We start from the raw sequence: 57,671 nt of genomic DNA, 5'->3' as shown, positions 1-57,671 counted from the left end.
GGAAAACATCGCGCTGCTGCCGGGCCTCAACGAGAGAAACCAGCGGATATGCGCCCAGACTTACGCGGGATTCCTTTCCGTTGAAGCGATACTTGAGGTACCAGATACGCGAACCGCCCGGATTGACGAGCAGATACAGACCGTGTGAATCGGAGAGTTTTACGGGTCTGAAAGAAGGTTTTAAGCTGCGGATTTTTGAATCATTAAGGGACATATGGGGGGCACTCCATAATCGAACCAACCTGACCCCAAATCTGACCACCAAATTAACCGGATGCGGAGGGAAAACTGAATACGCATCGGGAAAGATTTCTACGCTAACCTGTTGAATCTAAATCGAATAAAGACACACAGGGAAGCGTAAGAATCGGAATTTGGCTCCTCTGACTGGACTCGAACCAGTGACATACGGATTAACAGTCCGCCGTTCTACCGACTGAACTACAGAGGAATCGTGTGAACGAGGCGAATATTAGCGATGCCACTCAGCGTTGTCAAAGCCTGAATAGATAAATGCGATCGTTTGCTGAAATATTCCCCATTTCGCCGCTTATTCAGACGCAACCGGTTGTTTTATGCACTTTTCACGCTCGGGACGAGGGTATTTCCATAACCAGCGGCCTGTAACCATACGCCAGTAAAATAACGCGGCGCGCACGGCCCAGTCGAAGAACATCCCTAACCAAACGCCGACTACACCCCATCCTAATACGATTCCCAATGTGTAACCCGCCACAACGCGACAGCCCCACATGCCCAACATCGATACCCACATCGCAAAACGCACATCACGCGCGCCCTTAAACCCTGATGGTAGCACCCAGGATGCCGCCCATATCGGCATAAACGCTGCGTTGAGCCAAATTAGGATGACTATGACCTCTTTTACATCCTGATCGTGGGTATAAAATGAGGCCATAACGCCGGCAAAAGGGGCGGTTAGCCAGGCGATGGCGGTTAAGCCGATTGTTGAGAGCCAGAATATATGGCGTAACTGGATTTCCGCTTGGGCAATCTGACCATTTCCCAGACGCCTGCCGGTAATGATTGTCGACGCGGAGCCTAAAGCATTCCCCGGCAGGTTGATGAGCGCGGCGATGGAAAATGCAATGAAGTTTCCGGCAATTACGCTGGTTCCCATGCCGGAGACAAACATCTGCGTTAACAGTTTACCGCCATTAAATAGCACTGACTCAATACTTGCCGGAATACCGATCCCCATAACTTCCCAGATAATGGCGAGATTGAGCGGCTTAAAATAGCTTTTGAAGGGAATACGCAGCGCCGGATTAAAACCAATCATCAGCACCCAGATAATGGCGAACGCACCGATGTAGCGTGAAATGGTCAGCCCGAGTCCTGCCCCCACAAATCCCAGCCCTTGCCAGGAAAAGACCCCGTAGATCAGGATGCTGCTGATGATGATATTTAGGATATTCATACCGCCATTAATCAACAGCGGAATTTTGGTATTTCCGGCTCCGCGAAGTGCGCCGCTACCGATCAAAGCAATGGCTGCCGCCGGGTAGCTGAGCACCGTTAGTTCCAGATAGGTGAGTGCCAAGGCCTTAACATCGGGGGTTGCTTCACCGGCGACAACGTCAATAATCTGTTCACCAAAATAGTGAATGACCGCTGCCAGCACGCTAGCAAAAATTGTCATGATCACCAGCGATTGTCTGGCTGCTGCCCTTGCCCGTCGACGATCTCGTTTTCCTAGGCTAAATGCTACCACCACCGTGGTTCCCAGATCGATGGCGGCAAAAAACGCCATGATGACCATGTTGAAACTGTCGGCGAGACCAACGCCAGCCATTGCTTCTTTTCCCAACCAGCTAACAAGGAAGGTACTCAGTACGCCCATCAACAGCACACAGGTGTTTTCCAGAAAAATGGGGACCGCAAGCGGAGTGATTTCGCGCCAAAAGAGAACCTTATAACTCTTGCGTTTGGCATACCAGGGCGTGCGGGAAGCGACCTGGCGTAAGGCAGCGGAGACGTTCAAAGTGGACCTTAAAGAAGAAAGTTGAAACCTCATTTCAAATGATGAGGGAGAATCCAAAAAGCTGCAAAGTTTTTTCCATTTAAAATGTCTGGAAATGCAACAAACTGTCGAGAGAAGCATCAATTGAAACTTATTCGGGGAAATGGGGTTTGACAAAAATTTTTTCGCCGCTAAGATAAGCCTCCACAACGATTCCTCTGTAGTTCAGTCGGTAGAACGGCGGACTGTTAATCCGTATGTCACTGGTTCGAGTCCAGTCAGAGGAGCCATATTTAAGAAGCCCGCTTAAGGAAACTTAAGCGGGCTTTTTGTTTTCTCAGTCCAGTGCATCCACCTGACGAGCAGGTGGAGCGTGATGTGTTTCGAATCAGAACTGATAGCTGGCGGTGACGCTGACGTTGCGCGGCTCGCCATAGACGATAGATCCGTCGACATTGGTGTCGTAGGTTTTATCGAACAGGTTATTGAGGTTACCCTGCACAGAGAAGTTTTTCGTCACCTGATAGCGAGTGAATAAATCGACCAGGGCGTAGCTTCCCTGTTCCGCGCGGAATGTGCCATACGGCGTGACCGTATCGCTATAAACACGATTCTGCCAGTTAACCCCACCGCCCACGGTCAGTTCCGGCATGGCTGGCAGGCGATAACGGGTAAACAGTTTTACTGTGGTACGCGGTAGGTTCGGGTTTACCGCATTGCCTTCGTTGTCTTCAGCAACATAGCGTGTCGCGCCGAACGTCATCTGCCAGTTATCGGTGATCGCACCGTTAACTTCGAATTCGACCCCTTTGCTGACCGTTCCATCCATCGCTCTATAGGCCGTGTCGCCATTGCTACCGGCAATTGGTACGCCGGTTGATTGGCCCACGTTATCCTGTTCAATGCGGAACACCGCGAGGGTGGTGGTTAAACGGCTGTTCATCCAGTCGGACTTCAGGCCAAGTTCATAGTTATTGCCGGTAATTGGGGAAAGGTATTTACCGGAACTGTCGCGCTTGTTCTGCGGCTGAAAGATTGAGGTATAGCTGGCGTACGTAGACCAGTTATCGTCAATGTCATACACCAGGCCCGCATACGGCGTGGTGTGGTTTTGTTCCATGCTGTAGGAGAGGGTGTCGATACGCCAGTTGGTATAACGCACGCCGACAATCAAATGCAGTGGGTCGGCCAGCGAAATACGTGTTGCGGCGTAGAGCGATTTCATGTGCGTGGTATCGTCCTGGGCCAATGACTGCGGGTTCCAGTTGGTTTCCGGGAAGTTACCATCGAAGGTATAGAAACTGCCGATTTCGTTGGGGAATACGTTCGCCCACGCGCTTTCGTAACGGTTATTCTGTTTGCTGTAGCTGCCGCCCAGCATCAGATTATGCTGACGACCAAACAGGTCGTAACCGCCGTCGGCGAACAGATCGACGGCATCCACCTTACGCTTGCCGCTGTTCCAGCCGGTACCTCCGACGTAGTCATAGCCCGGACCATAGCTGCCATACGGGCCAATCAGCGTACCATCGGCTTTATTGACATAGGCATCGACGTACATCATTTTACTGTCAAACTTGACCTCGGAGTGGGTGGCATTCATGGTCGCCTGCCAGGTATCGGCAAAACGTTGCTTGATGGTGACAAACACTTTGTTGAAGTCTTTATCGTTGTACGCCCAGTCCGGCGCATTGCTGCGCGAGCGGTCATAGCTGTTTTTGCTGCCGTCGGTATTCCAGCGCGGCAATCCACCCCATGTTGGACTGTTGATATCAATGCGCTGATATTCATAACCCGCAGACAGGCTGGTGGTGTCGCCCAGATCGGCATCGACAATCCCGGAGAAGAACATTTTTTCGCTATTGTAGCGATCAAGCCAGGCGTCGTTATTCTGGTAGCCCGCCACGATGCGCCCGCGCACGTTGCCGTCTGCCGTGAGCGGGCTTTGAAGATCGGTCACATATCGTTGTTTATTCCAACTGCCATATTCCGCAGAAACATTACCGGTGAACTCGCGGCTGGTGGCATGCTTACGGATCATATTAATCGAGGCTGAGGGGTTACCCGTCCCGGTCATTAGCCCGTTTGCGCCACGGACCACTTCGACACGCTCAAAAAGGGCCGTGTCGGAAAGGGCATCACCGAGATTCCAGCGGGATTCAAAATAGGTCGGAATCCCATCGACCATGTAGTTATCAATCTGAAATCCGCGAGAGTAATAGCTACTGCGATCTGAATCCGCCTGACTTCTGCTTATCCCCAACGTGTTGTCCATGACATCGCCCAGCGTTTGCAGTTGCTGATCTTCCATGCGCTGCTGACTGATAATGCTGACCGATTGCGGAATATCGCGCTGCGTCATCTGCATTTTGGTGCCAGCAGTCGTTGATTTGATGCTGTAATCCTGCTCCTCGCTGGATGTAGCTGGAGCAGAGCCCTCAACGATAACCGTCTCTTCAGCAGGGGCTGCGAGGCTGGTGGAAGGCAATAGTGCTAACGTGATGCAGGCTGCCAGTACAGAAGGGGCAAGCCCCGATTGGCGCTGGTCATCCCCGTTGAGTGTTGTGAAAGACATCGAAAAGTCCTTGATAATTATTAATATTAAGTTCGAATCACTGAGGTTGCGATGAACTTTTTGGTTGTAAATTATTAAGTTTGCATTGAATGCAAATGCGAAATATACGCATTCACATTCAATGTGTAAACAGATGCTACGGCATAAGTAAAATGTTGTTTCAGTACTATGCTTAAGCAATAGCGACGGGAAATGGTTATAAGAACAACAGTGGCAGGGCTTTTTGCTTAAAAAATCGAGGGTTAAAGTTGAAAGAGCGTGAGTAACTCGCTCATACTCTATACTCGCAGAGTGACCCGGCGTAGCATGGCATAACGCTTGGGCTGTTAATGAAAAAGGAAAACGTCGTGGCAGAAGAAACTATATTCAGCAAAATTATCCGTCGTGAAATTCCGTCAGATATCGTGTACCAGGATGAACTGGTCACTGCGTTTCGTGATATTTCCCCTCAGGCACCTACGCACATTCTGATCATTCCTAACGTCCTGATCCCGACCGTCAACGATGTGACAGCGGAACACGAGCAGGCGTTGGGTCGCATGATCACCGTAGCGGCGAAAATCGCCGAGCAGGAAGGCATTGCTGCGGATGGGTATCGTTTAATTATGAATACCAATCGTCACGGCGGTCAGGAGGTGTATCACATTCATATGCACCTGCTGGGTGGACGTGCGCTTGGTCCAATGCTTGCGCATAAAGGTCTCTAAGCATGACCAGAGGATGCATTGCACTTTCACTGAGCTTGCTGCTACTGGCTGGCTGTCGGGCACATCCTGAAATCCCGGTAAGTGATGAACAGTCGCTGGTGATGGAATCAACGATTCTGGCGTCGGGCATTACAGCAGAACAGCCGACGTTAACCACGTCTGATATTCAGGCCTCAGCATCCTCGCGACTTTATAACGAAAGACAAGAACCCGTTACCGTTCATTATCGGTTTTACTGGTATGACGCCAGAGGACTGGAAATGCATCCTCTGGAAGCGCCACGCAGCGTGACTATCCCGGCTCATTCGTCGGTGACGCTGTACGGCAGCGCCAATTTTTTGGGGGCGCACAAGGTTAGACTTTATCTTTATTTGTAAGGGGTGAATCTTGATGATCAAAATGAATCGCTACGCACTGATTGCCGCGCTGGCGATGTTTCTCTCTGGCTGTGTGGCGCAACGTGAGCCCGCCCCCGTAGAGGAAGTGAAGCCGGTGCCGGAACAGCCCGCGCAGCCGCAACAGCCGGTGCCGGTTGTACCAACGGTGCCAAGCATACCGCAGCAGCCGGGTCCGATTGAGCACGAGGACCAAACGGCGCAGCCGACGCCACGTCAACGTCACTATGACTGGAACGGGGCTATGCAGCCGATGGTCGGTAAAATGCTGCAGGCTGACGGCGTCAAAGCGGGAGGCGTTCTGCTGGTTGATAGCGTGAATAACCGGACCAACGGCTCGTTGAACGCCGGTGAAGCCACCGAGACCTTGAGGAACGCGCTGGCGAATAACGGCAAGTTTACCCTGGTTTCCGCCCAGCAGTTGGCTGTCGCCAAACAGCAGTTAGGTTTGTCGCCGAACGACAGTCTGGGAACGCGCAGCAAAGCGATTGGTATCGCCCGTAACGTTGGCGCACAGTATGTGCTCTATTCCAGCGCCTCCGGCAACGTCAATTCGCCGGCGCTGCAAATGCAATTAATGCTGGTACAAACTGGCGAGATAATCTGGTCAGGTAAAGGTGCCGTACAGCAACAATAACCGGCTGACGCGCGACGAGGTGTTGTCGCGCTATTTCCCGCAGTATCATCCCGTCGTAGCCAACCAGAGCGGCCTGAGCGGCGGGAGCTGCATCATCGAACACGATACCCACCGCTTAGTGTTGCGCTCTCATCACGACCCTGACGCGCCGGAATCGCATTTCTTACGCCACTATCACGCGTTAAAGCACCTGCCTGAAAGCCTTGCGCCGCGCCCCCGCTTTTATATACGTGGGTGGATGGCGGTCGACTTTTTTCACGGTAAGGTAGAATCCAGATTGCCGGACGCCGACGAACTCGCTGGCTTATTGTATCATCTGCACCAACAACCCCAATTGGGCTGGCGAATCAGTCTGCTGCCGCTACTCGAACATTACTGGCAGTGTGGCGATCCGGCGCGTCGTACGCCATGCTGGTTGCGAGCGTTGAAGCGACTCAGGAAAAGCGGTGAGCCTCGACCTTTGCGTCTGGGGCCTCTGCATATGGATGTCCACGGTGACAACATCGTACGTACAGCATTAGGGCTGCGGCTGATTGACTGGGAATATGCCGGAGACGGTGATATCGCTCTGGAGCTGGCGGCGGTTTGGGTCAACGACGAATCTCAGCACCAACGGCTGGTTAGCGCCTACGCCCAACGAGCGCACATTGAACAAAACGCGCTGTGGCGGCAGGTCAGACGATGGCGGCCCTGGGTCATAATGCTGAAAGCGGGGTGGTTTGAGTATCGCTGGCGACAAACCGGCGATCGACAATTTATCAGGCTGGCCGATGAAACCTGGCGGCAGCTAATAATGAAAGGATAAGGAGAGCAGTGTGGGCCCAGTAATGTTGGATGTCGAAGGGTATGAGCTGGACGCTGAAGAGCGTGAGATTCTGGCGCATCCGCTGGTAGGTGGGTTGATCCTCTTTACCCGAAATTATCATGACTCGGAACAGTTGCGTGAATTAGTGCGCCAGATTCGCGCGGCATCACGCAATCATCTGGTGGTGGCGGTAGATCAGGAAGGCGGTAGGGTACAGCGTTTTCGCGAAGGATTTACGCGTCTGCCCGCGGCCCAATCCTTTGCTGCGCTGCACGGTCTGGAAGACGGCGGCAATCTGGCGCAGGACGCCGGATGGCTAATGGCCAGCGAAATGATCGCAATGGATATAGATATCAGTTTTGCGCCGGTGCTGGATGTGGGGCATATCAGCGCGGCGATTGGCGAACGCTCTTACCATGCCGATCCGCGGAAAGCGCTGGCTATGGCGACTCGCTTCATTGACGGTATGCATGCTGCTGGCATGAAAACTACCGGTAAACATTTCCCCGGGCATGGGGCTGTGACGGCGGATTCGCATAAAGAAACCCCAACCGATCCACGTTCAGAAGCCGAAATTCGTGCAAAAGATATGTCCGTGTTCCAGACGTTGATTACGGAAAACAAACTCGATGCCATTATGCCTGCGCATGTCATCTACAGTGACGTGGACCCGCGTCCGGCGAGCGGTTCGCCACACTGGCTGAAAACGGTGCTGCGTCAGGAGCTTGGTTTCGATGGCGTCATTTTCTCCGATGATTTGTCGATGGAAGGGGCGGCGATTATGGGAAGCTATGCTGAGCGTGGTCAGGCATCGCTGGATGCGGGTTGCGATATGATCCTGGTCTGCAATAATCGTAAGGGAGCGGTCAGTGTGTTAGATAATCTGTCGCCGATCAATGCAGAACGTGTTACACGTTTGTATCATAAAGGTTCATTTTCACGTCAGGAACTGATGGACTCGGCACGCTGGAAGACGGTAAGCGCCCAGCTCAACCAGCTTCATGAGCGCTGGCAGGAAGAGAAAGCAGGTCATTAACGCAAGTTTGGCGAGGATGCGATGATTATCTATTTACACGGTTTTGACTCTAACAGCCCGGGCAACCACGAAAAGGTGTTGCAGCTGCAGTTCATCGACCCGGATGTCAGGCTGATTAGCTACAGTACGCGGCATCCTAAACATGACATGCAGCATCTACTGAAAGAAGTGGACAAAATGCTGCAGCTTAATGTGGACGACCGTCCGCTGATTTGTGGCGTGGGGCTCGGGGGATATTGGGCTGAACGGATTGGTTTTCTGTGTGATATTCGTCAGGTAGTGTTTAATCCCAACCTGTTCCCGTATGAGAACATGGAAGGAAAAATCGACAGGCCTGAAGAGTATGCCGATATCGCGACAAAATGCGTGACCAATTTCCGCGAAAAGAATCGCGATCGCTGCCTGGTGATCCTGTCACGTCATGATGAAGCGCTCAATAGTCAGCGTTCGTCAGAAGAGCTGCATCACTTTTACGAGATAGTCTGGGACGAAGAGCAGACGCACAAGTTTAAGAATATCTCCCCGCATTTGCAGCGCATCAAAGCGTTCAAGACGTTAGGTTAATCCTCAATGAACGTTTAAAAAACCAGCCTTCGGGCTGGTTTTTTTGTTCTTAAAGTTCGTGTTGTCTATCTTTTCAGCATCAAAACTTGATACACATCAATTTTGGTATGACCAATGCACCGTTCGTGTTATTCTCACTCTCGAAGAACATTTTCATTATCGTAACTTGTTGTTAATTAAAGGCTATGCCTATAACTTTTAGTTAACAATTGGTTAATAAATTTAAGGGGGTCACGTTGACTACACCATTAAAAAGAATCGTGATTGTCGGCGGCGGTGCTGGCGGACTGGAAATGGCGACGCAGCTGGGTAAAAAGCTGGGGCGCAAGAAAAAGGCCAAAATCACGCTGGTGGACAGAAACCACAGCCATTTATGGAAACCGTTACTGCATGAAGTCGCGACGGGTTCCCTGGACGAAGGCGTGGATGCGCTGAGCTATCTGGCGCATGCCCGTAACCACGGTTTCCAGTTTCAGTTGGGTTCGGTGGTGGATATCGATCGCGAAGCGAAAACCATTACTCTTGCCGAGCTGCGCGATGAGAAGGGCGAGCTGCTGGTTCCTGAGCGCAAAGTCCCGTATGACACGCTGGTGATGGCGTTGGGTAGTACCTCCAACGATTTCAATACGCCGGGCGTCAAAGAAAACTGCATTTTCCTGGATAACCCGCATCAGGCGCGTCGTTTCCACCAGGAGATGCTGAATCTGTTCCTGAAGTATTCCGCGAATCTGGGCGCTAACGGCAAAGTAAATATCGCCATTGTCGGCGGCGGTGCGACGGGGGTTGAACTCTCAGCCGAGCTGCACAATGCGGTAAAACAGCTGCACAGCTATGGTTACAAAGGGCTGACTAACGAAGCGCTGAACGTTACGCTGGTAGAAGCCGGGGAGCGTATTCTGCCTGCGTTGCCGCCGCGTATTTCCAGTGCTGCGCATAATGAGTTAACCAAACTGGGCGTACGCGTACTGACCCAGACGATGGTAACCAGTGCTGATGAAGGCGGACTGCATACCAAGGATGGCGAGTACATTGAAGCCGATCTGATGGTGTGGGCTGCGGGGATCAAAGCGCCAGACTTTATGAAAGACATTGGCGGTCTGGAAACCAACCGTATCAACCAACTGGTGGTTGAGCCGACTCTGCAGACCACGCGCGATCCAGACGTGTACGCGATTGGCGACTGCGCTTCCTGCGCTCGCCCGGATGGTGGTTTTGTGCCGCCGCGCGCTCAGGCTGCGCACCAGATGGCAAGCTGCGCAATGAACAACATTTTGGCGCAGATGAACGGCAAGCCGCTGAAAGCGTATCAGTACAAAGACCACGGCTCTCTGGTTTCACTTTCTAACTTCTCTACCGTGGGTAGCCTGATGGGCAACTTGACCCGTGGTTCGATGATGGTAGAAGGGCGTATTGCGCGCTTTGTGTACATCTCACTGTACCGCATGCACCAGATTGCTCTGCACGGTTACTTTAAAACCGGTCTGATGATGCTGGTTGGCAGCATTAACCGGGTGATCCGCCCGCGTCTGAAACTGCATTAATACGGCTTATGGCGTCGGATGTTTGTACTTATCCGGCGTCTTCCTTCAGAGTTCTCCGAATCATCCTGCCTTCGCTCCTCCTCGTGCTATTTTCATCCGTAATCTGATTGGCATTCCTTACCTTCTGTTGCAAAGTTGTTGCTAATAGCAAAAAAGGAGGAAGTCCCGTGAATAAATCTATGTTGGCGGGTATAGGGATTGGCGTAGCTGCTGCGCTGGGTGTTGCAGCGGTGGCCAGTCTTAACGTTTTCGAGCGTGGCCCACAGTATGCACAAGTTGTCTCTGCAACACCGATTAAAGAGTCGGTAAAAACACCACGCCAGGAGTGTCGGAACGTGACGGTCACGCACCGTAAGCCGGTACAAGATGAAAACCGTATTGCGGGTTCCGTGCTGGGTGCGGTTGCTGGTGGCGTTATCGGCCATCAGTTTGGCGGCGGACGCGGTAAAGATATTGCTACCGTGGCCGGTGCTTTAGGCGGCGGTTATGCAGGTAACCAGATCCAGGGTTCGATGCAAGAAAATGATACGTACACTACTACGCAGCAGCGTTGTAAAACGGTGTATGACAAATCTGAAAAAATGCTGGGCTACGACGTGACGTACAAAATTGGCGATCAGCAGGGGAAAATCCGTATGGATAAGGACCCCGGCGCGCAAATTCCGTTGGATAACAACGGACAGTTGGTACTGAATAACAAAGCGTAAAATAGCATTATCCTGAACATTAGCCCCCCATTCGCTCAGGCTGGGGGGCTTTTTTTATCAGAAGGTTAAGGCGTAGTTCAGACCAAACGTGCGGCCCCGGCCCTTGTATTCATACAGTGACGGGCTACCGTAGGTTGGGCTGTACAGCAGTGGCGCACGTTGTCCCCACAGCGTGGTGTATTCTTCATTCAGCAGGTTTTCCACGCTAAAGGTCAGTTTACCCAACGGGAGCTGATAGCTGCCGATAAAGTCCATCGTGTTATAGCCGTCCAGCTTATTGCCGCTGGCGTCCGTCAGATCAAATGTTTGCTGGCTCTGTACGCGCAATGTCCACGGTTCAGGTGCCCAGCCGACCCACGCGGTGGCTTTGGACGGGGAAGCCAGGGTGACATCCCATTTCTGCCACTTACCGTTTTGCTTCACTTCCGATTTAATGACGTTGAAGTTGCCACCCAGACTCCAGTCCGTATCCGCAATGAAATAATCCACCGCACCTTCAAGGCCATAAATACGGCGATCGTCGGGCTGAACGTTAATGGTCATATCGCTGCGGTTGATAACGATCGATTTATCCGAAGTAGAGTAGTAAGCGGCCAGCTGCGTGCGCAGACTGTCGCCAGTGTAGCGCCATCCCAGTTCGTAGGAGTTAACTTTAATCCCCTCCAGGCGTGAGTCCGCCACGTTGACGCTGCGCTGGAGCTGGTAATGATCGCCAACCAGGGAATAGGTGCCGTTACCGTAATATTTCCCCGGGTCCGGAAGCTCCACGCCCTGAGAGAAGTTAAACCATGTCTGCTGACGGTCGGTCAGGTGGGCGAGAATACCGGCGTTAAACAGGAAATTATCGTAATCGGTTTTACCGCCAGGAATGGTATCGGCGGAGTTTGCCAGGCCGGTGGCAATTCCCTGTTGTTGGGCATAGCCAACGAAATCATCCACCCTGTTTTCGGTCCATTGATAGCGCACACCGCCGCTGAGGGTAAAAATGTCGTTAATGTCATAGCTGTTCTGCAGGAAAGGCGCGAAGTTGGTGATGCTGTAACCGGGGTAACGCCCGGTGGTATAAGCGGTTCGGTTGTCCATACCGCCGGAGGGCAGGGACCAGGCCAGATCGAAGAATTTCTGATTGGAATCGAAGGTTTCGTGATCGGCATCGACACCCCACGTCAGCTCCCAGTTATCCATCAGCTGGCTGTTGAGGGTGATTTTGGCACCAAACTGGTCTGTGTCCTGCTGCGATGCGGAGAAACTGGTGACCTTGCCTTTGCTCAGCGTAGGGAAGGGGTAGAATTTCAGCGATTCGTCACGGTAATAGATTTGGCTGACCAGGTTCTGGCCGAAGAAATCCGCGTCTGAATACTGCAGGCTGATCAGATGACGCTCGGTGCCGGGAATACGATCGGAATTCAGTCCGCTGCTGGTATAAGCCTTACCGTTTCCCGTCACGGCGGACATGTTCTCGCCAAGATCCAGTCCGTAATCGTCATCCCCCTGGCTCTTATAATACTGCGTAACCAGCTGTAACTGACGGTTGTCGTCAAGCTCAATCGTTCCGGTGCCCATCACGTCCAGACGATCGGAGTGCTGCAGGCCGGTTTGGGTGTTATCCAGCAGCAGGGCATCGTGATTGCCGTCATACCAGCCGCCAAACCGTTGATACGCGACGGACATGCGCCCGGAAGCGCGATCGGTTCCTCCGCTCACCGCCGCGGCAACGCGTTCATCATGATCGTTACTGTTATTGAAGCCGCTTTTACTCCCCAGTTCGAGTTCTACTTCACGCTCCGGCTGGCCTTTTTTGGTGACAATGTTGATTAACCCACCGGTACTGCCGCCGCCATACAGTGAGGTTGCACCTGAGATGACTTCAATGTGTGCGATGTTAAACGGATCAATAGAATCCAGTTGACGACTGTCAGTACGCGAGGAGTTCAGACGGACACCGTCTATCAGTACTACGATGGCACGACCGCGCATATTCATGCCGTAGTTTGTGCGCCCCTGGCTGCTGACATCGATTCCTGGGATTAACTGAGCAAGAACATCTTTGAACTCTTTCCCCCCCTGAACCTGCTGTTCAATCTCGCTTCCTTCAATAACCCAGGTCGTTTGTGCCATTTCTGCCACGGTGCGTTGACTACGGTTGGCACTGACGATGAGGTTATCTTCCTCAGCCGCGATGGCTGGGAGAGTTAAAGACAACAAGAGAGGATTGAGCACCCAGAGACGCTTATGCATTCGTATTCCTTTTAAAAAGAGTCGATCTTTTTTTGTTATGGCGGTAGAGAAACCGATGGTTACATTGTGAAACCGGCGTTAAAACAAATGCGAATATTGCTGATAATAATTGTTGTTATCAATACATTTTACAAAAAATGATCGGATAAGATGATGAAAACACTGAATAATGTAGGGGTAATCCGCGGGAATCTAACCGGGGGCTTAATCAGCTCCCGGTGGTGTCTGTAGTGCGGGGAAATAGCGGGAAAGGGTTAAACTTTGATAAGTTCAGGCCACAGTCGCAGAGTCGTGTGTGCGATCTGCATCAGTTTTTCAAACGTCGCGCCTTCACGGGCGCTGATCGACATACCCTGTAAAATACAGTTCAGGTATTCGGCCAGTTTTTGCACGTCGCAATGGGCCGGAATTTCGCCTCGTTGCTGGCGCTGGTGAAGGAACTGGGTAAGCGTCTGTTCCTGCATTGCATGGCGGGATTTCACCGTGTGCGCAATATCCCGGGAAGAGGCCGCCAGTGTCGCGGAAGTGTTAATCATGAAACATCCCGCCGGGGTGTCTTTACTGGTAAAGCAGGTCGCTATTGCGGTGAAATAGTCTTCCAGCGCGCACTCAAGACTTTTTTCTTCACAAAACAGTTGGGCTTCATGCTTCGCTGCGAAGCGGGTGATGTAGCGGTCCAGTACGGCACGAAACAACCCCTCTTTATTGGTGAACTCTGCATACAGCGTGGGCGCTTTTGCGCCGGTTGCTTCTACGAGATCGGCGAGCGATGTCGCTTCATACCCGTGCTGCCAGAAGAGTGTCATGGCCTTATCAAGCGCGGCTTCCCTGTCGAACACTTTTGGTCGGCCACGGCTTTTTTTAGCACAACCTGTCATTTCAGTTGTCATGGCGCCGATGTACCTTTGTTGGGTTTATTGAATAACCATTATAAAAATATTCGACTGCACACTCCAGCGGATTAGCGATAAAAATAATTAAACGCTATTGATATGAAAAATAAGGTCTTTGTATTTTATATAACGATCATTATAAAAAAATGTTGACGTGTGACCTGGATCACATCTATGATTTACCTATCGATCGTTAAGTTAATCTTTGCGACACACATTCATCTGCTAAAGGTCACTATCATGAAAAACGTAAAAACTCTGTTTGTTGCTGCTGTTCTTAGCTCACTCTCATTTGCAAGCTTTGCTGCCGTTGAAGTTCAGGCCACACCTGCGGGCCAACAGAAAGTCGGTACTATTTCTGCGAATGCGGGGACTAACTTAGGTTCTCTGGAAGATCAACTGGCGCAGAAAGCGGATGAGATGGGGGCGAAGTCTTTCCGTATTACTTCTGTTACCGGTCCTAACACCCTCCACGGGACTGCAGTTATCTACAAATAAGAGTTAACCCATCGCAATGCCACTGCGAGTTAAATAAAAACCCCCGCGGAATAAAATCCAGCGGGGGTTTTTTATGCGCTGAGTTTACAGCGGTTGTTGAGCAACGTCGTGATGACGGGTGACATCGACCGGCATGCCTGAGCGAATCTCCATTGCATGTTCCATGACGGCAGGGTCCGTTTGCGCCGCATTCTTAAACGTCTGCATGGATGCGTTCAGCACGATCGGCAGCAATTGCGGGTCGTCATTGATTTTTTCGGACAACGGCTGGTGTACTTCAACCAGGCGCACGCCGTTAGGTTCAACAGATGCTTTGATTGGCGTATTGATAATATTGACCTTGGTTCCTGGCTTCACCTGACGGAACAGGGTTTCGATATCACCGTCGCGTAGACGAATACAGCCGGAACTGACGCGCATTCCGATGCCAAAATCAGCATTGGTTCCGTGCAGCAGGTACACACCGCCGTATGCCGCTAAGCGAATGGCATGATGGCCCATCGGGTTATCCGGCCCGGCAGGCACCACGGCAGGAAGGTCGATCCCGTTCGCTTTGTATCGCGCGCGGATATTTGCCGTAGGCGTCCAGGTCGGGTTGGCACGTTTATCAGAGATGGTGGTTACCATTGTGGGCGTCAGCGTGTCACCGCCTAACTGGCCAATACCAATAGGATACACGGTCACCGAATTTGTCCCCGGCTGGTAATAATAAAGACGCAGTTCGGCGAGGTTGATAACAATGCCTTCGCGCGGCGCGTCCGGCAGCAGGGTTTGCAACGGAATAGTCAGCACGCTGCCAGGTCGTGGTACGTAAGGGTCAACGCCGGGGTTGGCCTGTAGCAGCGCCAGAAAGCCGACATTGTATTTTTTCGCAATCGCTTCCAGAGAACCGCCATTGTCTTCGACAACGTGAACGGCATTCTGACCCACCACGCGGCTTCCCGGTGGCGGCAGCGGCCAGGTATTTGCCTGGGCCGGAAGTGCTAACGCGAAGGTCGCGGCAAGCGTAAAAAATGCTAACCAACGAGAGAGTCGTTTATTGTTTAACATCACCATAAATCCATTGTTTTTACGTGGTTTTTATTATGTAAAAGTAAACAAGAATTATGGCGGTTTGCAGTGTCGGGAAGTGCAGGGAAGTGCAAAGAGTTTGTAAATTCATCAGGCCGGGTGAGCGGAGGGCTCACCCGGCTTGACGCTAGGCTACTGCGTTTTCTTCAAGCTGGCGCATAAACTGGCGAACCCAGTCGATCCGTGCTTTACGCTCGCCCAACTCCTGCATGAATTTCAGGCGTGTTGGACCATCCAGACGGAAGTGTTGCGGTTGTTTTTGCAGTAAACCAATTAGCCAGACCGGGTTAACGTGGTTTTTCTCGGCAAACTCAATAGTACCGCCTTTTTCATTGCCTTCGAGCTTTCTGATCCCCAGTTTCTGCGCCTGCTGGCGTAAACGGGCAATATCCAGCAACGTCCGGGCCGGGTCGGGCAGCAGGCCAAAACGGTCTATCAGCTCGACCTTAATTTCTTCCAGCTCGGTTTCGCCTTTCGCACTGGCAATGCGCTTGTAGAACGACAGTCGCGTGTTGACATCCGGGATATAGTTATCCGGCAGAAGCGATGGCATGCGCAGTTCGACTTCGGTTTGCTGGCTGGTGAGATCTTCCAGCGACGGTTCACGCCCTTCTTTGAGCGCATCGACAGCGTTTTCCAGCAGCTCCATATACAGTGAGAAACCGATGCTTTCCATGGAGCCACTTTGATCTTCGCCCAGCAGTTCCCCAGCGCCACGAATTTCGAGGTCGTGGGTCGCCAACGCAAAACCTGCACCTAAATCTTCCAGCGAGGCGATGGCTTCCAGACGTTTTTGTGCGTCGGTGGTCATCGCTTTTGGGTGCGGCGTCAGCAGCCAGGCGTATGCCTGATGGTGTGAGCGTCCCACACGACCCCGTAGCTGATGCAATTGCGCTAAACCGAAGTGGTCAGCTCGTTCAATGATGATGGTGTTGGCAGTGGGAATGTCGATCCCGGTTTCGATAATGGTGGTACACACCAGCACGTTAAAACGCTGATGGTGGAAATCGTTCATCACGCGTTCCAGTTCGCGCTCGCGCATTTGCCCGTGGCCGATACCAATGCGCGCTTCCGGCACGAGTTCCGCTAATCTGTCAGCGGTTTTCTGGATATTTTCGACGTCGTTAAAGAGATAATAAACTTGTCCCCCGCGCATAACTTCACGCAGGATAGCCTCGCGTACCACCAGGTTGTCATATTCGCGCACGAAGGTTTTGACCGCCAGACGACGAGCGGGTGGTGTGGCGATGATCGACAGATCGCGCATGCCGCTCATCGCCATGTTGAGCGTGCGTGGAATTGGCGTTGCTGTCAGAGTCAGAATATCTACATCCGCGCGCATTGCCTTGATACGCTCTTTGTGGCGAACGCCGAAACGGTGCTCTTCATCGACAATCAGCAGCCCCAGATCTTTTAGCTTCACATCCGCTTGCAGCAGTTTGTGAGTGCCGATGAGAATATCGATTTTACCTTCGGCAACCTGCTCCAGAATCTGCGCTTGCTCTTTGGCGCTACGGAAACGGGACAGCATCTCAATGCGTACCGGCCAGTTGGCAAAGCGGTCGCGGAAGTTGTCGAAGTGCTGCTGAGCGAGCAGGGTGGTCGGTACCAACACGGCAACCTGCTTGTGATTCTCTACGGCGAGGAAGGCGGCACGCATCGCGACTTCGGTTTTACCAAAGCCGACATCGCCACACACCAGGCGGTCCATGGCCAGCGGTTGACACATATCGCTGAGTACCGCGTTGATCGCCTGCGCCTGGTCGGGCGTGGTTTCAAACGGGAAGCTGTCGCAAAACAGCTGATACTGTTCACGGTCATGCTTAAAGGCAAAGCCTTCTTTCGCTGCGCGCTGGGCATAAATATCCAGCAGCTCTGCCGCGACATCGCGGACTTTCTCAGCGGCTTTCTGTCGGGCGCGTGACCAGGCATCACCGCCCAGTTTATGCAGCGGCGCATTCTCTTCCGCGCCGCCGGCGTAGCGGCTTATCAGATGCAGCGACGACACCGGCACATACAGTTTGGCGTCGTTGGCATAGGTGAGCATCAGGTATTCACCGGTAATGCCGCCTGCTTCCAGCGTGGTCATACCGGCATAGCGACCCACGCCGTGCTCCAGATGCACCACTGGCTGACCGGGATGCAGCTCCGCGAGGTTACGAATTAACGTATCCGGGTTGATGGTGCGACGAGAATCCTGGCGGCGACGCGCCACGCGTTCACCGAGCAGATCGCTTTCACAAATCAGCGCCAGATTGCGTTTGCTATCGATGAAGCCGTGCTCGGCTGAGCCAATCATCAGATAACGACCGTTGTCTACGGCTTCGTCGAGTCGCAATATCCGCTTCGGCGCGACTTTGATGCGGGCGAGCAGTTCGCCTAGCGCTTCCCGGCGTCCTTCACTTTCCACCGAGAAAATTACCGGACCGGTAAAGCCCTCCAGGAATTTACGTAATGCATCTAACGGTGCTTTTTGCTGTGCCTGAACGGCGATATCCGGCAGCTTCTGGAACCCGAGGTTGGTATTCGCCGCTTTCTTCGGCAGACTCTCGGTTTTCAGCTGAACACGCGGCCAGCGTTTAAGTTCAGAAAACAACTCATCAACCCGCAGCCACAGCGATTCCGGTGGCAGAAGCGGGCGCATCGGATCAACGCCGCGATTCTCAAAGCGTGACAGGGTATCGGCCTGGAAGCGTGCTGCGCTGGTCTCGATATCGCCGGTATTTACTAATAACGTATTGGCGGGGAAGTAGCTGAACAGCGGCGGCAGCGGCTCGCTGAAAAACAGCGGTTGCCAGTATTCAATCCCCGTAGGTAACGTGCCTTTGCTGACCTGTTGATAAATATGCTCGGCGTCGCGTTTTACCTCAAACGTATCACGCCACTGACTACGGAACAGCTCAATGGCCGTTTTGTCAGTCGGGAATTCGTGTGCGGGCAGCAAATTAATGGCATCGACTTCTTCCAGCGTGCGCTGAGTGTCAGTATCAAACAGACGCAGGCTGTCGATTTCGTCATCAAAGAAATCCAGACGATAAGGCAATTCGCTGCCCATCGGGAACAGATCTAACAATGCGCCACGCGTGGCGTATTCGCCGTGTTCCATGACCTGATCAACATGGCGATAGCCAGCACTGTCCAGTTGTTCGCGCAAGGCGTCGCGCGAAAGCCGCTGGCCTTTTTTCATGACCAGCGCATGACCGTGCAGATAGCTGTGCGGACAGACACGCTGCATCAGCGTATTTACCGGAACGATCAGTACGCCGCGCTGCATGGCGGGCAGTTGATACAGTGTGGAGAGCCGTGAGGAGATAATCTCCTGATGGGGAGAAAAGCTGTCATAGGGAAGCGTTTCCCAGTCAGGCAGGTTCATCACCATCTGGTCAGTAAACTGACGAATTTCATCATGCAGACGCAAAGCATTTTGCATGTCCGGCGCGATCAGCACCACTGGACCCGCGTGACGTTCGGCGATTTCGGCGACCAGCGTTGCGCAGGCGGCACCCGTAAGCTCACCCAACTGGCGCTGATCGGAAGCGCCCGTTGGGAGCGTGTAACGATGTTGTTCAGGCATTCGGTTGTCAGGATCTCGTTTAGATATACATCTGATAAGCAATGTTCTTTATTATCCGTGATCGTTTCTCATAAGCAAATTGATTCGCCCCCGAATGGGGGCAAAAAGCGCGTAGGGGTTAGCGCGAGGCGAGCGATAAAGAGGGCGGGGAAAAGAGCAGATCGGCCACGGTTTTTTGTGAAATCTTACGCACCAGCAGGCCAAACAGGGTGCACAGCAGCAGACAGGCGAACGGATACACCAGTAGCAGGGCCAGCTCCGCGTATGCAGGCCAGGCGGCATGATTGATTTTGGGGATAAGCGTTAAGCTGAACAGCTCAACCAGAATACGGTGTGTGGTGTAGATGGCGATGGTATTGGCGCCAATCACGCTTAACGGACTGGACGCGCGCATGCCAAAGTGGAGCTCGAACTGATAAAACAGCTTCATGATCAACACAATGGAAAGGAGAGAAAGCAATAGCGAGACATTTGCCAGCCACGCGACGACGGCGACGATTGTGCAACCCAGAACAATGACCGCATGACGGCGCAGGGGCACCTCCTTGATCCACGCCATCAGCGTTGCGCCAAACCATGCGCCGAGGCTATACCAGGGCAAATTGCGAATCACGCTGTTCATTCCCCACCACGGGGTCGGGAAAAAATTGATCGCCACGCTCAGCGCCACAAATAATGCTAACAGCGGCATCGCCCAACGGCTGAAAATTTTACACAGAACAAAATAGACAATCAGTGCGTACAGATACCACAGGCTGGTACTGGCGGTCAGCATCCCGTGGGTAAAACCCGCAATCGAATCCGCATAAGCGGCGTTGGCGGCATGGGTCAGATCGCGCTGCGGGGCGAGCCAGTTATTAAGCGCCACCAACGCCAGCCATTGCACCACTCCCCAAAGCACCAGCACCCAGGCGATACTCCAGATCCGTTTATCCACGCAGGTTGTCCACGGGACGTTATCGATGTAGCGACGGATCAGATACCCCGAAATAAAGAAAAACACCGGCATGCGAAACGGTGCCAGGTACAAATTGAGGTAAATCCAGCATTTGCTCAACACCTCTGACAGTGGATGCTGAAAAGTGGTGAGGTGCGGGTAAAATGTGATCACCGAGTGGTAAATCACCACCAGACAAATGCATAACCCCTTGATTTGATTAATCCATAGTTCTTTTTTATTCATTGAGACGGCGCATCCATATTGATTGCTATAGCCTGCCATCCTGCGCAACCCGCTGTGCGCTGTAATGCGTAACTGTCTGCATTTTGTTTTTTTAGGATAAAGGTCAGGGATCAGGGTTGAAGGGGAGAGGGACAACTTTAGCGGTTTGATTTATTTATACTTTTAAGAATAGTGCTGACGAACACTTACGGTTCAGTCATTTACCCATTCCGCTTTCGCTTATATACTCGTGACTTTGCTAACAGCAACCAGACGGATTTCATGTACCAACCTGTCGCTCTATTCATCGGCCTGCGTTATATGCGTGGGCGTGCAGCAGATCGCTTCGGTCGCTTCGTTTCCTGGCTCTCCACCATTGGCATTACTCTCGGGGTAATGGCGCTGGTTACGGTGTTGTCGGTGATGAACGGTTTCGAGCGCGAGCTGCAAAACAATATTCTTGGCCTGATGCCTCAGGCCGTCCTCTCGTCTGAACAGGGTTCTCTAAACCCGCAACAGCTACCGGAAAAAGCGGTGGTGTTGAACGGCGTCAACCGCGTTGCACCGATAACCACGGGGGATGTGGTACTGCAAAGTGCGCGTAGCGTGGCAGTCGGCGTGATGCTGGGTATCGACCCGGCGCAAAAAGATCCATTAACGCCATATCTGGTCAATGTGAAGCAAACAGATCTGCAGCCGGGTAAGTATAATGTCATCCTCGGAGAGCAGCTTGCCGGGCAACTGGGTGTTAATCGTGGCGATCAAATTCGCGTGATGGTGCCCTCAGCCAGCCAGTTTACCCCCATGGGGCGTCTGCCGAGCCAGCGTCTGTTTACGGTAATTGGCACCTTCGCCGCCAACAGCGAAGTCGACGGCTACCAGATGCTGACCAACATCCAGGATGCGTCACGTTTGATGCGTTACCCGGTGGGCAATATTACCGGCTGGCGTCTGTGGCTCAACGAACCGTTAAAGGTTGATACGCTGAGCCAGCAAACGCTGCCGCAAGGCACCAAATGGCAGGACTGGCGCGAGCGCAAAGGGGAATTGTTCCAGGCCGTGCGTATGGAGAAAAACATGATGGGGCTGCTGCTTAGCCTGATCGTGGCGGTGGCGGCATTTAATATTATTACCTCGCTGGGTCTGATGGTAATGGAGAAGCAAGGGGAAGTGGCGATTCTACAAACGCAGGGGCTGACGCCGCGGCAGATAATGATGGTGTTTATGGTTCAGGGGGCCAGTGCCGGGATTATCGGCGCGCTGCTGGGCGCGGTGCTGGGCGCATTACTCGCCAGTCAACTGAACAACCTGATGCCAATTATCGGTGTGCTTCTGGATGGGGCTGCGCTGCCGGTCGCCATTGAACCGCTGCAGGTTATCGTCATTGCGCTGGTGGCGATGGCCATCGCGCTGCTGTCTACGCTTTATCCTTCCTGGCGCGCTGCCGCCACTCAACCCGCTGAGGCTTTACGTTATGAATAAGATCCTGTTGCAATGCGACAACCTGTGCAAACGCTATCAGGAAGGCACAGTGCAGACCGATGTACTGCACGATGTCAGTTTTTGCGTCGGTGAAGGTGAGATGATGGCGATTGTCGGCAGCTCCGGTTCCGGTAAGAGTACGTTGCTGCATCTGTTAGGCGGGCTGGATACGCCAACTTCCGGCGATGTCATTTTTAGCGGTCAGCCGATGAGCAAACTCTCGTCGGCGGCGAAAGCGGAACTGCGTAATCAGAAGCTGGGCTTCATTTATCAGTTCCACCATCTGCTGCCGGACTTTACCGCGCTGGAAAACGTGGCGATGCCGTTGCTGATCGGCAAGAAAAAACCGGCTGAAATCACCGAGCGCGCACGGGATATGCTGAAAGCAGTAGGGCTGGACCATCGTGCCAGCCATCGTCCGTCTGAACTGTCAGGCGGTGAACGCCAGCGCGTGGCCATCGCTCGTGCGCTGGTGAATAACCCGCGCCTGGTACTGGCGGATGAGCCAACGGGTAACCTTGATGCGCGTAACGCGGACAGCATTTTCGAGCTTCTGGGTGAGCTGAACCGCTCTCAGGGCACGGCATTTTTGGTGGTGACACACGATCTGCAACTGGCGAAGCGCATGAGCCGCCAGCTTGAAATGCGCGATGGTCGCCTGACGGCTGAACTGAGCCTGATGGGAGCTGAGTAATGGCTTCGCCTTTATCGTTATTGATTGGTCTGCGTTTTAGCCGTGGTCGGCGGCGCGGCGGCATGGTCTCGCTGATTTCCGTGATTTCCACCGTTGGCATTGCGTTGGGCGTCGCGGTGTTGATCGTCGGCTTAAGCGCCATGAACGGATTTGAGCGTGAGCTTAACAACCGTATTCTGGCCGTGGTGCCGCACGGTGAGATTGAAGCCGTGAATCAGCCGTGGAACAACTGGCAGGAAGCGCTCGACAAGGTACAGAAGGTACCAGGCATTGCTGCTGCGGCGCCTTATATTAACTTTACCGGGTTGGTGGAGAGTGGGGCGAACCTACGCGCAGTGCAGGTGAAGGGCGTTGATCCGCAGCAGGAGCAGCGTTTAAGCGCGCTACCCTCGTTTGTGCAAAACCACGCATGGGATAATTTCAAAGCGGGTGAGCAACAAATCATTATTGGTAAGGGAATTGCCGATGCGCTGAAGGTGAAGCAGGGCGACTGGGTATCGATTATGATCCCTAACGCCAGTGCGGATCATAAGTTACAGCAGCCTAAACGCGTGCGTTTGCACGTCACGGGGATCCTGCAACTGAGCGGTCAGCTCGATCACAGCTTTGCCATGATCCCAATGGAAGATGCGCAGCAATACCTGGATATGGGATCCAGCGTTTCCGGGATCGCGCTGAAAGTGAACGACGTGTTTAACGCCAATAAGCTGGTGCGAGACGCGGGTGAAGTCACCAATAACTATGTGTACATTAAGAGCTGGATCGGTACTTATGGTTATATGTATCGCGATATCCAGATGATCCGCGCCATTATGTATCTGGCGATGGTGCTGGTGATTGGCGTGGCCTGTTTTAATATCGTTTCCACGTTAGTGATGGCGGTAAAAGACAAAAGCGGCGATATTGCGGTATTAAGAACCCTTGGGGCTAAAGATGGCCTTATCCGTGCCATTTTTGTCTGGTACGGCCTGCTGGCGGGGCTGTTCGGTAGCCTGATAGGCGTCGTCATTGGGGTGGTTGTCTCGCTGCAACTGACGCCGATCATTAACGGGATTGAGGCGCTTATCGGCCATCAGTTCCTGTCCGGCGATATCTATTTCATTGACTTCCTGCCATCGGAATTACACTGGCTGGATGTGATTTACGTGCTGGTGACAGCACTCGTGCTGAGTCTTTTGGCAAGTTGGTATCCGGCGCGTCGCGCCAGCAATATTGATCCTGCGAGAGTACTTAGCGGCCAATAACAATATATACACGAAAGCATTCATGCGGCGGTAAGGCGGCAAACCGAAATCTCCATGAGCATAGATAACGATGTGACTGGAGGGTGAGGGCGCAGCCAACCCCAAGGCATCTTGAAGGATGACGTGTATCAAGGAGCGGTGATGTATTACGGATTTGACATCGGCGGGACCAAAATTGCGCTGGGCGTATTTGATAAGCAACGTCGTTTGCAATGGGAAACACGCGTCCCTACGCCTCGCGACAGCTATGACGCTTTCCTTGATGCGGTCTGCAATCTGGTGACGGAAGCGGACCAGCGGTTCGGCGTTAAAGGTTCGGTCGGCATCGGCATTCCTGGCATGCCGGAGACGGAAGACGGCACGCTGTATGCGGCCAACGTTCCTGCTGCCAGTGGTAAGCCACTCCGCGCCGATCTCAGCGCTCGCCTTGACCGCGATGTGCGTCTGGATAACGATGCTAACTGTTTTGCCCTCTCCGAAGCCTGGGATGACGAGTTCACCCAATATCCACTCGTGATGGGGTTGATCCTCGGCACCGGTGTTGGCGGCGGTCTGGTGCTTAACGGGAAATCCATCACCGGGCGCAGCTATATCACCGGCGAGTTTGGTCATATCCGTTTGCCAGTCGATGCGCTGACGTTGATGGGCTTTGATTTCCCATTGCGCCGCTGCGGGTGCGGTCAACTGGGATGCATCGAAAGCTATCTTTCCGGCGGTGGATTTGCGTGGTTGTATCAGCATTACTACCATCAATCGCTGGATGCCCGTGAAATTATCGCGCTGTGGGAGCAGGGTGATGAACAAGCACGTGCCCATGTTGAACGCTATCTGGATTTGCTGGCGGTGTGCCTTGGGAATATCCTGACTATCGTCGATCCTGATTTGGTGGTGATTGGCGGAGGCTTGTCGAATTTTACCGCTATTACGACGCAACTGGCGGACCGACTGCCACGTCATCTGCTGCCGGTTGCCCGGGTGCCGCGTATTGAGCAGGCGCGACACGGTGATGCGGGCGGGATGCGCGGAGCCGCTTTCCTACATCTTACCGATTAATACAAAGAGGTTGTTATGCTGTCGCGCCGGGGTCATCGGTTAAGCCGCTTTCGTAAAAATAAACGCCATATGCGCGATCGCCTGCGTCAACGAATCTTTTTCAGAGACAGAGTGGTGCCTGAATTGATGGAAAAACCAAGAGTGTTGGTACTGACGGGAGCGGGAATCTCCGCTGAGTCAGGAATTCGAACCTTTCGCGCGGCGGATGGTCTCTGGGAAGAACATCGGGTAGAGGACGTTGCGACTCCGGAAGGATTTAGTCGTAATCCGCAGCTGGTCCAGTCGTTTTATAACGCCCGTCGTCATCAGTTGCAACAATCAGAAATCCAGCCTAACGCGGCGCATATCGCGCTGGCAAAACTCGAAGCCGAGCTGGGTGACCGTTTTTTACTGGTGACGCAGAACATTGATAACCTGCATGAACGTGCGGGCAGCCAGAACGTAATCCATATGCACGGCGAACTGCTCAAGGTTCGCTGTTCGCAAAGCGGGCAGATTCTGGAGTGGACTGGCGATGTGACTGCGGAAGATAAATGCCATTGTTGCCAGTTTCCGGCGCCGCTGCGCCCGCACGTGGTGTGGTTTGGTGAAATGCCGCTGGGCATGGATGAAATTTATATGGCACTGGCAATGGCCGATGTGTTCATTGCGATTGGTACATCGGGCCATGTATACCCGGCAGCGGGGTTTGTGCATGAAGCTCGACTACATGGGGCGCATACGGTAGAGCTAAATCTCGAACCGAGCCAGGTAGGAAGCGAGTTTGAAGAGAAGTATTACGGTCCGGCAAGCCAGGTGGTGCCTGAGTTTGTTGAGAAATTATTGAAAGGACTGTGATTTTTATGCCCGATACGCGCAGCGCCATCGGGCATTCCTTACAACGCTGAATTAACGTCCTGCTTTCAGCTTCTGATAATACTCTTCATAGATAGCGCTGGCGGAACCGACATCATTCTGCCATTCCCCTTTGTTGATGGTTTCTGCATCAGGGTAGAGGGTTTTATCGTTCGCGACTTCAGGGCTTAACAGCTTACGTGCTGCCAGGTTTGGCGTCGGATAACCGATGGTTTCCGCGACTTCTTTCGCCACGTCCGGGCGCAGCAGGAAGTTAATCAGCTTCAGCGCACCTTCTTTATTTTTTGCGTTTGCTGGAATAGACAGGCTATCCATCCAGAAAATCCCACCTTCTTTCGGCCATACCACTTCCAGCGGTGTACCTGCCTGACGCGCCACATACGCGGAGCCGTTCCACACCATCCCCAGATTGACTTCGCCTTCCATATACGGGTTGGCCGGGTTGTCAGAGTTAAATGCCGCGACGTTAGGCATCAGCTTCTTCAATTCGTTATAGGCGGCTTCAATCTCTTTAGGATCGGTGGTATTGCCGGAGTATCCCAGCTTGCGCAGCGCCATCTGGAACACTTCACGCGCATCATCCGTTAACAGCAGGCTACCTTTGTACTCCGGTTTCCACAGATCGGCCCAGCTGGTTACTGTTTTCGGGTCGATGGCATCGCTATTGATGCCAATGGCCGTCGCACCCCAGATATACGGGATAGAGTAGTCATTGTTGGGGTCGAATGGCTTGTTGAGCATTTCCGGATCGAGGTTGTGGAAGTTGGTCAACGTCGACTTGTCGATCTTCTGGATCATGCCTTCTTTGCGCATTTTATCGACGTAATAGGTGGACGGAACCACCAGATCGTATGCGCCGTCTTTATAGGTTTTGAGCTTGGCGTACATGGTTTCGTTCGACTCGTAGGTCGAATAGATAACCTTAATGCCGGTCTCTTTGGTGAACTGCTCCAGCAGTCCAGGCGGGACATATTCGGTCCAGTTATAGAAATAGAGCGTGTTGTTGTCATTAGCGTGAGCGGCGCTCATGCCCAGTGCCAGAGCACCCGCCGCGAGCAGGTGGCGTGACCATTTTTTCATCATTTAACGTCCCCTGAATTAAGGGCCTTAGCGGCCCTTGGTTTTATCACGTGCAATAAGCTGGCTGGCAATCACCATAACCAGCGACAGAACCAACAAAATGGTCGCCAGCGCGTTCACCTCTGGTGATACGCCGACTTTTACCATTGAGTAGATTTTTAACGGCAAAATTTCATAACCAGGCCCGGTAACGAAGGACGACACGACGACATCATCCATCGACAACGTAAAGCTCAGCAACCAGCCGGCAGCCACTGCAGGCATTGCCAAAGGCAGTATAATCTTGCGCAGAATAGTCACTTCACTGGCGCCGAGATCTTTGGCGGCTTCAAGCATTCGTACATCAAAACCTTTCAGACGTGAGTAAACCGTCACCACCACAAAAGGTAGACAAAAAGTGATATGCGAGAACAGCAGTGACCAGAAACCCAGTTGAATGCCGATCAGCATAAACAGCACCAGCAAAGAAATCGCCATTACGATATCCGGCGACATCATCACCACGAACAGCATGCCGCTGACAAACGGTTTACCGCGAAAACGGTAGCGGTAAAGTGCAACCGCTGTGAGTGAACCGATCAGCGTGGCAAACGTGGCGGATAGCACCGCCATCGTCAGCGAGTGTTGCGCTGCCTGTAGCAGGCTATCGTTGTTCATCAGCAGGCCGTACCATTTGGTGGTAAAACCTTGCCAGTTGATGCCAAAGCGCGAGCTGTTAAAGGAGTTCACAATCAAAATAATGATTGGAATATACAGATACGCGTAGATGGCGGTCATAAAACCGCCTCTGAGCAGCCGACCGATCATTCGCGTTTCACCTTCTTGTTCAGAAGGCGCGATGTTTTCAGAGTATTGAAAATAATCAACTTTTTCTCTTCTCCAAAATCTCTCCAAAACTTCCCGCCAAAACAGATAGCCAAAAAGAAGCAGCTATCACTAAGGCCGCGAATTTTACAACAATTTTTAGGATGATCGGGAAAAAAAGGCCATTTAAATGACCCGCTTTACCCATTGCTGACTGCGAGTGGCGGTATAGCAATCGGTTCAGGGAACAATTAGCGCACGCTACCGCTGTAGTGGTAAAGGGGAGGTACTTGACTGCAAAGCCACGAAAGAGCATGGCGTCCCAGTGTTTGAAACCTGTGAACGCTGCAGGGAGCATGCTTAACGAAGGGTAACGAAATTGACGGGAATAGTGGTTTTTTGGATATCAATTTCCTGGCCCGGTGGTAACAAAAAACAGAAAACACCAGAACGGCGTTTTACGCTATCTACAGCGTAAATTTCTTGAATCACCCTGTTTTACGACACAAGAATTTACCTTTAATGACACCGTCAAAGAAACGGCCTTTAGATTGCACCGTGAGAAAAGAGTTATAGATGCTTTCAGGAACGCCCACATACTGGAAAGTTGAAGAATTTACGAACCCAATCTCCAGTATCTTTTCTAATGGGTAGTAACCAATAAATTTTATTTTTGATGAAATCATTGCCTGTCGTTGCATTTTTTCTCCTTCAAATTTTTTAATTTTCCTTCTCTGATAATACACTGATATGAAACAAAAGGAGCATAGTTTTGTAAATGTTATGGCTGTTTCAGAATTTACTGGTTGGATGAAATGATTTTCTTTGTTGCTTTAATTTCCTCAGTTGTGAAAAATAGCACGAAAATTCGTTGCTGGATTTTTACGGATTGAAATGGGATTTCCTTTAAGTGACTGATAAATATATTTTATTTTATTTTTCGTTATCCAGGGGACGACCGGCTGTATGTTATTGCGGGTGAACAGAACTCTTTGATTATGCTGTCTCAGTTTCCATTTCTAAGATTTTGCGAAAAATTAAATGAAAAAATAACTTGCTATTGTTTGTGGGGTGTGTGATTAATGAGGGGTTGGTTAGGTACACAGACCCATTAAAGCGGTTTAGTAAAGCAGTTCTCATCTCAAGCGTTATCCACAGATAATCCTTTCTTTTGAGCCTTCTTATCGTTACTAATTAGATTGTGTGCGAAGCCCTTTTCGCCGTAAGGCTACATAGAATTTAAGGAATTACCTGTGTCTAATAAAATGACTGGTTTAGTAAAATGGTTTAACGAGTCTAAAGGTTTTGGTTTTATTACCCCTGACAATGGTAGTAAAGATGTGTTTGTACACTTCTCTGCTATTCAGAGTGGTGGCTTTAAAACGCTGAATGAAGGTCAAAAAGTTGAGTTCAGCATTACTGCTGGTGCAAAAGGGCCGTCAGCTGAAAACGTTGTAGCTGCCTGATATTTTTCCTGATGTAAACTAATATACGATAGCGAAGACGGTGAATGCCTGAGTAGATATATTAGTTTTTCAGAAACTCAACATCTGTCGACATAAAGCTGAACAGATGTCTGAGTCTAATCATTGGGTAGAACAGTTAAAATGATTATTTTATGAATGTCATTTGTTGTTTTACCTCTGTAGTTTTTCTTGCACGCTTAAGTGCATTCGTAAAAGCTAACAACATCCCAAAAATCGCTGGTGCTATAATATAAAGAAAATTATATTATTTTAGATTCCTCATGTGAACTGATAAGAAATATTTATTTTTTATTGCTTTTAATAGTGAGTTGTAACCTGATACTGAAAACCAAGAGAAATTAATAGTTAAATAGATCTTTTGGATATCACTGCGGTAGTGAGTGTTGTAGCAAATAAAGGCTAACATCATGACCGACCATATTTATTTTAAGTGCCCTTGTTGTCATGGGTCACAGTACAGAACTTCCCATTTTGATGTGACTGAGAAAAATCCCTTTGGTGCAAAGTGTATTTTTTGTAAATCATCAATGATCACACCTGATAACTATGCGCCATATACTTCCAGTAAATCAAATGAACAGGTGTTGCGAAAGTAACATTTGGCTCTGACCTTCCAGTTAAGGCGGCAAGATTCATTATCATTGCCAGGCACTGGTTTAAGTCCAACAAGGGTAGTCAGTCTGCTACTATCTCATCGAATTGAGCGGGCGACTTTTGAATTTGCAGGAGACGAGGGTTTGATCCTCTATGGTTACACCATGAATAAAAACCTCGTTCTAACGGGGTTTTGTCATTTCAGGGTTATCCGTGCAACATACAAGTAAGTTGGGCAAAGAATTGTATTTTTTGTTTTGCTATTAACATCATGTCTGATGTGTAACGGTATTACTAATAACCATATAAAGGGCAACGCATTGAGAATCATACAAAACCATATTATGGCCCAGGAAATTGGTGAAACAGTTATCCAGCTACTTGAAAATGGCAAAAGGGTTACGACAGGGAATATCATTGATTTGCTCGAACGGAAAAGTCATGCCTTGCACGGTCAAGAGGCCGATGAGATAAGAGAAATATTGATATTTATCAGGAAAAAATCTGTTCTGTAAACGTGTTATAAATCACCTACGGTGCTCACGGATTATGGTTTCTCAATCAAAGACCTACTGAGAGGCATCCAGCCTGGTAGTGCAAAACTCTTCTTTTCTGGCCCACATAATAAAATGGGCCTTTTTCATTACCAAAAGATAGGTTGTGATATCTGGACGGTGTGAAGCAATAATGATTACATATTTGTCGGTTGACATTGAAATCAATTATTTTCTGTAAGCGCTTTTGTGATTAGGGTTGATAGTGCTTCAAGTTGAATAGCAAGTTGAATGCTCAACCAGACATATCCGTGAACGGCGCTTTCAATGATTTCCTCGCCCTCATTGGCGAGTAAAAGACAATGCAACTCTTTAGTAATTTCGAGAAGATGCTCGCTATTTGATGCTATCGGCGTTGGGTTTCCTTCATGCAAGGCATGTGCGAGGGTGTTGAGGGTGCTACGGGTCATTTGTTCCATATCTGACAGCGTATGAGTATTCAATATGAGAAATCGACTGCCACGAGATGCCCAGTGGGCATTTATCTGAAATTTTTGCGCCGCTATCATATCGCGGGTTATCGATTGAATATCTTCAAGTAGACTCTTCGCAATCTTTGTTTCTTTATTTACTGGTGTAATAAGGCTGCGCATTTTTACTACATTATTCAGCGCTCGCGTTTGAAGTTTGGCCATTCTCGGGGGCGCAAGAACGTTTCGGGAGACTCCCGCAGTTGTTATTTTTAGATAATCAGAAAGAAAGTCAGCAAGTTGTATACGCCAGTTAATGAATGCTCTCTGGGGATAAATGCTGGTAAACAACATCGCCAGAATGCATCCTATAATAATGTTGGTGCTTCGCCACAATGCTGTTTGTAAGTCTCCTGCAGGAGCGCTGCTGACAACCGCCAGCGTGATACCAATCAATAATGCGGCATAGGGACGTTTACTCATGGCCAGAAAACCACAAAGGAAAGCTGCGCATCCACACCACAGCATCATCATAGTGAGAGAGTACATTTCAATGTGTAATGCGATGATCCCCAAAATCGCACCCCCTACAGTTCCCGCCATACGTTCAAGTGCCCTGGGTATCACATTGCCCATGTAACTAATTGGTCCCATGACCACAACCAGTGTAATCAGGGGCCAGGAGTGGTCTGGTAAATTCAACATTCTTATCAGTAAGAAAGTTATAACAAAAGCTAAAGCAATACGGATCCCATGAACTACGCGATAGTTGCGGTAAATCTTAAGTTCTAAAGGACTTATCGGTTTATTCCGTTCAATGGAAAAAATATTGTTTTTCATTGGTTAAAATCTTTAACATAGACAGAATTATAAAGAATGTTCAGATATACACTGAAAAAATAAACTCGTCTTACTTTTTTAACTTATAAAAAAGGAGGGCAATGCCTGACATAGGTTATTGTTAATCAATTGCTAATGCAGTAGCGAAAGAAGAGGTGATTTTTAATGCCCACATTATCTGTGGATTTGCCATTATGGTGGTAAGCGGTTCTACACATATTGAGTGGCCCATGATTTAAATTCAACATGTTGACTTTGACAGATATTAAAAAGTTGTGGACTTCCAAAATACTGGTTAGCATGTTTAAAACGTTTTCTTTTACAGGTTGTTATAAGTCTAATCAAAACAGGTCAGATGGTTTCTGTGCACGGCTTTATATCAGCAACGGTATCATTATATTTATAACATATGCACTTTGATGAGCTAAGGCCCGGACCAAAGCTCATGAGATATAAGTTCTGGCTACATTAGATGGAAGCAGTACACAACCTATTCATGTGTTATCGAAAAGCAACTACGTAAACAGAAAGTGCAAGTGCGAGAAATATCCAGTATTGAGAATGGTAATGGAAAAGTTTGAGCATAAATATCCTCCACAGATTCGGTTCCTAATTAATGGCAGATTTAAATGTCAACAACAAACAAAAAAGCATGGGCATTGATTGTTTGATTGTTTCATATTGTTTCAGTGATGCGCTATGACGGTGCGTTTGCACCAACAATAGGATTTTTGCATTGTTATGGTGAGCTTAGTGTCAGCCGGGCATTAAGACGCGATCAATCTACTGATAAATATAACCCAGGCAGCCATATGCGGCTTTTTCTATCCTGTCTGTTACTCTTTGCCAGCCGCACACCGATACCACAAATCTTGCCCGCCGCCTGAATACCGCAAAGCACACCGGAAATCTTGCCGTTCCTGCCAAAAGCAAAACAGCCGGAGCTGACGTTGTAATCCTCTCTGACATGCTCGGAAATTTCGTAGTAGAAGCTAAATATTATGCTGAGATGGAGGAAATACGACTCTTCCGTGAGTCAAAATCCCTGAAAACTTAGGGTGATAGATAAAGGTCTTAAGCAGCATGACATAATTTTCGATTTAAGCTATTTAAATTCATTTTTATGATAAGAATCATGTGCGATTTCCCTATAAAACTAAATCTTGCTATGTTTGGTTAATCATGCGTTAATGAATTCTTGGTTTGTAACGAATTTATCTAAAGCAAGTGCTGTATTAATTTTATTTCTTGTTCCTGTTGAGACTTCCTTGCTGGCTTTTCTCTCTGATAGTTTTTCGGACCATTCTGCCCAAGGGCTTACTCAAGAAAGGTAATAATTATGTCTAATAAAATGACTGGCTTAGTTAAATGGTTCAATCCTGAAAAAGGTTTTGGGTTTATCACCCCTAAAGATGGCAGTAAAGATGTGTTTGTACACTTTTCTGCTATCCAGAGTAACGATTTCAAGACGCTGAATGAGAATCAGGAAGTTGAGTTTAGTGTTGAACAGGGACCTAAAGGCCCCTCAGCAGTTAATGTCGTGGTTGTATAAGGTAACTGTTATTACACATCATATTCACTTCAGATGCCCGTGTTGCCACGGATCTCAGTACAGAACGTCGAGCTTTGATGTTACTGAAAAAAATCCTTTCGGAGCAAAATGTATTTTTTGCAAATCGGTAATGATTACATTTGACAATATTGCGCTATACATTCGTTCTGGTCAGACTTTGTTAGATTTTAGAAAATAAAGTTCAGGTTCCTTATGGAGCCTTTTTTGTATGCTAAACCGTTCATCTTTGTACGAACCATCACGGTATCATTATGAAAAAAGTAATCGTTTTTTTTAACTCAGAACCGGCAGTTGTTGTATCCGTAATGAAGGGAATTACTTCGATAATGCGTGAGTTTCCCAATGGGGAAAAAGCACACCTGTCCGTGATGTCAGCAGGATTTCCATCTCTGACAGGAGACCATAAAATAGTTTATGTTGCCTCTGATCGCGATGTCAGTTCCGAAGAAATTCTCGAGGCAGCATCGAAGCTTTTGAAGTGACATCTGATTGTTTCTTTACCGACCGAGATAGTAGTCCAGTGGTTTGCAGATGTTTTGCGCTTTTCTTGTATGAAGATTGTACTGCAACCTCTTGATTATTGAGTCTTTCCATTCTATCTTTTAAACATGTCAGCGCTGTTATAAGTGCTCCACGGGGAATGTTACATACTTGGCGTTGATACGTTAGAGATCAAGAGAGGTAAATAATGAACGTCGAAGAGTTAAAAACAAAAACTGAAGCGGATATTTCTGAATTCATTACAAAAAAAATTGTTGAACTCAAAAAAAAGACAGGAAAAGAAGTTTCCGACATCCAGTTTACTGCTCGTGAAAAAATGACTGGGCTTGAAAGCTATGATATTAAAATTACATTGATCTAATTGTTAAAAGACCCAGCTTGAATGAAAAGCATTATCTTAAAAGGTAATGCTTTTTTATTACTGTCAAAAAATTTGGATGTTGTCAAAACCTTCATTTTTAACCATAGAACAAGGCCTGACTTTTTAATGGGGCCTTTCCGATGCCAGTCCGCGCTATCGGGCTACTGCTGGCTCAGGGCAGGGAATGCACTTGTCGAATATTTCGTGGTCAGTGGGTATCACATTGAGGGGAGTGGGATGACGTAGTAGCCTGCGAATGGGTTAATTATCATTTCGGTCGGGATTGTTAGATAACCCAACTCCTACTTTTACCGCAGCAAACAACATAATGCACAGAGCGGTAATGACGGTAAATACCAATGAAAGGCTGGTAATCATAAATTTTCTTCATTTCAGATGGATTTGATTATTAGACTAAGGCATAAAGGAAAAGTTCAAGGTAAATATCATAGTATTTCCCGGAAAAATATCGAAGCGGGTCATTGTATACCAGAGCGGACTGCAGAGAGCCGTATCCAAGAGTGGCGGATCAACGGTCTCAACGGCCCCTGTGGCTGCAAATATCTATCTTGGCAAACGTCTTCATCTACCCTGTGATATCCCCCTTTTGGATAAAAAATAGGAAGATAAATTAAATGGTTAAATTTTATCCAAACGTGGTACAGTGAATCTCATTCATCGAAAGGGTAATCATCATGTCTCTCATCGATTACGCAATGAAGTACCTCGGCGGCGTATCGACGACTACTGTCATCTGCCCGGCCTGCGGCTTACGTTCATCCCAATCTATTTCTAAAATTCGCCTTAAGCAGACAATGCTGTGCCCTGGCTGTAAAACACTGTTTGTTTCACCACGATAACCCTGACACTTAGTTGCACCCAAACCCGGTGTTCTATACTTAAGTCAAATCCCGGCAGCTGTTAAATCCCTGATGCCTTACGCCCATCCTGAGAGAACGTTTCTGAACTGATTTCGCAACTGCTCCTGCATGCTAACTCTGCATCAGAGCAATGCTATGAAAATGAACCCCAGGGCGTGGTTTAACCGCTCCCATATTCCGATGAATGCTACCGAAAGCGTAACGTTTTCGGCGAACGATCCTGCCGGTGAAAGCACGCTGCAGTCAGAACTCTTTTCGACCGCCCAGATGGAACGCTACGGTCAGAAGCTCGCACGGACCCATAAATTATCGCCGGATAAACATCCTTATTATCTTCTAAAAAGACTCGGCGAGAATGAGGCCATCATTACCCAAAGCTGTTATGAGCTTAACGCGGGTAAAAAGACCAGCATCATGCCTGCCGGGGAGTGGTTGCTGGACAATTATTATCTGATTGAGGAACAAATCCGCACTGTCCGCCAGCACTTGCCGAAAAGCTTTGGTAAAGGTCTCCCGTCGCTGATGTCGCCGCTGAATTGCCCACGAATTTACAATATTGCATCAGAGGCCATTGCTCACGGTGACGGGCGCTGGGATGCTGCCAGCCTGACCAGCTATCTCACCGCCTATCAACAGGTGACCCCGCTGACATTAGGTGAAGTCTGGGCGTTACCGGGAATGCTGCGCCTGGCGCTGATTGAAAATCTTCGTCGTATCAGTATCGAAGTGATCAAAGCGCAGCAGGACAGAACGCTGGCTGATATGTGGATAACAAAGATTTTCGGATGTGCAGAGAATGCCCCTGGCGATTTAATCATGGTGGTTGCCGATATGGCACGCTCCCGACCTACGTTAACCAGTGCGTTTGTCGCAGAGCTGGTGCGGCGCCTGCAGGGGCATGGCAATGCGCTGTCGTTACCTCTGACCTGGGTTGATCAGTGCCTTCGGGAACAGGGGATCACCACCGACGTTCTCATACATAATTTCAATCAACAGCTTGCCGCCAGCCAGCTATCTGTCAGTAACAGCATCGCGGGTCTGCGATTACTGAGTGAAACGGATTGGGCTGATTTTGCCGAAACGATAAGTGTCGTCGAACAGGCATTACGCAATGATCCTGCCGGTATCTATCCTCGGATGCACTTCAATACCCGGGATCATTACCGGCACGTTGTTGAGGTACTGGCCAGAGACAGTGGTCTCAGCGAGCCTGACGTTGCTGACAGGGTGCTGACGCTTTCAGGAAACAGTGCTCCCGATACACTGGAACATCATGTTGGTTATTATCTCGCAGGCGAAGGTCGGCAGGCGCTGGAAATTCATCTGTTAGCAGACACCTCAAGGCTCATGCGCTTGCGGCACAGTTTCAACAGAATAACCCTGCTGTCATGGCTTGGAAGCCTGGCGTTGTTGACAACCGCAACGACCGCAGCGATTTTGCACGAAACAGCCATGCAGGGCGCAGACTGGCTGTTAATCGCGGTGATATTCCCTCTGATTATCGCTGTAACTCAGTTGATGAGCGATTTACTCAGTGACGCCACCACCCGTTTTCGCGTTCCTCGCCCCTTGCCGCGGATGGATTTCTCAACCGGCATTCCCCCTGACAGCGCCACTCTGTTAGTCATCCCCTGCATGCTGACCAGCCACGCAAGTTTCAGCCAACTCCTCACCAGTCTTGAAGTCTGCTGGTTGGGGAATGAAAACGAAAATCTCAGGTTTGCGCTGCTCACTGATTTCGCTGATTCTGCAAATGAACCCTCGCCGGAAAGCCAGATGCTGCTCAGACAGGCGATCGCTGATACGCAGGCGCTGAATCGCCGCTATCCCTCCAGCCGCCCACGTTTTTACCTGCTACACCGCCAGCCTGAATGGAACCCCGCTGAAGGAACGTGGATGGGCTATGAACGCAAGCGGGGAAAACTGGCGTTACTGAACAGCTGGTTGCGCCATCCGGGGACACAATTCGTCAGCGTTGCAGACATGCCTGCTGACCTTTTACCGGGCCACATTAAATACGTCATTACCCTGGACAGTGATACGGTGCTGCCGCGCGATACGGCGCACAAACTGGTCGCGACGATGGCGCATCCGCTGAATACGCCAGAGTATGATCCGGTACGCCAGAGGGTTGTCAAAGGATTTGGCATTTTACAACCCGGCCTTGCGGAGGAGATACCACGCAACGGTCAGGGACGTTACGCCGCCATGCGCAGCAGCATACCGGGCAATAATCCCTATTCGATGATGTCTTCGGATATCTATCAGGACCTTTTTGGGGAAGGATCGTTCGTGGGGAAAGGGATTTACGATGTTGACATTTTTATGCAGGCCACGGCCAACACCTGCCCGGAAAACCTGGTTCTCAGCCATGATCTACTCGAAGGATGCTATGCACGTTCGGGTCTGCTGAGTGAGGTGTTACTCTATGAACAGTACCCGAATAATTATCTGTCGGATGTTGCACGCCGTTCACGCTGGATCCGGGGTGACTGGCAACTGCTTAACTGGCTGAAACCACGTGTCAGAAGAGCCGATGGAACCCGGACCAGGAATCCGCTGACTGCGCTTTCTTACTGGAAATTACTCGATAATCTGCGTCGCAGTCTGGTCGCCCCCTCATTACTGGTATTGCTGTTCTTCACCCTGCTCGGGGTACCTAATCCGGTTTACTGGCTGGGCGTACTGTCGCTGATATGGCTGTTGCCAACCATCCTCTGCATCACCCATGACCTGCTGCATAAACCTCTGCGTCGCCGCCTGAAGCCGCATCTGTTACTGGTAGGGGCGGGCGCGCTGAAGCGTTTGTCAGGTATCGGCCTTAATTTTGCGATACTGCCGCATGAAGCCGGATATTCGCTAAAAGCGATCGCCGTGACGTTATGGCGATTGGGGATCAGCAGGCGTCACCTCAGCCAGTGGGTCAGCCACAGCCAGGACAGCAATCAGGCCGGACCCACTGTCGCGCGTTTTTATCAGGCGATGTGGCTGAATGTTGCATGTGGTGTGATGCTGATAATACTGACCGGACAATTTGCTCCACAACTGCTGGGGATTGCGTTGCCGATCGGTTTGTTATGGTGTGTGGCACCGCTGCTGATGAGCTGGCTGAGTCGCCAGCCTGCGCGTAAGGTGTTTTCGCCCAATCCGGAACAAAAACAGCTGTTGCGCCAGACAAGCCGTGAAATCTGGGCGTTTTTTGAAACCTTTGCCACAGAAAAAGAGAACTGGCTTCCGCCTGATAACTACCAGGAAATACCGCAGCCGACGGTGGCCCATCGAACTTCTCCTACCAATATTGGTCTTTCCCTCATGGCTAACCTGACGGCATGGGACTTTGGCTACCTGCCCGGCGGGGAAGTGCTCCGGCGCGTGTCGCTCACGCTCGACACAATGGATAAAATGGAGCACTACCGGGGCCATCTCTACAACTGGTATGACACTCGTACGCTGGCCCCCCTCAGCCCACGCTATATCTCAAGCGTTGACAGCGGCAACATGGCAGGGCATTTGTTGACACTGCGTGCAGGGCTGTCCGCCATGCGTCATCAGCCAGTTTTAAATCGCCAACAGATACTGGCAGGGCTGAACGATACGCTGGATATTCTGGAAAAACAGTGGGGTCAGAACCCGCCTGACAGCTTGCGGTTGCTGCGAAAACACTGTCTGAGCGCGGTGTCGCTCTCTCCGCAGACATTTTTCAGCGAGCTGAAAAATATGCGCACCCAGTGCAATCACCTGAACACGCTATGCCATCAGGGATCTCCTCTTCAGATGCGTTGGGCAGGACATCTGGAGCATCAACTGGTTCAGCTTTGCCATGAGTGGTCGCTGCTGCTTGGTTGGTTACCTGCATCCTGGAACGAACAGACGCTGCCGACTTTGTGCGAGCTTGCGCGCGCAACATTTACTGGTGTAGGAACCCCCCCGGCGTCAGCGACGGAGCAGGCCCGGATGCGACTCAATATTATCACTGAACTTGAACAACGGCTGGATGAGCATGCCCGGATGGATTTCGCCTTTCTGTACAGCGAAGCAACCAGTCTGCTCAGTGTTGGCTATAACTGTGACACGAATATGCCTGACAAGAGCCACTACGATCTTCTACCGTCTGAAATCCGCCTGACCAGCTTTCTTGCCATTGCCACTAATCAACTGCCTCTTAAAAGCTGGTACGCGCTTGGGCGACTGTTCACCACCATTGACAATGAAACAGCCCTAATGTCATGGAGCGGGTCAATGTTTGAATACCTGATGCCGAATCTGGTAATGCCCACCTGGCCTGGCAGCCTGCTCGATGAAATGAGTCAGTCGGCGGTAATGCGCCAGATTCATTGGGGGAAAGAACGCGGAGTACCGTGGGGCGTTTCAGAGTCTGGTTATCATGCTTTTGATGTTCAGCATAATTATCAATATCAGGCATTTGGTGTGCCGGGTCTCGGCCTGCGCAGGGGGCTTGCTGATGACATGGTTGTCGCCCCTTACGCCACACTGCTGGCGTTGATGGTCTCGCCACAGAAAGCCTGTGAGAACCTGATCAGGCTGCAAAAAAATGGCGCACATGGTGAATACGGTTTTTATGAAGCGCTGGACTATACTCCCTCACGCCTCGCAACCGGTCAGCTCTATGCGGTGGTTCAGTCCTGGATGGCGCATCACCAGGGCATGGCGTTTCAGGCGCTGGCTCATGTGCTACTTGACGCCCCGATGACTGAACGCTTCATGTCCAGTACGGTCTTCCGATCAGCGAGCCTGCTGTTACAGGAACGCGTGCCGGATGCAGTCGATCTGTACAGTCCGCGCCGTCATTTTGAATCTCATGAGGGCAGGGTCAAACCCGTTCGCTATGAACCCCGTATTTTCTATGGCGTGGACACGCCGGCCCCGGATATTCAACTGCTGTCCAACAACCATTATCATCTGATGTTGACCACGGGCGGCGGCGGCTATAGTCGCTGGAATAATATTGCGCTCACGCGCTGGCGCAGTGATACCACCCGCGATAACTGGGGAGCATTCTGCTATATCCGCGATATACAGACGGGGAATGTGTCGAGCAATACCTGGCAACCGACAGCCCACACCAGCGGGCATGACGAGGAAGTGATATTCACCGATGCGAGTGCTGAATTCAGACGCACTTTCGATGGGCTCAGCGTCAAAACTCAGGTTGTGATCTCCCCGGAGGATGATATTGAGTTGCGACGGCTCACACTGATTCATCGTGGTCGCCAGCCCCGCTCTCTGGAACTGACAACCTATGCCGAAGTAGTACTGGCACCTGAAGCCAGCGATCTGGCACACCCGGCATTTAGCAATCTGTTTATTCAGACGGAACTGGATCCTGAGCGTGACGCTATTCTTTGCCACCGGCGCCCGCGTTCTCCGGGTGAAGCGAGTCCCTGCCTGTTTCACATGATGGTGGTGCATGGCGATAACCGTCATAACGTTTCGTTTGAAACAGACAGGGAAAAATTTCTTGGTCGTGGCAGAAACCCTGCTGATGCCCAGGCAATAAAGGCAGGCGGGGCGCTCAGCAACACGTCGGGGTCAGTGCTGGATCCGATCCTGGCAATACGCCACACCATCACTCTGCAGCCGGGGCAGCCGGTCACGATTGATATCATTTATGGCATCAGCGAGACCCGCCAGCAGAGCCTGGCGTTGCTGGAAAAATACCGCGATTACCCTATCGCTGATCGCGTCTTTGAACTGGCCTGGTCTCACAGTCTGGTGGTATTACGCCAGATGAACGCCAGTGAAGATGATGCCACTTTGTTTAATCGTCTTGCCAGCGCGGTGCTTTACCCTGTCCAGGAGCTGCGCGCCGAAGGCCAGGCGATCAGCCGCAACCGGCGTGGTCAGTCCGGTCTGTGGGGCTGGGCAATTTCAGGCGATCTGCCGATAGTGCTGCTCAGTATTACCAGCGAGGAAAGTATTGCCTCAGTGACCACACTGATTCAGGCGCACCGTTACTGGAGACAGAAAGGACTGGATGTTGATTTGGTTATCCTGAATAACAGTCCCGGCGGCTACCAGCAGGGCTTACAAAATCAGATTATGGACTTAATTTATGCCGGGTCTGAAGCCAGTTTGCTGGACAAAACGGGCGGTATTTTTGTTCGTAATGGCGAGCATCTCTCTGCTGAGGATAAGTTGCTTTTGATGAGCGTGGCCTGTCTTTATCTTGATGACCGCACAGGCAGTATCAATGAGCAGCTTAATCAGCGTACTCACACCCTTAAACCTCAGGCCAGAGCACTCATTCCACGAGCTGTGCGCGAGCGTAATCAACATACGGACTGGAGCCCCGATATCAGTCAGTTATGCCATTTCAATGGGTACGGTGGATTTTCTCAGGATGGTCGGGAATATCAGATTGTCCTGCGGGAAGATGCGCAGACACCGGCTCCCTGGTCAAACGTACTGGCAAATGCCCGTTTTGGCACTGTGATTTCAGAGGCGGGACAGGCCTACTCCTGGTATGAGAATGCACATGAATACCGGTTGACACCGTGGGAGAACGATCCGGTGAGCGATCGCAGCGGCGAGGCGTTTTATCTGCGCGATGAAGAGAGTGGTGAGTGTTGGTCACCGACGGCTTTACCTGTTCGCGGACATGGTGATTACCTGACCCGCCATGGTTTCGGTTACAGCGTGTTTGCCCATCGAGAGAATGGTATAGACAGCGAGCTGACGGTCCTGGTTGCCGAAGAGGCACCAGTTAAGCTAGCGCTCCTGACGCTCAGTAACTCTTCGGGGCGGACACGAAAACTTTCCGTCACCGGCTATGTGGAGTGGACGCTCGGAGGAACACGAACTCGTTCAGCCCCTCACATTGTGACACATGCGGCCAGACCGCCTGGCGGCTGCGGAGTGCTGGCGAACAACTTTTATGGCGATAACGGTAGCGGTCGTACTGCCTTTTTTGCCGTCAGCGGTAATGACTGTTCGTTGACCGGGGATCGCCGGGAGTTTATCGGTCGTAATGGTTCTCTGTACGCCCCGTCGGTCATGAAGCTACGCAGGCTTTCAGGTAAAACGGGCGCCGGTCTGGATCCCTGCGGGGCAGTACAATCGGCGGTAACATTAATTGATGGCGATCAGAGGACGTTTATTTTTATCCTCGGCGCAGAGGAGAATCATATTCGAGCTCAGGAGACGCTTGCCCGTTATATGAATGAGGAGACGGTCCGCGAGGAGCTGAACCGGGTTCACAACCACTGGCACAATGTGCTCGATAAAATCGTGGTTAACACCCCCGACACATCGGTAAATTTACTGGTGAATGGCTGGCTATTGTACCAGACGGTAGCCTGCCGCCTGATGGCTCGCAGCGGTTACTACCAGTCCGGCGGCGCATTTGGTTTTCGCGATCAACTGCAGGATACGCTGGCGCTGAGTCATGCTGATCCGAACCGGATGCGAGAACAGATAATCCTGTGTGCATCACGGCAATTTATTGAGGGTGATGTACAGCACTGGTGGCACCCGCCACACGGCAACGGGGTGCGCACCCGCTGTTCCGATGACTATCTGTGGCTTCCGCTTGCCGTTTGCCACTATGTTGAAACGACGGGGGATATGGATGTACTGGAAACACGTATTCCTTATCTGGAGGGACGTCCGCTTCAGCCTGGTGAAGAGTCTGCCTATGATACGCCGGTGATCAGCGGTACCGAAGAGACTCTCTGGTTACACTGCGTCAAAGCCATTAAGTATGGACAACAGTTCGGGGAGCATGGTCTGCCGTTGATGGGGGCGGGTGACTGGAATGACGGCATGAACCGGGTGGGGATCGACGGCAAGGGTGAAAGCGTCTGGCTGGGCTTCTTTCTGTTCGATATTTTGCAGCGGTTTGCGGCGCTGGCTGATCGCAGGCTGGATGAAAGCGTCGCCTCAATGTGCCGTTCACAGGCTGTGCGCCTGCAAAGCAATCTCGAAGCCCACGCCTGGGATGGTGAATGGTACCGGCGTGGATATTTTGACGATGGTACTCCCCTGGGGTCGAAAGCATCACAGGATTGCCGGATTGATGCGATTGCCCAGAGCTGGTCAGTATTGTCCGGGGCCGCTAGCCCGGGACGGTGCGCAAAGGCCATGCAGGCGCTGGATAAGCATCTTGTGGATAGCGAGGGGGGACTGATAAAACTATTAACACCGCCTTTCGATGGGCACGGTCCAAATCCGGGTTACATACAGGGCTACCTGCCTGGTGTGCGGGAAAACGGAGGGCAGTATACACATGGCGCTATCTGGGCTGTGATGGCATTTGCCCGAATGGGGAATGCCGAACGTGCCTGGCAACTCTGGTCCATGCTCAGCCCGATAAATCATACTCTGAATGCGAACTCAGTCGGGATCTATAAAGCCGAGCCTTATGTCATGAGCGCTGATGTTTACAGCGTCGCTCCCCATATCGGACGTGCCGGATGGAGCTGGTATACCGGTTCATCAGGCTGGGCCTGGCGTTTACTTACCGAGGAATTACTGGGGATAAAACGTTCCGGTGCTGACCTTACGGTTCATGCCCGGTTGCCGGATGGGTGGCCGTCTTTTTCTATGACTTATCAATATGGCGAAAGCCATTATCAGATTAGTGTCTCACGCGGCGATGCAGAATATCGCGTTACACTGGATGGTGCTCTCCTCCCTGATGACAGAATACCGCTGCGGGATGATGGACAAAACCATACGGTTGAGATTATTCAGAACTGACACTGAGTCCAGACGCGCATTAACGTCTGCCGTTAATGCGCTGATTATCCCTGAGAACCTCAATCGCTGTCTGCATGGCGATTTTGTCATCTCGTTTTTTTTGCTTGTCCTGCATGACCTGAAGGTATTCCAGCAAAGTTCGGGTATTAATAGGTCGGCCCTGTTTGCCCACTGCCAGCACGGCTTCGCCAAGAATAATTTTCACTGGTGGCAACTGGGCCGGGTACCAGTCAAGGGTGTCTTCTGATTTCATGATAAATTTCTCACGGAAGGGTATTATATCATAAATCAGACGTTTAATTTTCAATATCTGATATCCTGATTTAATCATAAATTAACATAACTTAAGCCAGTTATTTTTATATTAAGGCGTATAATAATTACTGTGTTCCTCAGAGAATTATTTATGTCTTATACAAAAGGACTCAGGCACTTTAAAGAAAGACCGGTGCATGTTGCCTGCCCGGTATGCGCATACAGAGCCGATCAGAAAGCAGGTAAACTAAGAAAAGATGCGGTTCTGGAATGCCCTGCCTGCGGGCTGTTGTTCAGACCATCAGAATGCTGGTGTATCGGCGGCTGATCGGCTTCTGCCACCTAACGTGAGTGATGTTGGGAAATGACAATATTGCTCCTGTACTGTAGTTTGAGAGGATATGATGATGAAATCTAAAAAATCTATTTTTATTGAAGGACATATCCTTTCGAACAGCTGTCATGGGCAGGTTGGTCAATCTTTCTGTATCCACAGGGCCAGGTTTAATAATGGTAAATATGCGATTATCCGGGAAGCATCCGGAATATGTTTCAAGCCTGGCGAAATTATTCAACGAAACGATTGCGAGTGGTTTTATAACCTTACCAAAATTCGCCTTCTCTCATTTGAGTACCTTGAAGATGATGAATCCAGAAGACAATTTCTTGAATATCGATAATAAATTCATGCGTATCATGACGGCATATTTTTGCGCGTTTACAATTCCTTTCTGATTTTACAAATCTTATCCCCGTTCGTGACCTGGCATGCAGTTTACTTGAGGGTAAACTGCATGCCATGATCATTTTAACTTTTTAGGTAATATCGGTTAACTATCAATGTCGCTAACCTTCTTGTTCAGCAAGCGGGAGGCGCGCCAGTAGATCAGCAGCATCAGACCCATGACGATGGTCAGCGTAATGCTGGTGGCAGCACCGAACGGCCAGTCGCGGATGTTCAGGAACTGAACTTTAATCACGTTGCCAATCAGCAGGTTTTTCGCCCCGCCCATTAAATCGGAAACGTAAAACAGCCCCATTGCGGGCAGCATAACCAGCAGGCATCCGGCGATAATTCCCGGCATCGTTAACGGAATAATGATGCGGGTGAAGGTCTGAAGTTTACTGGCGCCCAAATCGCGCGCGGCTTCCAGCAGCGGTTTATCGAGCTTTTCAATGCTGGAATAGAGCGGCATCACCATAAACGGCAGCAGGATGTACACCAGGCCGATAATCACCGCGCTGGGGGTAAACATGATGCGAATGGGGGTATCGATAACGCCGAGCCACAACAGAAATTCGTTGAGGTAGCCCTTGGTGCTGAGGAATATTTTGAGTCCGTAGATGCGAATAAGCGAGTTGGTCCAGAACGGAACAATCAGCAGGAACAGCAGCAATGGACGCACTTTTTCCGGCAGTTTCACCAAAAACCAGGCAAACGGATAGCCGAGCACCAGACAGGCGAGCGTGGCAATCAGCGCCATATTGAGGGAGTGAACCAATACCTCAAAATAGAGCGGATCGAGCAGGCGTGTATAGTTTTCCAGCGTAAAGACCATTTTGACGAAATTGGCATCGTCGCGGGTCAAAAAGCTGGTGCCGATGATCATCAGGTTGGGCAGAAAGACAAATAACACAAGCCAACCGACAATGGTGACGATCACCACACTCTGGAATTTACTTGTGTTCTTCATCAGCCAGTACGACCTCCCAGCTTTCTACCCAGTTAATCGCCATTTTCTGGTCGAGAGAGTGGTCAAAGTCAGGATCGTCTTCGTTGAAGAATTCACTGACCATCACCATCTTGCCATTTTCCAGTTCCACAACCGACTCCAGCGTCATGCCTTTGTAGTTGCGTTCACGCACGTAGCCGATCAGGCCTTCGATATGATTGTCGTCGTTGATTTCATCAACGCGCAGATCTTCAGGGCGTAACAGGACGTGCAGCTTCTGTCCGGGAATCACCGCGAAGTTGACATAAATATTGCACTCGCGACCTTCAACGTTAGCACGAACGCGCTGTTCGTCCAGACGTTCTATCACCGTCGCGTTAAACATATTGATCTCACCGATAAACCCGGCGACGAACAGATTTTTCGGCTCTTCGTAGATTTCGCGCGGCGTACCGTCCTGCTCAATCTTGCCATCGCGCATCACCACGATACGGTCTGACATGGTCAGCGCCTCTTCCTGATCGTGAGTGACAAAGACAAAGGTGATACCAAGCTTACGTTGCAGCGCTTTCAGTTCGTTCTGCATCTGCTTGCGCAGTTTGTAGTCCAGCGCAGAGAGAGATTCGTCTAACAGGAGTAAACGGGGTTTATTGACCACCGCTCGGGCAATCGCTACGCGCTGCTGCTGTCCACCGGAGAGTTGATGCGGTTTTCGCTGGGCGAACTCTTCCAGCTGCACCATGCGCAGAGCTTCGGTAACGCGCGGGGTAATGTTGGCTGCGGGCGTTTTTTGCATGCGTAAGCCAAAGGCCACATTCTCAAAAACGGTCATGTGGGGAAATAACGCATAGCTTTGGAAGACGGTATTCACGTAGCGGTTTTCCGCCGGAACGTGAGTGATGTCCTGGTTGTCCAACATGATATGACCGGAATCAACCGTTTCCAGACCGGCAATCAGGCGAAGAACGGTTGTTTTACCGCAGCCAGAGGGGCCAAGCAGCGTGAGAAACTCGCCATTATTGATGGTCAAATCCAGGCTGGAAATCACCTCTTTGCCATCGAAACTTTTGCGAATTCCCGCTAATTGCACCAGTGGAGAAAGCGAACGCGGTTGTTTATTCAATTTTTTACTCTGTCCCATGTAAACGCAACGGATGGCTGACCGCTGCGGGGTTCGTGGTTAACCACCTTGATGACTCTTAATGAGGGCCGTTATTCTACGGCAAACCATGGTAATCGCCAATCCTTGTTGCGAATTACTGACTTAGCCCTATAGTCAGAGGGGATGTCAGGGCGAAATATTCTCACTTGCGGGGATAAAAGTGACCTGACGCAATATTTGTCTTTTGTTGCTTATTGATAATGTTGTCACAAAAAGTGAGGGTGACTGCATGGATAAACTACTTGAGCGTTTTTTACACTACGTGTCGCTGGACACCCAATCAAAATCGGGCGTGCGGCAGGTACCCAGCACCGAAGGACAGTGGAAATTATTACAACTGCTCAAACAACAGCTCGAAGAGATGGGGCTGGTTAACATTTCACTGAGCGAAAAGGGGACGCTGATGGCCACGTTGCCCGCTAACGTTGCTGGCAATATTCCCGCGATCGGCTTTATTTCCCATGTGGATACCTCACCGGATTTCAGCGGTAAAAACGTTAATCCGCAAATCGTTGAAAACTATCGCGGCGGCGATATTGCGTTAGGCATTGGTGATGAAGTTCTGTCGCCGGTGATGTTCCCGGTGCTGCATCAACTTCTGGGTCAGACGCTGATCACCACAGACGGTAAAACGCTGCTGGGCGCGGATGATAAAGCAGGCGTGGCGGAAATCATGACCGCGCTGGCGGTGCTCATCCAAAAAGATATTCCGCACGGTGATATCCGCGTGGCCTTTACGCCGGACGAAGAGGTTGGTAAAGGGGCGAAGCATTTTGACGTTGCGGCATTTGATGCGCAGTGGGCCTATACCGTTGACGGCGGTGGCGTGGGAGAGCTGGAATTTGAAAACTTCAACGCCGCGTCGGTTAATATCAAAATTGTCGGCAACAATGTCCATCCCGGTACCGCAAAAGGGGTGATGGTGAATGCGCTGTCGCTGGCTGCTCGTATTCATGCTGAGGTTCCGGCAGACGAAAGCCCGGAAACGACGGAAGGCTACGAAGGCTTTTATCATCTGGCGAGCATGAAAGGGACGGTCGATCGGGCGGATATGCACTACATCATCCGTGATTTTGACCGCAAGCAGTTTGAAGCGCGCAAACGCAAGATCATGGAGATCGCCAAAAAGGTCGGCAAAGGGTTACACCCGGATTGCTATATCGAACTGGTGATTGAAGACAGCTACTACAATATGCGCGAAAAAGTGATTGAGCATCCGCACGTGTTGGATATCGCTCAGAAGGCGATGCGCGATTGCGATATTGAGCCGGTGCTGAAACCTATTCGTGGCGGCACCGACGGCGCGCAGCTGTCGTTTATGGGGTTACCGTGTCCGAATCTGTTCACCGGAGGCTACAACTATCATGGTAAACATGAGTTTGTAACTCTGGAAGGAATGGAAAAAGCGGTGCGGGTGATTGTACGTATTGCGGAATTAACCGCAAAGCAGCAGTAAATTTATCGATAGATGCCGGATAGCGCGTTGCTTATCCGGCCTACAGTATTTCACTCCAAAAGGCCTGATAGGACGCGCTAGCGTCGCATCAGGCACCGTTCGTATTATCCTTCGAAGAACCAGTATCCGCTGTTAACCAGTGCGGCAAGCATGGCAAGGAAAGACGGATCTTCCAGCGCATCCTCAAAGTTCTCGGCCGTCAGAACAATATGGCTGGCAAGCGCTTCCAGGGCAGGGCGATGCGGTGAATCAATTTTCTCACCGTTGGCGTAGACGTCATCGCCGATGCGCAATACGCGCAATCCGCCCAGACGCACTAACACATCCCCTTGCTTCAGGGCATCGTAAATTTCGTCTGGCTGATACGGCGGCTCCGGTGGAGCAATATCCAGCTCATGACGAGACTGAGATATAAACTCGCCAAACCACTGCTGGAAATGTTCCGGCTGATTAATCAGTCCGAGCATCATTTCACGCAGCTTGTCCATTTCCTGCGGCAGAACGTCAGCCGGATGATCGCGCGGCGGCAGGTCAGGATCGCTGTAATACGTGCTACCCAGCTCACGTTGCAAAACGTAATCGGCGAAGCCGCTGATCAGTTCGCGAGTATTCGGCGCGCGGAAACCGACCGAATAGTTCATGGCGTTTTCCAGCGCATAGCCTTCGTGCGGGAATCCTGGTGGAATGTACAGGATATCGCCGGGTTCCAGCTCTTCATCGATGATGGCTTCAAACGGGGCGACCTGCAGCAGGTCCGGGTGAGGGCAGTGCTGCTTCAACTGCAGTTTTTCGCCCACGCGCCAGCGACGTCGCCCGGTTCCCTGAATGATAAACACATCGTACTGATCAAGATGTGGGCCAACGCCGCCGCCGGGGACAGAGAAGGAGATCATCAGATCGTCGATTCGCCAGTCTGGCAGTTCACGAAACGGACGCATCAGCGCGGCGGTTGGCTCATGCCAGTGATTGACCGCCTGTACCAGCAGCGACCAGTTGTTCTCGCCGAGATGATCATAGCTTTCGAACGGACCGTGGCTAACCTGCCATTTACCGTCCTGGTGGCTGACGAGTCGGCTGTCGACTTCGCTTTCCATTGCCAGTCCAGCCAGTTCGTCAGGAGAGAGTGGATCAATAAAGTTGTTAAACCCGCGTTTTAAGACCACCGGGCGTTTCTGCCAGTGGCGTTCAAGAAAATCGGGCCAGTTAAGTGTGAGTTGGTATTCCATAATGAGCATCCCGCAGGCTGGTATCTGCAACCGATTATAACGGATACTTAACCGCAAGCGGGAAATCAGTACATATTTATTACATGCGGCGATTACTCGTCTTTTTGCCCCGGCTGCTGGCGGCCAAAAATAACTTCCATGCGCGCGCCACCCAGCAGGCTATCGCCTGCAATAATCTGCCCGTCATACTGTTCGGTGATTTCTCGCGCCACCGCCAGTCCAACGCCTTGCCCTGGTCGTAACGTATCGACACGCTGTCCACGGTCAAACACCACTTCCCGTTTGCTTTGCGGAATACCTGGACCATCATCTTCAACCAGAATGTGTAGCTGATCTTCGGACAGATGCGCTGAAATCTCGACAAACTCCAGACAATATTTACATGCGTTATCCAGCACGTTGCCCATCACTTCGACAAAATCGTTCTGTTCGCCCACAAAACTGATTTCGGGTGAGATATCGAGATTTATGTTGACGCCTTTACGCTGATACACCTTATTTAGCGCCGAGGTGAGTTTATCCAGCAACGGCGCGACCGGATGCAGTTCGCGGCTAAGCAGCACGCTGCTACCACGCATGCTGGCGCGATGCAGGTAATAGCCAATCTGCTGGGAAATACGGCTGATTTGTTCCAGCATGATGGGTTCCGCGTCGCTTACGTTCATTTTTTCATTACGCATCGAGCGGAGCGTACTCTGTAATACCGCCAGCGGTGTTTTCAGGCTATGGGTGAGGTCTGTTAACGTCGTACGGTATTTGTCGTAGCGCTCGCGTTCGCTTTTTAAAAGTCGATTAAGATTGCGGACTAGGCTGGTCAGTTCGCGCGTAGTGGCGGGGTTTAGCATCTCTCGATGATGTTCCTCAAGCTCACGGACTTCACGCGCCAGCGATTCAATAGGCCGCAGACTCCACCAGGCGGCTACCCATAACAGCGGAATGACCAGCAACAGATTGGCGACCAGCACATAAATAAACCAACTCCATACCATATACGAGCGCTTTAGCTCAATAGGAATGGTATCGACAACCACAATGGTCAACTGTGGCATTCTGGCAGTGGCGGGGTAGACGTTCACGGCGACCGAGTGGGTCATTTCGGCATCGTCGTCATCTTCTCTGACTTCTTTTAGCTGCTGCTGAGCGGAGTGATCTTCGCCCAGTAAGGTGCTGGTGGCATCTACATTGGCTTCAATCTCATGAAAACCGTTCGCTTTTAGCCATTCCGGTTGGATACTGTGCGTCAGCCAGGGAACATTGCGCTGCGCCCACAACAACTCACCGTCTTCGTTATAGATCAGCGACATTGTTGGGCTTTGCATATCGAGATTCTCAGGCAGCTCGACGTTTATCTTACCGTTCTCCCATTTTGCCAGGGTATAGAACAGGTTACTTTCACCCCGCAGCAGGCGGAACGTTGTTTTATCAAAGCTGACGCTGTAGCCCACCAGGGCAACCATGCCGTAGGCCAGCGAAAGCACCAATACCACGCCCGCGGTTGCCAGTAAAAAGCGCAACCGCAGTGATAACGGGAAAAAATGACGCAATAATTTATTCATTAGCGCAGTTCAAAAAGATATCCCTGGCCACGCACGGTGGTGATGACATCATCTGGGTATTGCGCCTGTATTTTTTTACGCAGACGCCCCATCAGAACATCAATGGTGTGGCTTTCACGCAGCTCGGCATCCGGGTAAAGCTGTAACATGAGCGAATCTTTACTGACCACTTTGCCGTTGTTACGGATAAGTGTTTCCATAATGGTGTATTCGAACGCCGTGAGCTTGATAACTTCATCATTGACGGATAACTCGCGTCGAGAGAGGTCCACCTGGAAAGGAGGAAGAGAAATAATCTGCGATGCCAGACCGCTGTTGCGACGCATCAGTGCCTGCATGCGCGCAGCCACCTCTTCGATATGAAACGGTTTTGTGACGTAATCGTCGGCTCCGGCGCTGAGTACTTCCACCTTGTCCTGCCAGCCTTCACGCGCGGTTAACACCAGAATCGGCAACGAAACCTCATTGCTACGCCAACGGCGGATCAATGACAAACCGTCTTCATCGGGGAGTCCTAAATCAACGATCGCGATATCCGGCAGATGTTCATTCAGATAATAGTCCGCTTCCTTCGCATCTTCTGCATCATCCACCTGATGCCCTAAATCCTGTAACTGAACCTTGAGGTGGTGGCGTAATAAAGCATTATCCTCGACAACCAGTACGCGCATCATCGTTTCTCCCTAAAATAACGGTATAAATAGTTTAACGCTGATTATGAAGATTGAAAGCAGCGCTATGAAATTAAACAATATCTTCCCATGCGAGGGCGCATATCTCGCCTGGCCTCATCCCCGTATGTACGGCAACAATGATGATTAATGCCTGGCTACGGGGAAGGGCGGTTATCAGTGCCTGGTACTCATGAATTAAAAGTGGGTCGGGATCAGTTTTAGATAACTTGAGTCGCGACACGCCTTCATAAGGAGCATGCAATATAAACTGGCTTCGGTTTGCGAGCTTAAGCATTTCTGATAAAACTGCCTTCTGTTTATTGACTGTTGAGGGCGCGCGGCCCTGTCTGGCCAGATTCGGCATTGCCGGGTTAATAATTGTCCCGGTCAGTCACTCCTTTCGGTAATGCAAAATGTCGGCATGCTCAATATCTACCAGACGGGCATTTTCTGCGATTACACGCTGTAACGTATTTACGACCGAAGTAAGCGGTAGCAGCGTTGCACCAGATACCTCTAAGGATTTGGTGTCTGTAAAAAAATCACTCAGCTCTTTAAACGTGGTGATTTTTTTGGCTGTGATGAACTTCTTAAGCGTTTTGGGTTCCGGGAAACGTTCCGCATAGTCGAACTTACCGAACTGTATTTCGCTTGTTCTGAGCGCGCGAAGATTTCCAGCTTTTTTGATGTTGTTGCTGTTCACTGTCCAGCCCCGAAGGACTTCGCGGCAACGTATGCCGCGATAGGTAAATATGATCCGTTTAAAATGAACGATACCAATCGTATTTTTACCGAATCAACCCCGAGGATGCTCAAAACATCATCTGGCCTGAATCTCCATTGACTATATTACAGACTTATGTAAAACGATGCCGAGACTGATTAGAATCAGCATTGTTCATACATCAGCTAAAGATTATTTTCCTATTAGAGAGACTTTTAATCTTCTTGATAAAGTAATTAAATCTTTCCTTCCGAATAGTTTAAACAGATTAAACCAGCGGTTCTTACCCAAGTAATTTAGTTTTATTAATTGGGGGTTGTAATGGTAGCACATTATAAAAATACCCTGATCGTCATCAACTATGTTATTTTTGAGGGTTTTTATTTGACACTGACAAACTAGTTTGTAAAATTCCTTCCATTTTTTTTGTGTTGCTACGATTGCCCCACCAATAATATAGGAGCGATTGTTAATCATGTGGTCAAAAACCTGATGGATAGTTTTGACTGTCAGGCCTTTTTTAACTGTAAAGAAATTAACTTTGTTTCGGTCGAAAGGATAATCCCATCGAGATAACCCTCTGGTTACTTCTGCACTACGGCAGTAACCAAAGTCAACCCATGCAACCATATCATTATTTACAAGATTTAACTCTATAGCTCTGTTGACAAAATATGTTTTCAGATTGCAAACCAGTGCATAGTCTGGGGACCAGTATTCGGGATTAATCAACTGGCGAGTTTCAAGCTTGCTTATGAATTCGACATCTTTTTGAATCTGCGAAATTATTTTTTTAATATGTCGAAATTTTTTATTAATATCTAAAGCCACTACAACAGTGTTTTTCCCGTGTCTAATTTTTTCAACTTTGGGTTTAAGTTCACTGGATGTAAAAATGACCATATCATTATCTAATTCAGACAGGTTTTTAAAATACTGAATATAGGTATCAGATGTTCTCTCTAAATGAGGAGAGAAACCTTTATTACTCGTCCAGTCTCCTCGTCCTATATCGAAAAACGCTGTAACTATGGTAATAGATGAATTCATTTTCATACAACCCGTGTTTTATACCTATCCAATAACTACTAAAATGTTGAATACATATTTATTATGTCTGTCATATGGAGGCATTCTATCAGTATCAACATGAGGCGGGAAGCATCATGTGATATTTAAAATGAAAAACAATGGGTTGCACTTATCGAATTTTTGAGGATTTCAACGGATATACCAAACAACAGGTTAGCACAATGTATTATTTAATGATAAATAATACATGGCGGTATTATTTGCTTTGCAACTGTCTGTTTTTTTATAATATATGATAACCATAGGTTGCTGAATTAAATAAAACAGTATTCCTTCCATGATATTTGGAGTAATAACGGACATCATTAAAGATGACTAGGCTGGCCAATTGATAGTGAGCAGAAATGAGAGTTGCTGCAACCACGGTGTAAACAAGAGTATGATTGCGTCTCACAGGTTAATGTTCGTTAGTGCGAGTAATGATGCCACGATGTAGCGATATTGAAATGGCCTGGCATGCTTAGATACATGGAGAACCGAATGCCCGGAAGACTGTCACCACACAGTGGTTCGTCCAGGAACTGATCAAGGTTAAATGGAACTGGACGATGAAACACGCTAACGACTGGATCGAGTGGTATGTGGCAATGTTATTCAGGATGGGTCGTTCATGAAATAAAAAGCCGGATAAGGTGATAGCCTCCATCCGGCTAAAATACGCATTAGCTCGCCTGTTTTTTCATCATGCTGAAGATAAACAGCAGCGCAGCACACAGCACCACGGAAGGACCTGCCGGGGTGTCATAGAAGGCCGAGAAGGTCAGCCCGCCTGTAACCGCTATCATTCCCACACCAACGGCAACCCCTGCCATCTGTTCTGGCGTACGGGCAAAGCGACGGGCGGTTGCCGCAGGGATAATAAGCAGCGAGGTGATAATTAACGCCCCGACAAATTTCATCGCCACGCCAATAGTTAATGCTGTGACCAGCATCAGCAGTAGCTTAACGCGTTGCAGCTTCACGCCATCCACAAATGCCAGATCCGGACTGATGGTCATCGACAGCAGGTTGCGCCACTGCCAGAACAAAATCGCCAGAACGATAACCACCCCAATGGCGATGGAGATAAGATCTTCTGGCGTCACGGCGAGCAAATCACCAAACAGATAGGCCATCAGATCTACACGGATGTTGGACATCAGGCTGACGACAACCAGCCCTAATGACAGCGCACTGTGGGCCATAATGCCCAATAAAGTATCGATCGCAAGGTGAGGGCGCTTTTCCAGCCATACCAGACCGCCTGCCAGCAACAAGGTGACGACGATGACCGCATAGAAAGGGTTTACATCCAGCAGCAGGCCAAAGGCGACCCCCAGTAGCGAAGCGTGGGCCAGCGTATCACCGAAATAAGACATTCGACGCCAGACCACAAACGAGCCGAGCGGGCCAGCGGCACAGGCCAGCATGATCCCGGCTAACCAACCGGGTAATAACAATTCAATCATGAGTGACCATTTCCCCGGCGTAAGACGATACGACCCTGTAAATCGTGGCGGTGATTATGATTATGACGGTAAATTCCGAGTTGTTCGGCACCGCGTTGTCCGAACATTGAGATGAATTCCGGGTGCATGGAAACCACTTCCGGCGCACCAGAACAACAAATATGATGGTTCAGGCACAGTACCTCATCGGTTTTTGCCATCACCAGATGCAGGTCATGAGAAACCATCAGTACGGCGCAATCCAGTTCACGTCGCAACTGATCGATAAGATCGTACAGTGCGACCTGCCCATTGACATCCACGCCCTGGGTTGGCTCATCAAGCACCAGTAGCTGAGGTTTATTCAATAAAGCACGGGCCAACAGGACGCGTTGTGTCTCCCCGCCAGAGAGTTTTTGCATCGGCGCATTCATCAGATGTCCGGCCTGAACACGCTTCAGTGCCGGAAGGATATCTTCTTTTTTGGTGCCGGGACGTAGGCGCATAAACCGACTTACCGTCAGCGGAAGCGTCGTATCGAGGTACAGTTTTTGCGGCACATAGCCAATCCGCAATCGACCATTACGCTTGATAACTCCCTCATCAGCCTCTACCAGCCCTAATACAACGCGCACCAGCGTAGATTTCCCGGCACCATTTGGGCCGAGAAGCGTCAATATTTTACCGGGTCGAAGTTCAAGCGATACGTCAGAGAGGACGCGGCGTTGACCATAAGAGACCGAGACATTTTCCAGTGAAACCAAAGTCGTCATATCAATTTTAGTCTTGCAGAAGTTATAGAATGTTATAATATCACAATTCTCACATTCATTACGATGATTGGTCGCATTATGTTACATAAAAATACGCTTCTTTTCGCAGCATTATCCGCTGCTCTTTGGGGTAGTGCAACACAGTCGGCAAATGCCGCTGTCGTGGCCTCTCTTAAGCCACTGGGGTTTATCGCTTCAGCCATTGCTGACGGGGTTACTGACACCCAGGTTCTGCTGCCTGACGGGGCTTCCGAACACGATTACTCATTACGTCCTTCAGACGTAAAACGCTTACAGGGCGCGGACTTAGTCGTTTGGATTGGACCTGAGATGGAAGCGTTTATGGAAAAATCAGTCAAGAATATTCCTAACGCAAAACAGGTAACGATTGCGCAGCTCAATGACGTGAAACCGTTACTCATGAAAGGTGCTGACGACGATGATGACGATCATGGACATAATGATGCCGGCAGTGAAAGAAGTGACGAGCATCACCATCACGGCGATTACAACATGCATCTTTGGCTTTCCCCAGAGATAGCACGGGCCTCAGCGGTTGCAATCCATGAAAAATTAGTGGAACTTATGCCGCAAAGTCGAGCCAAACTTGACGCCAACCTGAAGGATTTTGAGGCACAATTAGCCGCAACCGATAAGCAGGTAGGTAACGAGCTCGCGCCGCTCAAGGGAAAAGGTTACTTCGTTTTTCATGACGCCTATGGCTACTACGAAAAACACTACGGACTAACACCGCTTGGTCACTTTACCGTGAACCCTGAGATTCAACCTGGTGCGCAGCGTTTACATGAAATAAGAACACAGTTGGTTGAGCAAAAAGCAACCTGCGTTTTTGCTGAGCCACAGTTCAGGCCAGCGGTCGTTGAAGCCGTCGCGAGAGGGACATCCGTTCGAATGGGAACGTTGGATCCGCTCGGAACGAATATCAAACTGGGTAAAACAAGCTATTCAGCGTTTTTGAACCAATTAGCCAACCAGTATGCGAGCTGCCTGAAAGGAGATTAATGAGGAAGTGATTACGTGCAACAGATAGCCCGCTCTGTCGCTCTGGCATTTAATAATCTGCCGCGGCCCCATCGCGTTATGCTGGGGTCGCTTACCGTACTGACATTGGCCGTCGCTGTCTGGCGGCCCTATGTTTACCATCCTGATTCTGCACCTATCGTCAAAACTATCGAGCTGGAAAAAAGCGAGATTCGTTCACTATTGCCTGAGGCCAGCGAACCTATCGATCAGGCCGCTCAGGAAGACGAAGCTATCCCACAGGACGAACTGGATGACAAAACGTCTGGTGAAGCTGGCGTGCATGAGTATGTCGTCTCCACGGGCGATACGCTAAGCAGTATTCTGAATCAGTACGGCATCGATATGGGTGACATCAGCCAGCTCGCGGCTTCCGACAAACAACTGCGTAACCTGAAAATTGGTCAGCAACTTTCCTGGACGTTAGGCGCGGAAGGTGATTTGCAGCGCCTGACCTGGGAAGTCTCCCGTCGTGAAACCCGTACTTACGATCGCACCGCGACGGGTTTCAAAATGAGCAGCGAAATGCAGCAGGGCGATTGGGTTAACAGCCGAATCAAAGGCACCGTGGGCGGAAGCTTCGTCGCCAGTGCCAAAGATGCCGGACTGACCAGCTCTGAAATCAGCGCAGTGATTAAGGCCATGCAGTGGCAGATGGATTTCCGCAAACTGAAAAAAGGCGATGAGTTCTCGGTACTGATGTCTCGCGAAATGCTGGACGGTAAACGCGAGCAAAGCCAACTGCTGGGCGTACGCTTGCGTTCTGAAGGCAAAGATTATTACGCAATCCGTGCTGAAGACGGTAAGTTCTATGACCGCAACGGTACCGGACTGGCGAAAGGCTTTATGCGTTTCCCGACGGCTAAGCAGTTCCGCATCTCTTCCAACTTTAACCCGCGTCGTCTGAACCCGGTGACCGGACGCGTTGCGCCGCACAAAGGTGTCGACTTTGCGATGCCGCAGGGGACGCCGGTGCTGTCGGTGGGTGATGGCGAAGTGGTTGTAGCGAAGCGCAGCGGCGCAGCCGGATACTATGTTGCGGTTCGTCATGGTCGCACCTATACCACGCGTTATATGCACCTGCGTAAGTTGTT

The 57,671-nt window shown here is 50.3% G+C and carries 48 protein-coding genes, 2 tRNA genes and 1 pseudogene (2 of these 51 running past the window's edge); 28 read left to right on the top strand and 23 right to left on the bottom strand.

The window, feature by feature from the left end; translation table 11 throughout:
* The 3 genes from HV229_RS15045 to HV229_RS15035 form a co-directional block, all read right to left on the bottom strand.
* Positions 1-214, bottom strand: the 5' portion of a protein-coding gene (locus HV229_RS15045) for an integrase arm-type DNA-binding domain-containing protein (RefSeq protein ID WP_181545753.1). The gene continues 1,049 nt to the left of window position 1, outside the view; the window shows 214 of its 1,263 coding nt (coding positions 1-214); it begins with the start codon at positions 212-214; the stop codon falls past the left edge of the window.
* A 161-nt stretch (positions 215-375) separates the two neighbouring features.
* Positions 376-451: transfer RNA gene (locus HV229_RS15040), tRNA-Asn, on the bottom strand.
* Between the two features lie 99 nt (positions 452-550).
* Positions 551-2,038, bottom strand: coding sequence for an EmmdR/YeeO family multidrug/toxin efflux MATE transporter (locus HV229_RS15035; RefSeq protein WP_318043495.1), 1,488 nt, complete (start codon positions 2,036-2,038; stop codon positions 551-553).
* Positions 2,039-2,198: 160 nt separating this feature from the next.
* Between HV229_RS15035 and HV229_RS15030 the strand changes: the two genes are divergently transcribed.
* Positions 2,199-2,274 (top strand) — tRNA-Asn (locus HV229_RS15030).
* Between the two features lie 98 nt (positions 2,275-2,372).
* On the opposite strand, the gene fhuE is transcribed toward HV229_RS15030, so the two are convergent.
* Positions 2,373-4,559, bottom strand: coding sequence for a ferric-rhodotorulic acid/ferric-coprogen receptor FhuE (gene fhuE / locus HV229_RS15025; RefSeq protein WP_181545749.1), 2,187 nt, complete (start codon positions 4,557-4,559; stop codon positions 2,373-2,375).
* 347 nt (positions 4,560-4,906) lie between these two features.
* Here fhuE and hinT point away from each other — a divergent pair, with 347 nt between their 5' ends.
* The 8 genes from hinT (at position 4,907) to HV229_RS14985 (ending at position 10,951) form a co-directional block, all read left to right on the top strand.
* Positions 4,907-5,266 (top strand): purine nucleoside phosphoramidase, encoded by a 360-nt coding sequence (gene hinT / locus HV229_RS15020; RefSeq protein WP_016156204.1) that lies wholly within the window; start codon positions 4,907-4,909, stop codon positions 5,264-5,266.
* A 2-nt stretch (positions 5,267-5,268) separates the two neighbouring features.
* A complete protein-coding gene (locus HV229_RS15015; protein WP_019076489.1) occupies positions 5,269-5,643 on the top strand; it encodes a YcfL family protein in 375 nt (124 codons plus the stop codon).
* A gap of 13 nt (positions 5,644-5,656) precedes the next feature.
* Positions 5,657-6,298: a penicillin-binding protein activator LpoB gene (gene lpoB / locus HV229_RS15010; RefSeq protein ID WP_016152673.1), complete on the top strand. Its 642-nt coding sequence runs from the start codon at positions 5,657-5,659 to the stop codon at positions 6,296-6,298.
* Positions 6,279-7,103 (top strand): thiamine kinase, encoded by an 825-nt coding sequence (thiK, locus tag HV229_RS15005; RefSeq protein WP_181545747.1) that lies wholly within the window; start codon positions 6,279-6,281, stop codon positions 7,101-7,103. The genes lpoB and thiK overlap by 20 nt, the downstream gene beginning before the upstream one ends.
* A gap of 10 nt (positions 7,104-7,113) precedes the next feature.
* Positions 7,114-8,139, top strand: a complete 1,026-nt coding sequence (nagZ, locus tag HV229_RS15000; RefSeq protein WP_181545745.1) for a beta-N-acetylhexosaminidase — start codon at positions 7,114-7,116, stop codon at positions 8,137-8,139.
* Between the two features lie 21 nt (positions 8,140-8,160).
* Positions 8,161-8,703, top strand: coding sequence for an alpha/beta hydrolase YcfP (gene ycfP, locus HV229_RS14995; protein WP_003030817.1), 543 nt, complete (start codon positions 8,161-8,163; stop codon positions 8,701-8,703).
* Between the two features lie 236 nt (positions 8,704-8,939).
* Positions 8,940-10,244, top strand: a complete 1,305-nt coding sequence (gene ndh / locus HV229_RS14990; RefSeq protein ID WP_181545743.1) for an NADH-quinone dehydrogenase — start codon at positions 8,940-8,942, stop codon at positions 10,242-10,244.
* Positions 10,245-10,411: 167 nt separating this feature from the next.
* Complete coding sequence (locus HV229_RS14985; RefSeq protein WP_003030814.1) at positions 10,412-10,951, top strand: glycine zipper 2TM domain-containing protein; 540 nt, start codon at positions 10,412-10,414, stop codon at positions 10,949-10,951.
* Positions 10,952-11,008: 57 nt separating this feature from the next.
* Here the strand turns inward: HV229_RS14985 and HV229_RS14980 are convergent, their stop codons facing one another.
* A complete protein-coding gene (locus HV229_RS14980; protein ID WP_019076496.1) occupies positions 11,009-13,189 on the bottom strand; it encodes a TonB-dependent siderophore receptor in 2,181 nt (726 codons plus the stop codon).
* Positions 13,190-13,443: 254 nt separating this feature from the next.
* Positions 13,444-14,079, bottom strand: a complete 636-nt coding sequence (comR, locus tag HV229_RS14975; protein WP_016156207.1) for a TetR family copper-responsive transcriptional repressor ComR — start codon at positions 14,077-14,079, stop codon at positions 13,444-13,446.
* Positions 14,080-14,322: 243 nt separating this feature from the next.
* On the opposite strand from comR, the gene bhsA reads away from it, so the two are divergent.
* Positions 14,323-14,580 carry a multiple stress resistance protein BhsA gene (gene bhsA, locus HV229_RS14970; protein WP_029139491.1) on the top strand — a complete coding sequence of 86 codons (258 nt, stop codon included), beginning with the start codon at positions 14,323-14,325 and terminating at the stop codon, positions 14,578-14,580.
* An 84-nt stretch (positions 14,581-14,664) separates the two neighbouring features.
* Here bhsA and HV229_RS14965 read toward each other — a convergent pair whose 3' ends face one another.
* The 3 genes from HV229_RS14965 to HV229_RS14955 form a co-directional block, all read right to left on the bottom strand.
* Entirely contained in the window at positions 14,665-15,630 is a 966-nt protein-coding gene (locus HV229_RS14965) for a L,D-transpeptidase family protein (RefSeq protein ID WP_049041343.1), read from the bottom strand.
* A gap of 148 nt (positions 15,631-15,778) precedes the next feature.
* Positions 15,779-19,225 (bottom strand): transcription-repair coupling factor, encoded by a 3,447-nt coding sequence (gene mfd, locus HV229_RS14960; protein ID WP_016152681.1) that lies wholly within the window; start codon positions 19,223-19,225, stop codon positions 15,779-15,781.
* 118 nt (positions 19,226-19,343) lie between these two features.
* The gene (locus HV229_RS14955) at positions 19,344-20,408 is read right to left on the bottom strand and encodes an acyltransferase family protein (protein ID WP_016156211.1); all 1,065 of its coding nucleotides are present in this window, start codon (positions 20,406-20,408) and stop codon (positions 19,344-19,346) included.
* A gap of 261 nt (positions 20,409-20,669) precedes the next feature.
* On the opposite strand from HV229_RS14955, the gene lolC reads away from it, so the two are divergent.
* The 5 genes from lolC (at position 20,670) to cobB (ending at position 25,697) form a co-directional block, all read left to right on the top strand.
* The gene (gene lolC, locus HV229_RS14950) at positions 20,670-21,869 is read left to right on the top strand and encodes a lipoprotein-releasing ABC transporter permease subunit LolC (RefSeq protein WP_003030806.1); all 1,200 of its coding nucleotides are present in this window, start codon (positions 20,670-20,672) and stop codon (positions 21,867-21,869) included.
* Positions 21,862-22,563 carry a lipoprotein-releasing ABC transporter ATP-binding protein LolD gene (lolD, locus tag HV229_RS14945; protein WP_003832278.1) on the top strand — a complete coding sequence of 234 codons (702 nt, stop codon included), beginning with the start codon at positions 21,862-21,864 and terminating at the stop codon, positions 22,561-22,563. Before lolC ends, lolD begins: the two co-directional genes overlap by 8 nt.
* The gene (lolE, locus tag HV229_RS14940) at positions 22,563-23,807 is read left to right on the top strand and encodes a lipoprotein-releasing ABC transporter permease subunit LolE (RefSeq protein WP_016152683.1); all 1,245 of its coding nucleotides are present in this window, start codon (positions 22,563-22,565) and stop codon (positions 23,805-23,807) included. The genes lolD and lolE overlap by 1 nt, the downstream gene beginning before the upstream one ends.
* A 141-nt stretch (positions 23,808-23,948) precedes the next feature.
* Complete coding sequence (nagK, locus tag HV229_RS14935) at positions 23,949-24,860, top strand: N-acetylglucosamine kinase (RefSeq protein WP_016152684.1); 912 nt, start codon at positions 23,949-23,951, stop codon at positions 24,858-24,860.
* A gap of 15 nt (positions 24,861-24,875) precedes the next feature.
* Complete coding sequence (gene cobB / locus HV229_RS14930; RefSeq protein ID WP_016152685.1) at positions 24,876-25,697, top strand: Sir2 family NAD+-dependent deacetylase; 822 nt, start codon at positions 24,876-24,878, stop codon at positions 25,695-25,697.
* A 51-nt stretch (positions 25,698-25,748) separates the two neighbouring features.
* On the opposite strand, the gene potD is transcribed toward cobB, so the two are convergent.
* Both potD and potC read right to left on the bottom strand, forming a co-directional pair.
* Positions 25,749-26,795 (bottom strand): spermidine/putrescine ABC transporter substrate-binding protein PotD, encoded by a 1,047-nt coding sequence (potD, locus tag HV229_RS14925; RefSeq protein WP_029139492.1) that lies wholly within the window; start codon positions 26,793-26,795, stop codon positions 25,749-25,751.
* A 27-nt stretch (positions 26,796-26,822) separates the two neighbouring features.
* Positions 26,823-27,602: a spermidine/putrescine ABC transporter permease PotC gene (potC, locus tag HV229_RS14920; RefSeq protein ID WP_003030794.1), complete on the bottom strand. Its 780-nt coding sequence runs from the start codon at positions 27,600-27,602 to the stop codon at positions 26,823-26,825.
* A gap of 238 nt (positions 27,603-27,840) precedes the next feature.
* Between potC and HV229_RS14915 the strand changes: the two are divergent.
* Positions 27,841-27,948 (top strand): annotated as a pseudogene (locus HV229_RS14915) (antitermination protein); the annotation flags it as partial.
* Positions 27,949-28,087: 139 nt separating this feature from the next.
* Here HV229_RS14915 and HV229_RS14910 read toward each other — a convergent pair.
* Entirely contained in the window at positions 28,088-28,300 is a 213-nt protein-coding gene (locus tag HV229_RS14910) for a KTSC domain-containing protein (protein WP_016152687.1), read from the bottom strand.
* Positions 28,301-28,852: 552 nt separating this feature from the next.
* Here HV229_RS14910 and HV229_RS14905 point away from each other — a divergent pair.
* The 3 genes from HV229_RS14905 (at position 28,853) to HV229_RS14895 (ending at position 30,195) form a co-directional block, all read left to right on the top strand.
* Entirely contained in the window at positions 28,853-29,065 is a 213-nt protein-coding gene (locus HV229_RS14905) for a cold-shock protein (protein WP_005127641.1), read from the top strand.
* 428 nt (positions 29,066-29,493) lie between these two features.
* Complete coding sequence (locus HV229_RS14900) at positions 29,494-29,682, top strand: cold-shock protein (RefSeq protein WP_071600303.1); 189 nt, start codon at positions 29,494-29,496, stop codon at positions 29,680-29,682.
* A gap of 342 nt (positions 29,683-30,024) precedes the next feature.
* The gene (locus HV229_RS14895; RefSeq protein ID WP_223949811.1) at positions 30,025-30,195 is read left to right on the top strand and encodes a hypothetical protein; all 171 of its coding nucleotides are present in this window, start codon (positions 30,025-30,027) and stop codon (positions 30,193-30,195) included.
* Positions 30,196-30,398: 203 nt separating this feature from the next.
* Here HV229_RS14895 and HV229_RS14890 read toward each other — a convergent pair whose 3' ends face one another.
* The gene (locus HV229_RS14890) at positions 30,399-31,484 is read right to left on the bottom strand and encodes an FUSC family protein (protein WP_047415355.1); all 1,086 of its coding nucleotides are present in this window, start codon (positions 31,482-31,484) and stop codon (positions 30,399-30,401) included.
* 1,339 nt (positions 31,485-32,823) lie between these two features.
* On the opposite strand from HV229_RS14890, the gene cspG reads away from it, so the two are divergent.
* The 6 genes from cspG (at position 32,824) to HV229_RS14865 (ending at position 43,518) form a co-directional block, all read left to right on the top strand.
* Entirely contained in the window at positions 32,824-33,036 is a 213-nt protein-coding gene (cspG, locus tag HV229_RS14885) for a cold shock protein CspG (protein WP_016152690.1), read from the top strand.
* 10 nt (positions 33,037-33,046) lie between these two features.
* Positions 33,047-33,235 (top strand): cold-shock protein, encoded by a 189-nt coding sequence (locus HV229_RS14880; protein WP_087121842.1) that lies wholly within the window; start codon positions 33,047-33,049, stop codon positions 33,233-33,235.
* A 73-nt stretch (positions 33,236-33,308) separates the two neighbouring features.
* The gene (locus HV229_RS14875) at positions 33,309-33,539 is read left to right on the top strand and encodes a hypothetical protein (RefSeq protein WP_019076503.1); all 231 of its coding nucleotides are present in this window, start codon (positions 33,309-33,311) and stop codon (positions 33,537-33,539) included.
* A gap of 206 nt (positions 33,540-33,745) precedes the next feature.
* Positions 33,746-33,919, top strand: a complete 174-nt coding sequence (locus HV229_RS14870) for an addiction module toxin, GnsA/GnsB family (protein ID WP_016152691.1) — start codon at positions 33,746-33,748, stop codon at positions 33,917-33,919.
* Positions 33,920-34,614: 695 nt separating this feature from the next.
* The gene (locus HV229_RS26160; RefSeq protein ID WP_175299807.1) at positions 34,615-34,779 is read left to right on the top strand and encodes a YnfU family zinc-binding protein; all 165 of its coding nucleotides are present in this window, start codon (positions 34,615-34,617) and stop codon (positions 34,777-34,779) included.
* A gap of 156 nt (positions 34,780-34,935) precedes the next feature.
* A complete protein-coding gene (locus HV229_RS14865; RefSeq protein ID WP_181545741.1) occupies positions 34,936-43,518 on the top strand; it encodes a glucoamylase family protein in 8,583 nt (2,860 codons plus the stop codon).
* A 19-nt stretch (positions 43,519-43,537) separates the two neighbouring features.
* On the opposite strand, the gene HV229_RS14860 is transcribed toward HV229_RS14865, so the two are convergent.
* The 3 genes from HV229_RS14860 to potA form a co-directional block, all read right to left on the bottom strand.
* Complete coding sequence (locus HV229_RS14860) at positions 43,538-43,771, bottom strand: hypothetical protein (protein WP_029139493.1); 234 nt, start codon at positions 43,769-43,771, stop codon at positions 43,538-43,540.
* Positions 43,772-44,603: 832 nt separating this feature from the next.
* The gene (gene potB / locus HV229_RS14855) at positions 44,604-45,467 is read right to left on the bottom strand and encodes a spermidine/putrescine ABC transporter permease PotB (protein ID WP_016150058.1); all 864 of its coding nucleotides are present in this window, start codon (positions 45,465-45,467) and stop codon (positions 44,604-44,606) included.
* Positions 45,451-46,587, bottom strand: coding sequence for a spermidine/putrescine ABC transporter ATP-binding protein PotA (potA, locus tag HV229_RS14850; protein WP_181545739.1), 1,137 nt, complete (start codon positions 46,585-46,587; stop codon positions 45,451-45,453). Before potA ends, potB begins: the two co-directional genes overlap by 17 nt.
* A gap of 250 nt (positions 46,588-46,837) precedes the next feature.
* On the opposite strand from potA, the gene pepT reads away from it, so the two are divergent.
* On the top strand, positions 46,838-48,064 hold the full coding sequence (pepT, locus tag HV229_RS14845; RefSeq protein WP_016152696.1) for a peptidase T: 1,227 nt from the start codon (positions 46,838-46,840) through the stop codon (positions 48,062-48,064).
* A 104-nt stretch (positions 48,065-48,168) separates the two neighbouring features.
* Here the strand turns inward: pepT and roxA are convergent, their stop codons facing one another.
* From roxA to znuC, 7 genes are all read right to left on the bottom strand, one after another.
* Entirely contained in the window at positions 48,169-49,290 is a 1,122-nt protein-coding gene (roxA, locus tag HV229_RS14840) for a [50S ribosomal protein L16]-arginine 3-hydroxylase (protein ID WP_016152697.1), read from the bottom strand.
* Between the two features lie 92 nt (positions 49,291-49,382).
* Entirely contained in the window at positions 49,383-50,846 is a 1,464-nt protein-coding gene (gene phoQ, locus HV229_RS14835; RefSeq protein ID WP_046274777.1) for a two-component system sensor histidine kinase PhoQ, read from the bottom strand.
* On the bottom strand, positions 50,846-51,517 hold the full coding sequence (gene phoP / locus HV229_RS14830) for a two-component system response regulator PhoP (protein WP_003846709.1): 672 nt from the start codon (positions 51,515-51,517) through the stop codon (positions 50,846-50,848). Before phoP ends, phoQ begins: the two co-directional genes overlap by 1 nt.
* A 394-nt stretch (positions 51,518-51,911) precedes the next feature.
* Positions 51,912-52,223, bottom strand: coding sequence for a DUF3596 domain-containing protein (locus HV229_RS26320; protein ID WP_249025125.1), 312 nt, complete (start codon positions 52,221-52,223; stop codon positions 51,912-51,914).
* A gap of 213 nt (positions 52,224-52,436) precedes the next feature.
* Positions 52,437-53,294: a protein YibB gene (yibB, locus tag HV229_RS14820; RefSeq protein WP_046276027.1), complete on the bottom strand. Its 858-nt coding sequence runs from the start codon at positions 53,292-53,294 to the stop codon at positions 52,437-52,439.
* A gap of 704 nt (positions 53,295-53,998) precedes the next feature.
* Positions 53,999-54,784, bottom strand: a complete 786-nt coding sequence (znuB, locus tag HV229_RS14815) for a zinc ABC transporter permease subunit ZnuB (protein ID WP_016152760.1) — start codon at positions 54,782-54,784, stop codon at positions 53,999-54,001.
* Positions 54,781-55,536, bottom strand: coding sequence for a zinc ABC transporter ATP-binding protein ZnuC (gene znuC, locus HV229_RS14810; protein ID WP_016152761.1), 756 nt, complete (start codon positions 55,534-55,536; stop codon positions 54,781-54,783). Before znuC ends, znuB begins: the two co-directional genes overlap by 4 nt.
* Before the next feature lie 78 nt (positions 55,537-55,614).
* On the opposite strand from znuC, the gene znuA reads away from it, so the two are divergent.
* Positions 55,615-56,559, top strand: a complete 945-nt coding sequence (gene znuA / locus HV229_RS14805) for a zinc ABC transporter substrate-binding protein ZnuA (RefSeq protein ID WP_181545737.1) — start codon at positions 55,615-55,617, stop codon at positions 56,557-56,559.
* Positions 56,560-56,574: 15 nt separating this feature from the next.
* On the top strand, positions 56,575-57,671 hold the 5' portion of the coding sequence (gene mepM / locus HV229_RS14800) for a murein DD-endopeptidase MepM (protein ID WP_181545735.1). 223 nt of this gene lie beyond the right edge of the window; 1,097 of the gene's 1,320 nt are visible here — the first part of the coding sequence; its start codon is at positions 56,575-56,577; the stop codon falls past the right edge of the window.

This window comes from Citrobacter sp. RHBSTW-00524, assembly GCF_013747755.1.
In the GTDB taxonomy this organism is placed as follows: domain Bacteria; phylum Pseudomonadota; class Gammaproteobacteria; order Enterobacterales; family Enterobacteriaceae; genus Citrobacter; species Citrobacter braakii.
Note: the sequence above shows the minus strand (reverse complement) of the source record. Positions and strands in the feature narration are given on the sequence as shown.

Coding starts and splice junctions, on each gene's coding strand:
- HV229_RS26160 (WP_175299807.1), top strand. CDS start 34,615: ATGTCTCTCATCGATTACGCAATGAAGTACCTCGGCGGCGTATCGACG.
- HV229_RS14860 (WP_029139493.1), bottom strand. CDS start 43,771: ATGAAATCAGAAGACACCCTTGACTGGTACCCGGCCCAGTTGCCACCA.
- pepT (WP_016152696.1), top strand. CDS start 46,838: ATGGATAAACTACTTGAGCGTTTTTTACACTACGTGTCGCTGGACACC.
- lolD (WP_003832278.1), top strand. CDS start 21,862: ATGAATAAGATCCTGTTGCAATGCGACAACCTGTGCAAACGCTATCAG.
- HV229_RS14890 (WP_047415355.1), bottom strand. CDS start 31,484: ATGAAAAACAATATTTTTTCCATTGAACGGAATAAACCGATAAGTCCT.
- cspG (WP_016152690.1), top strand. CDS start 32,824: ATGTCTAATAAAATGACTGGCTTAGTTAAATGGTTCAATCCTGAAAAA.
- HV229_RS14900 (WP_071600303.1), top strand. CDS start 29,494: ATGACCGACCATATTTATTTTAAGTGCCCTTGTTGTCATGGGTCACAG.
- roxA (WP_016152697.1), bottom strand. CDS start 49,290: ATGGAATACCAACTCACACTTAACTGGCCCGATTTTCTTGAACGCCAC.
- lolC (WP_003030806.1), top strand. CDS start 20,670: ATGTACCAACCTGTCGCTCTATTCATCGGCCTGCGTTATATGCGTGGG.
- phoQ (WP_046274777.1), bottom strand. CDS start 50,846: ATGAATAAATTATTGCGTCATTTTTTCCCGTTATCACTGCGGTTGCGC.
- potB (WP_016150058.1), bottom strand. CDS start 45,467: ATGAAGAACACAAGTAAATTCCAGAGTGTGGTGATCGTCACCATTGTC.
- lpoB (WP_016152673.1), top strand. CDS start 5,657: ATGATCAAAATGAATCGCTACGCACTGATTGCCGCGCTGGCGATGTTT.
- HV229_RS14865 (WP_181545741.1), top strand. CDS start 34,936: ATGAAAATGAACCCCAGGGCGTGGTTTAACCGCTCCCATATTCCGATG.
- potC (WP_003030794.1), bottom strand. CDS start 27,602: ATGATCGGTCGGCTGCTCAGAGGCGGTTTTATGACCGCCATCTACGCG.
- bhsA (WP_029139491.1), top strand. CDS start 14,323: ATGAAAAACGTAAAAACTCTGTTTGTTGCTGCTGTTCTTAGCTCACTC.
- nagK (WP_016152684.1), top strand. CDS start 23,949: ATGTATTACGGATTTGACATCGGCGGGACCAAAATTGCGCTGGGCGTA.
- HV229_RS15015 (WP_019076489.1), top strand. CDS start 5,269: ATGACCAGAGGATGCATTGCACTTTCACTGAGCTTGCTGCTACTGGCT.
- HV229_RS14875 (WP_019076503.1), top strand. CDS start 33,309: ATGAAAAAAGTAATCGTTTTTTTTAACTCAGAACCGGCAGTTGTTGTA.
- HV229_RS14895 (WP_223949811.1), top strand. CDS start 30,025: ATGGCCCAGGAAATTGGTGAAACAGTTATCCAGCTACTTGAAAATGGC.
- HV229_RS14870 (WP_016152691.1), top strand. CDS start 33,746: ATGAACGTCGAAGAGTTAAAAACAAAAACTGAAGCGGATATTTCTGAA.
- znuC (WP_016152761.1), bottom strand. CDS start 55,536: ATGACGACTTTGGTTTCACTGGAAAATGTCTCGGTCTCTTATGGTCAA.
- lolE (WP_016152683.1), top strand. CDS start 22,563: ATGGCTTCGCCTTTATCGTTATTGATTGGTCTGCGTTTTAGCCGTGGT.
- mfd (WP_016152681.1), bottom strand. CDS start 19,225: ATGCCTGAACAACATCGTTACACGCTCCCAACGGGCGCTTCCGATCAG.
- HV229_RS14965 (WP_049041343.1), bottom strand. CDS start 15,630: ATGTTAAACAATAAACGACTCTCTCGTTGGTTAGCATTTTTTACGCTT.
- HV229_RS14955 (WP_016156211.1), bottom strand. CDS start 20,408: ATGAATAAAAAAGAACTATGGATTAATCAAATCAAGGGGTTATGCATT.
- yibB (WP_046276027.1), bottom strand. CDS start 53,294: ATGAATTCATCTATTACCATAGTTACAGCGTTTTTCGATATAGGACGA.
- fhuE (WP_181545749.1), bottom strand. CDS start 4,559: ATGTCTTTCACAACACTCAACGGGGATGACCAGCGCCAATCGGGGCTT.
- HV229_RS15035 (WP_318043495.1), bottom strand. CDS start 2,038: ATGAGGTTTCAACTTTCTTCTTTAAGGTCCACTTTGAACGTCTCCGCT.
- comR (WP_016156207.1), bottom strand. CDS start 14,079: ATGACAACTGAAATGACAGGTTGTGCTAAAAAAAGCCGTGGCCGACCA.
- HV229_RS14980 (WP_019076496.1), bottom strand. CDS start 13,189: ATGCATAAGCGTCTCTGGGTGCTCAATCCTCTCTTGTTGTCTTTAACT.
- HV229_RS14910 (WP_016152687.1), bottom strand. CDS start 28,300: ATGCAACGACAGGCAATGATTTCATCAAAAATAAAATTTATTGGTTAC.
- potA (WP_181545739.1), bottom strand. CDS start 46,587: ATGGGACAGAGTAAAAAATTGAATAAACAACCGCGTTCGCTTTCTCCA.
- cobB (WP_016152685.1), top strand. CDS start 24,876: ATGCTGTCGCGCCGGGGTCATCGGTTAAGCCGCTTTCGTAAAAATAAA.
- potD (WP_029139492.1), bottom strand. CDS start 26,795: ATGAAAAAATGGTCACGCCACCTGCTCGCGGCGGGTGCTCTGGCACTG.
- znuA (WP_181545737.1), top strand. CDS start 55,615: ATGTTACATAAAAATACGCTTCTTTTCGCAGCATTATCCGCTGCTCTT.
- ycfP (WP_003030817.1), top strand. CDS start 8,161: ATGATTATCTATTTACACGGTTTTGACTCTAACAGCCCGGGCAACCAC.
- phoP (WP_003846709.1), bottom strand. CDS start 51,517: ATGCGCGTACTGGTTGTCGAGGATAATGCTTTATTACGCCACCACCTC.
- znuB (WP_016152760.1), bottom strand. CDS start 54,784: ATGATTGAATTGTTATTACCCGGTTGGTTAGCCGGGATCATGCTGGCC.